Origin of the sequence: Microbispora sp. NPDC046933 (assembly GCF_040644635.1) — a bacterium.
Lineage (GTDB): Bacteria > Actinomycetota > Actinomycetes > Streptosporangiales > Streptosporangiaceae > Microbispora.
The window spans coordinates 1-57,671 of sequence record NZ_JBEYWW010000045.1; the positions used below are offsets into that span (position 1 = coordinate 1).

The window sequence follows — 57,671 nt, forward strand, 5'->3', positions numbered from 1 at the left end:
GCCATCGAAGAAGCCGCCACCGTGTGCCGCCACGGATTCGAAACCGGACGCGAAGACCTGTTCAACGAGGGCGACGACACCTTCCACACCGCCATCGCCACCGCCTCACACAACATGTTCCTCCAGATCGCCGTACGCGAAGCCCGCCGCCTGCAGGCACAATCCAGCCTGATCGGAATGCGCGGCTCGGTAGGCGGCCACGCCGCCAAAGCCGTCGAGGAACACGACGCCATCTACCAGGCCATCCGCGCCGGCGACCCCGAAGCAGCCGCCCACGCCGCCGCCACACACATCGACAACACCCTCGACGACTACCGCAGAGAGATCCAGCAGCGCCTCTTCTCCCCCTCCGGCTGATCCCGGCCGACCGTCGGCCGCCCGGCATCCGGACCGGCCCGACCATCAGAAAAGGCTCAGTGCAACGCCGTACAGGCCGACATCGTCGCCGCCGGCCACCGCTGACTCGCCAGGGCAGCACCATCACCGAACCCGCCCTGATGCCCGCACTCCATGACGACGTGGGGGTGCGCGCTCAAACGCCGGCGTCAGCCGCAGAAGGCGTCGTCCCGACCCGGAGACCGCTCGGTATGACCTCCGGTCACGGCGAGAAGTCGCCGTCCGGCGTGCTCCGGCCGGATGTTGGGGCCCTTGGCGGCCGTGACGTCCGGCCGGCGCGCGAACGTGTCGATCGCCTGCTCGTCGATCGTGATGCCGAGGCCCGGCGTGTCTCCGAGGATGAAGGCGCCGTTCTCGACGTACAGGTCGAGCGACATCCCAACCGGCGGGTACAGGTCCTGCAACTCGCTCGCCATGTGGTTCGGCACCGACGTCGCGGCGTGCAGCAGCGCGACCGGCGTGGTGCCGATCGGGCTGACCGGCAGGTCATGGGCGTGCGCCAGGGCAGACACCCGGAGGAAGTGGGTCACCCCCCAGACCGCGGCCGTCTGGACGATGTCGACTGCTCCCGCGGCCAGCAGCGGCCGGAACTGCTCGAGCCCGGTCAGGTTCTCCCCCGAGGCGACGGAGGCGCGGATCCCGCGGCCGACGACGGCCAGACCTTCGGCGTCCCACCGCCGGACCGGCTCTTCGATCCACGTGAGATCCAAAGTGCGCTCGAGCTCGCAGACGTGCCGGACCGCCTGCTTGCGGGTCCAGGCCTCGTTCACGTCGAGCATCAGGCCCGGCCGCAATCCCTGCCCGGCCTCGGTCAGGACATCCCGTACCAGCGTCAGGCGGTGCCGGTCGCGTTCGATGTCGAGGCCACCCTTGAGCTTGGCCGCCCGCAGACCGTGCTGGGCGTAGACCTGATAGACGGAGACGAGCTCGTCGTCGGTCAGGCCGATGTCGAGTCCCGAGGCGTAGGCGGGAACCCGCCTGTCCCGTCCGCCCAGCAGACGCCAGAGCGGTTCACCGGCCGCCTGTGCCTTGATGTCCCACAGGGCGGTGTCGAGTGCACCGATCGTGCCGAACACGGCGCCCGCGTGCCCCGCCTTGAAGGTCTGCCGCAGCATCCGGTCGTAGAGCGCCGTCACGCCGCGCGGATCCTCGCCCTCGATGGCGGCGAACACGGCGTCGATTTCCACGTGCGGCCCCAGGCCGACGCCGGTGATCCCCTCGTCGGTGTCCACCATGACGATCGGCACCGAGACGACTCCGTCGGGGAAGACACCGTTGGCGTCACCGACGGGACGGCCCCATTCCTGGACCGTCGTCATGGTCCGATACCCCGTGATCCGCATGTCAGCCCTTCGTGGAACCGGCGGTGACGCCGTCGGCGATCTGGCGCTGGAGGAACAGATACAGCATCAGCACGGGTATCGCGGCGATCAGGACTCCCGATGCGAAGGTGGGAATGTCGTCGGAGTACTGTCCGCGCAGTGAGTTGACCCCGATCATGAGGGTCCGATGCTCGGGCGACGGCATCATCAGCAGGGAGATCAGCACATCGTTCCAGCAGAACAGGGTGTCGAGGATTCCTACGGAGAGCAGCGCCGGAACGCCCAGCGGGAGCATGATCCGCCGGTACACCCCGTACACCGTGTTTCCGTCGATCCTGGCCGCGTCGACGATCTCCGCCGGAATGGTCCTGTAGTGGCTCGTCATCAGGAAGACGGTGAACGGGAGGAACTGCGCGACGTAGGCCAGGATCAGTCCCGGGTAGGTGTCGATGAGCCCGCTGTCGGCCATGACCCTGGTGAGCGGCACCATGATCACCTGGAACGGGATGAACAGCCCCGCGAGACAGCCCAGGAAGATCACCGAAGAGCCGCGGAACCGCAGTCGGCTCAGCGCGAAGCCCGCCATCGACCCCACCAGCAGCAGCAGGGCCACGGCGAACGACACGACGATGAACGAGTTGGCGAAGTACCGCGCCATTCCGGCGCCGCCCCACGCCTCGGCGAGGTTGTCCCAGCGCAGGGAATCCGTCGGGGAGAACCGGTCGAGGATGTAGTCGCGCCGGGTCTTCATCGCGACGTTGGCGGTGAAGACGAGAGGATAGATCGTCGCCAGCGCGAGAGCGGCCATCGGAACGGCGGCCACCCACCTGGCCAGACGCATGCCGGGCATCAGTCCTGCCTCCCCGCGCGGCGGAGCAGAGTGATCTGCAGGAGCCCCACCACGAGCATGACGACGAAGAGAACCGTCGAGGCGGCCGAGGCGAGCGCCGGCCGGTTCATCTGGCCCTGCTGGTGCCAGATGTAGTACTCCGGCAGGTAGGTCGATCCCTCCGGTCCCCCGCTGGTCATGACGAAGAGCAGGCCGAACATGGACGTCAGCATCCCGATCATCGTGGTCACGAAGACGAACTGGATGGTGCGCGTCAGACTCGGGATGATCACGTGCCAGATGACCTGGCGGAGCGACGCGCCGTCCACGCGGGCGGCATCCAGAAGCGAGGCGTCGAGGGTGCTGAATCCGGCGAGGAACACCACCAGGGCCATCCCGAACGTCGCCCAGATGTGCACGCCGACAACCGTGAACATGGAGACGCCTGGATCACCGAGCCAGTCGACCGGGCCGACGCCGATCGCCCCGAGGGCGGCGTTCAATGGGCCGTCGAACCCGAGCATGAGGTTGAAGATCGCACCGACGATCACCGGGGAGAGCACAGCCGGAAAGAAGTAGACGCTGCGGTAGACCCGGTGCCCGGGAACGCGCAGATAGATGAAGGTGGCGAGCAGGCCCGGAATCGCCACCGCCACGGGAAGCAGCAGCACCAGCAGCCCGACGTTGCGCAGCGCGGTATGGAACAACGGGTCGCCGGCCAGCTCCAGGTAGTTGCTCAGGCCGACCGGGGTCCCGTTGAGCTCGCCGTCGCCCGTGAAGGAGAAGTTGACCCCCAGGACCAGCGGCCACAGCCGCAGCACCACGATGATCAGTACGGCCGGGGCCACCAGGACGTAGGGAGCGAGACGTTCCGCGCGCGCCCCACGCGAGGCCGGCCGGGTAGCCGCGCCCTCGCGAGGTCCCCGCTGCGTCGTCGTCGCTCCGCCGGCCCGTCCGGAACCTGCCGGGCGGACCAACGGCGACGAGCCTCCGAGCGGCACGCGATCAGCCCGCCCGGTCGGAGGCGGCCAGCTGCTCCACCGCCTTGTCCACCGTGGTCGACCCGCTCAGGAGCTGCTGGGAGAGCCTTCCCATCAGGTCCAGGGTCTTGGATGACAGCGCGACGTGCAGGGCGGGCTTGCCGGATTTGATCTCGGACACGATCGTGGCGACGGCCGGGCCGGCCTGCGAGACGTCGATCGTCGTGTCGGACGCGATCGCACCGGCCTTGGAGTAGAACGCGGTCAAGGCGTCGGTCGAGGTCAGGGATCGCACCAGATCGGCGGCCAGCCCCGGATCCTTCGTCCACTTCGCGACCGCGTAGCCGATGCCGCCGTCGTACGGAAGGCTCGGGGTGGCCCCGTCGGCGACGACGGGGGCCTGCATGACGCCGATCTTGTCGGGCGGCAGGAACTCGCCGAAGTCCTTCCAGTGCCCGATGTCCGACATCAGCCCGATGATGTGGGCGGCCTTACCGGTCTCGAAGACTCTGAAGATGTCGGTGAACATCGCGGTGGAGTTGGCGCCCTTGTTGTTCAGCCCCTTGTCGTTGGCGTCCTTCCACAACTCGAAGATCCGCCTTACGTGGGGAGAGGTCCAGTCGCGCTTCCCGCCGATCCAGTCGTCGTACTCCTGCGGCGTCAGGATGCCGGATCCGAGGCCCGACATGAAGAACTGGATCCCGAAGCCTTCCTTGTTGCCGAGCGCGAAGCACGACGCCCCGGTCGCCTTCTTGATGGCGGCGCAGTCGCCGGCGAACTCGTCCCATGTCCTGGGCGGGTTCGCCGGGTCGAGACCGGCCTTCTCGTAGAGCGCCTTGTTGTAGTAGATCGGGTGTCCCTGCAGGGTCACCGGCGCGGCGTAGATCTTGCCGTCCTTGCTGAACGCGTCCCAGCCCGCCAGCCGGCTCTTGTCCCCGGCCACGTACTGGTCCAGCGGAAGGAGCGCGTCGACCCGGTCGCGGATCTGCCCGCCGCCGTTGAAGAGCATGACGTCGGGCCCCTTGTCGGACTGGATGGCCGTGCCCAGCAGGGTGTAGTACTGGTCGAACGGCTGGGCGACGAACTCGACGGTGACCCCGGGATGCCGCTTGGCGAAGTCGGCCTTCGCCTTCTCGATATACGCCGCCGCGGTCGGTTCACTCGACTTCCAGTCCCAGACCACGAGCTTCTGCTGCTTCTGCTGAGAGTCTCCGGACGGGGACTCCGTCCGTGCCGCGCTCCCGCAGCCGGCCACGGCCAGTCCCGCGACCATCACCGCCGACCACAAGGCCCTCTGCTTCATCGCTGCTCTCACTCTCCGAGAGCGGCCGGCGGACCCGGCCGTGTCCGGCGAAAAGGTAACTCGTATGACGTCTGACGTCAATAGACGTCGCGTATACTGGCGCGGTGGCGCTCCTTGGCCAGGGCCACCGGAGGGGGATATGACGGCATCGCAGGAAACGGCCGGCGGTACCCCGGCGCCACCGGCCTGGGTACGACGCCCGGCCAGCCTCGCCCGAGCGGTGACCGCCGAGCTGGTGGAGCGCATCGTACGCGGCGTGCACCCGCCGGGGACGCCGCTGCCCCCCGAGCCCGCGCTGTGCGAAGCCTTCTCCGTGAGCCGCACCGTCGTCAGGGAGGCCGTGAAAGTCCTGCAGGAGAAGGGGCTGGTACAGGTCCGCCAGGGCGCCGGCACGATGGTGACCCCGCCCGCGATGTGGGACATGCTCGACGAGCTCGTCCTCGCCGCGACCATCGCCGAGGACGAGAGCCTGGCGATTCTCGACGACCTCGTCGTGACGCGGCGTGTGCTCGAGTCCGACATGGCGAACGTCGCCGCCCGCCTGGCCGGGCCGGACACGGTCGAGCGGTTGCGCGCGCTGGTGGACCAGATGGACGAGCTCGTGGACGACCACGTCACGTACGCGGACAGCGATCGCGCCTTCCACGACACGATCATGCAGGCGTCGGGAAACCGCATCGCCCGAGGCGTCGTGCGGGCACTGGAGAGCCAGGTCGTGAACACCGCCCGCTACACGGGCCGGACCGAGCGAGCCCTGTGCGTGGCGTCGAACCTGGGCCACCGGCGCATCTACGAACGCATCGCCGCCCACGATCCCGAGGGCGCCGCCGAGGCGATGTTCAATCACATCACCGAGGCCTGGCTCGTCCGCCGCAGCGGACCGGCTGATCCCGTACGGCTGCGGCGTTAGGTCGCTAGTGGCCACCCCGCCCGGGCAGGGGCGGGGCGGCCGCCTGGCCTGACCACCCGTTCGCGTCCTCCGGAACGATTCGATCGCCGGGCGGTGAAAGTTTCATCGCGGCACGTCGGTGGTGACCACAGGCGCTTCCCTGGTCAGACGCGGGAGCGACGGTTCGTCCCGAGCAAGGGCCCCGCCGCGTCGGAAAGACCCGGTCTTGACAAATCTTGTCACGGTCATATTTGCTCCGCTGCACCATCGGCTCCAGCCTCCCGGAAGAAAGGAGATTCGATCACGGTTCGCCATGTGAGCGCTAACATGCCCTGCCGCGACCGGCCTGTCCCTGTGCGCCGGGCCGACGGGTTTCGATAGGCGGACCGCACGCCTGGTCGATCCGGATATTCACCGAGTCGGCGACCAGAAAAAGCCGGGACGACTGACGCGGTCACCCAGAAAAGGTGCAGGCAAGAATGGCTTCCCACCTACATGTGTCACCACGGGAACGGCAAAGGAACTTGCGTGATGTCGAGGCATAGGTCCCTCTTCACCGCTGTCGCGACTGCGGCATTGCTCGTTCTGGCTATGGCGCAGACGGCGCTGGGCGACAGCGCGACCACGTCGCCCGCCGGGAAGAGCGCCCTCGCTGCCACCGCGGGATGCGGCAAGACTCCGACGCTGAGAAGCGGTACGCAGTCGATTTCGACCAGCGGGAAAAACCGCAGCTACATCCTGAGAATTCCCGACGGCTACAACAACACCACGCCCTACCGGTTGATTTTCGGGTTCCACTGGAACGGCGGCACCGCGAACGATGTCGACTCGGGCGGAACCAGTGGGTACCCCTGGTCCTATTACGGGCTCAGGGCATTGTCGAACGACACGTCGATCTTCGTCGCGCCGCAGGGTGTCAACAACGGCTGGGCCAATTCCGGCGGTGAGGACATCACTTTCGTCGACGACATGATCCGGCGCATCGAGGCGGACCTCTGCGTCGACACCACGCAGCGCTTCGCCATGGGTTTCAGCCACGGCGGCGGCATGAGTTACGCGCTCGCCTGTTCCCGGTCGACGGTCTTCCGCGCGGTGGCGGTCTACTCCGGCGCACAGCTCAGCGGATGCAGCGGCGGCACCCAGCCCATCGCGTACATCGGGCTGCACGGCCTTAGGGACCCGGTGCTCAACATCTCTCTGGGGCGAGGGCTGCGTGACACGTTCGTCAGGAACAACGGCTGCACGCCGCAGAACCCGCCGGAGCCGGCGCAGGGCAGCCTGACGCAGATCGTCACCTACTACTCGGGGTGCCGGGCCCGGTATCCGGTCGCATGGGCGGCGTTCGACGCGGGTCACACGCCCAATCCGGTGGACGGGAAGTCCGGCGACTACGAACCCGGCGAGAAATCCTGGACCAGGGAAGTGGTGTGGAATTTCTTCACGCAGTTCGGAGGCGGCAACCCGCCGGCCTCACCCTCTCCCTCGCCGACGGCTTCTCCTACCGGCCATCCGCCGGCGACGAGCGCATTGAAGGGTGTGGCGTCGGGGCGGTGCCTGGACGTCAACGGCGCATCCCAGGCCAACGGCGCCCAGGCGCAGATCTGGGACTGCAACGGCCAGCCCAACCAGAAATGGACCCGCACCTGACCCCCGATCCCTTACGGAGCGGCCCGAGCCGTCCCGCGCGGGCGAGAGCCTCACACGAGCCGGTCCGCCCGAAACCCGCGCGGACCGGCTCGCCTTTTCCAAGTGCCACACGGCGGGGCGCCGCCTCAAGCGTCCCGCCCATCCGCCGCCATGCCTCGTCGGTGCCGGCCTCGTGGTCGTACCGGACGAAGACCGCCCGCACCCATGCGTTTGGAGAACCTCAATGGCTGATGTATCGCGAAGGCAACTGCTGAGACTCGGTGCGATCGGCGCCGGAGCCGCGATGCTGCCGGTGCAGTGGACGGCCACTGCGCGGGCCGCGTCGGCGCCGCCGCCGGAAGTACGCGCCGCCAACGATCTGGCGCTGTGGTACGACGGGAGCGCCGGCACGGACTGGCTGCGTGCGCTTCCGATCGGTAACGGCCGCCTGGGTGCCATGGTGTTCGGCAACGTCGACACCGAGCGGCTGCAGCTCAACGAGGACACCATCTGGGCCGGGGGGCCCTACGACCAGAGCAACACGAGGGGCGCGGCGGCGCTGGGGCAGATCCGGCAGCTGGTCTTCCAGAACCAGTGGAGCCAGGCCCAGAGCCTGATCGACCAGAACATGCTGGGCAATCCCTCCGCTCAGCTGGCATACCAGACCGTAGGCAATCTGCGGCTGACCTTCGGCAGCGCCGGCGGCGTGTCGGAGTACACCCGGTTCCTGGATCTGACCACGGCCACCACGACGACGTCGTACCTGCAGAACGGCGTCCGGTATCGGCGAGAGGTGCTCGCGAGCGCGCCGGACCAGGTGATCGCCCTGCGCCTGACCGCCGACAAGCCCGGGTCCATCACGTTCTCCGCGACGTTCGACAGTCCCCAGCGGACCACGCGTTCCAGCACGGACGGCGCGACGGTGGCGCTCGACGGCGTCTCCGGCGACCAGCGAGGTCTGTCGGGCAAGGTCAAGTTCCTGGCGCTGGCCCGGGCCGTCGCCGACGGCGGCAGCGTCAGCAGCTCCGGCGGCACCCTCCAGGTGCGGGGCGCCAACAGTGTGACCGTGCTGATCTCCATCGGCTCCAGCTACGTGAACTACAAGGACGTCAGCGGCGACTACCAGGGCATCGCGCGGCGCCATCTCGACGCCGTCAACGGCAGGACGTACGACGACCTGCGCGCCCGGCACGTGGCCGACTACCAGCGGCTGTTCGGGCGCACGACGCTCGATCTCGGCCGCACCTCGGCGGCCGACCAGCCGACCGACGTACGGATCGCGCAGCACGCCACCACCAACGACCCGCAGTTCTCGGCGCTGCTGTTCCAGTTCGGCCGCTACCTGCTGATCTCCTCCTCGCGACCGGGCACCCAGCCGGCCAACCTGCAGGGCATCTGGAACGACTCGCTGACACCGTCGTGGGACTCGAAGTACACCCTCAACGCCAACCTGCCGATGAACTACTGGCCGGCCGACACGACGAACCTGTCGGAGTGCTACGAGCCGGTGTTCCGGATGATCAACGACCTCACGGTCACCGGCGCCCGCACGGCCCGCGTTCAGTACAACGCCGGGGGCTGGGTGACCCACCACAACACCGACGGGTGGCGGGGCTCGTCGGTCGTCGACGGCGCGACATGGGGCATGTGGCAGACCGGCGGCGCGTGGCTGGCCACCATGATCTGGGACCATTACCTCTTCACCGGCGACCTCGACTTCCTCCGGCAGTACTACCCGGCGATGAAGGGTGCCGCGCAGTTCTTCCTGGAGACTCTCGTACAGGAACCGAACCTGGGGTATCTGGTCACGAACCCGTCGAACTCCCCTGAGCTGACCCACCACTCGGGCGTCAGCGTGTGCGCCGGCCCCACCATGGACAACCAGATCCTGCGTGACCTGTTCAACGGCTGCGCCAAGGCATGCCAGGTGCTCGACGTCGACGCCGACTTCCGTACGCGGGTCCTGGCCGCCCGGGACCGGCTGGCTCCGATGAAGGTCGGGTCGCGCGGCAACATCCAGGAGTGGCTGTACGACTGGATCGAGACCGAGCAGAACCACCGGCACATCTCGCACCTGTACGGCCTGCACCCCAGCAACCAGATCACCAAGCGCGGCACACCCACCCTGTACAACGCGGCGCGGCGGACCCTCGAACTGCGCGGCGACGACGGCACCGGCTGGTCACTCGCCTGGAAGATCAACTACTGGGCCCGGATGGAGGAGGGCAACAGGGCGCGCAACCTGATCGGCCTCCTGGTAAGGACGGACCGGCTCGCGCCGAACATGTTCGACCTGCACCCTCCGTTCCAGATCGACGGCAACTTCGGCGCCACGTCCGGCATCACCGAGATGCTGCTGCAGAGCCACAACGGCGAACTGCACGTGCTGCCCGCACTGCCGACGGCCTGGCCGAACGGGAAGGTGCAGGGCCTCCGGGGACGTGGCGGTTACACGGTGGACGCGACCTGGAGTTCCAACGGGGCCATCGAGATCCTCGTCAAGTTCGACCGCGACGGCACGGTCAACGTACGCAGCCGCATCTTCACCGGGACCTACCAGGTGGTCGACGCCGAGACCGGCGGTGCCGTCACCGTCACCAAGCCCGAGGCCGACGTCATCGCGCTGCCCGGCCAGGCCGGCCGCACCTATCGTCTGACCGGGTCCGGCGGCGGCACCACGCCGTCGACCTACGTGCGGATCGCCAACGTCGCCACCGGTCTGGCGCTGGACAGCGGCGGCAACGTGGCGTCGGGATCGAACCTCAAGCAGTGGAACTGGGACGGCAGCACGAACCTGCAGTGGCAGCTGGTCGACCTCGGCGGCGGGTGGTATCGCATCGTCAACCGCACCAACGGCATGGTGGCCGACAGCTGGGGCAACACCGCCAACGGCGCCAACGCCAGGCAGGCGGCCTGGAACGGCGGCAACAACCAGCAGTGGCGCCTCAACGACCTGGGCAACGGCCGCTACCAGATCGTCAACCGCGGCACCGGGACCGCCCTCGACGGCATGGGCTACACCACCGCCGGCTCCGCCGTCGGCATGTGGACGCCCAACAGCAGCACCAACAACCAATGGACGATCACCGCGGTCTGACCGACATGCGGCGCCCCCTGTCCTCGGGCCCGTGAAACGGTTGAGGACCACCGCAAGGGAGACCTTCCCGCGAATCCTCGGCAGCCTGCCCGGATTCGCGGAAAGGTCCTCGGCCCGCACCTGGCTGCTGGGGAACGTCCTCGATGTCATCGCCGGACTCACTCCACTTCTGTTGCAGCCGCATCAAGTTCTGTTCATTTGTGACGAAAGTCGTTAACCTCGACGCGATCGGTCTCACCGGTCCGAGCCGCATCTCCCCATCCAGGGGCCGTACCTCGTGGAGAGCAGAAGTGACGATGGCGCGCTGGTTGGGCCGGTTGCTTCTGCTGATCGTCGTGGGCGTACTGGCGCTGACCGCCCTGGCGGCGCCCGCTTCCGCCCACGGCCAGCTCGCGATGTCGACACCGGTCAAGGACAGTACGGTGCGCGAGCCGATGGAGTCCCTGTCGCTCTACTTCACCGAGGCTCCCGCCCCGAACGCGTACTTCGCGGTCACCGCTCCCAGCGGCGCCCGGGTCGACCAGCCCTGGACGCACGGTCAGCCCACACGTCTCGACAAGCCGGTCCAGGAGTACAACCTCGTCGACGGGGTGTGGGAACCGAGCGTGTACAACACCGGATTTCCAGCGGTGATCCCCGTCGCCTACTGGCCGGAGCGGGGCGAGTACGTCGTGCGGTATCTGTCGATCGCCTCCGACGGGGAGCCGGTGCGGGGAGAACTGCGGTTCACCTACAAGGGGAAGACCTCGGCGCCGCCCACGGGCTGGCAGGCTCCGGACAACGAGCCCGACTCCATCCTGCTCGCCTCGGCCGAGCCCGGCAGCGGCACCCAGGCCCCGGTGCCCGAGCCCGGGAGCGGCACCCAGGTCCCGGTAGCACAGACCGGTGGCAGCCCGGCGGCGATGGGCCCGGCGGTGCCCCAGGCCGGCGCCAGCCCGGCCGCGGTAACACAGGCAGGCGGCGGTCAGGCCGCGGTTCCCGAAACCGGCGCAACCGGCACGGCCGGCACCGCCGCCCGCACGGCGCAGCCTGCCGACTCCGGCACGGGGTTGTCGGTCTGGCTGGTGCCCGCGGTCCTCGTCGTGGGAGCGGGCGTCCTGGTGGTGCGGGCCGCGCGGCGACCTGCGCCCACCACCCCGGCGGCCCGGCGGTCCCCCGGCCGCCCACAGGCCAAGACGTCCGCACGCGCCCCGGCGTCACGTACTCCACGCCCCAAATCCACCAGGCGACGCTGACTCGTCCCACCCCCCTCAGGAGAGAACCCCCGCTATGACGTTCGCCCCTGCGCGCCTGCGCCCGCTGCTCGCCGCGCTCCCGCTCGGCGCGGCCCTGCTGATGGCCACGTCGGCCTGTGGCGGGTCGAATGCCGCCGCCCCCACCCAGTCGGCCGCCCAGGCATCCACCGAATCGACCGCCCCGGCATCCACCGAATCGACGGCCCCGGCTCCTGCCGAGTCGGCTTCCGCGGTCCCCAGCGAGTCGGCCGCCGCCCCCGCCGACCCGGCCGTGAAGGAGATCACGGTCACCGTCGCCGGTCGGAAGGTCACACCGCCGCCGGGACGGATCGAGGTGACCAAGGGCCAGACAGTGCGGATCACGGTCACCGGCGACACCGCAGACGAGGCGCACCTGCACGGGTACGACAAGGCCGTGAGCCTGCAGCCCGGCACCCCCGCGAGCATCGAGTTCGTCGCCGACCAGACCGGGCTGTTCGAGATGGAGACCCACGAGTCGGGACTGCAGCTGTTCCAGCTCGTCGTGCGTTAGGCCGCGGGAATGCTACTGGCTCACGGCATCGGCGGCCGCCAGGACCTGCCGATCCCGTTCTCGGCGGCGCTGACCGGCGCGGCCCTCGCGCTGCTGGTGTCGTTCGTGGCACTGAGCGCACTGTGGAAACAACCGCGCCTGGGCGGCGACTCTCCTGACGCCCGCTCGTTGCCCGCCGCCATCCAGACGGCGGTGACCGCGCCGGCCTGGCGGTGGATCTGGCGAATCGCCGCTCTCGTCGCCGCGGCCTACTTCTGCATCGGGTTGATCTTCGGTCCCGATCGGGCCGACAACCCCACGGCCGGGGCGTTCTACGTCCTGTTCTGGGTCGGCCTGGTGCCGCTGTCGCTGCTGTTCGGCCCGGTATGGCGCGCCCTGAACCCGCTGCGGACGCTGCACCTGCTGGCCTGCAAGGGACTCGGACTCGACCCCGAGCTCGGCCTGCGCCCACTGCCTGCGGGCGTCGGATACTGGCCCGCCTGCGCCGGCCTGTTCGCCTTCGTCTGGCTGGAACTGGTCGCCCCCGAACGAGCCACCCTGCCGGTCATCGGAGCCTGGCTCGCGGCCTACGCCGCGCTCACACTCGGCGGAGCGGTCGTCTTCGGCTCCCAGTGGTTCGACCACGCCGATCCGTTCGAGGTCTACAGCGACCTCGTCGGCAGGCTCGCCCCCCTGCACAGACGCCGCGACGCCGTCGTGGCCTGGCGCAACTCCCTCGACGGCATGGCCGGGCTACGACCCGCACCGGGACTGACGGCACTGGTGGTCGTGCTCCTGGGCTCCACCATGTACGACAGCCTGTCCAACGCCCCGGTATGGGTGCGCCTCATGCAGGAGAGCGCGGTGCCGGCCCCGGTCACGGGCACCGCCGGCCTGGTCACCGTCATCGCTATGGTGCTCGCGGCGTACCGGACCGCGACCACGCTCGCCGGCCGATGGGGCTCCGCCCAGCCCGGCACGACGGCAGGTGAGATCGCCCACTCGATCGTGCCGATAGCCGTCGGATACGTCATCGCCCACTACTACACCCTGTTCCTCCTGGAAGGGCAGCGGACCATCGCCCTGCTGTCCGACCCGCTGGACACCGGCGCCGACTGGCTCGGCACCGCAGGGTGGACCATCCAGGCGCTCGGCACCACCCCGGCCGGAGTCGCCACCCTCCAGGTCACGGTGATCGTCATCGGTCATGTGCTGGGCACCGTCCTGGCGCACGACCGCGCGCTGGCCCTGTTCCCCCGGCGCACCGCCGTCCTCGGGCAGATTCCCCTGCTCGTGCTGATGGTCGTCTACACCGTCGTGGGCCTGCTCCTCCTGTTCGCCGCCTGAGCGGGAAGGCGAAGGCCGGGAAGGGGAAGGTGCAGTGCGGTCATGCCGACTGCCTGAGCGACATCACCGCCCACGGCGCGAGGTCGACGTCGAGGTCGAGCACTCCGGTGCCGGGCACGGTCAGCGTGAACCTGAGGAGCGAGTCGGCGACTCTGCCCAGGTACTCGCTCTCGGCACGGGACAGGTTGAGGGGGGACCCCAGCCGGTACCAGGCCTCGGCGGCGTTCCCGTGCTCCCAGTCCATGATCTCGACGAGGAACGCGGTGCCCGGCTCCAGTCCGCCGATCGAGTGCCGGATCCTCCGGCTCGGCCCCATCTGGGCCAGCGCGCGCGTCGCCGCGTACGAGTTCCTCGAGCCGACACCCCTCATGGCCATGTCGTCGGGGTAGTTGAAGAACACCGCCGACACGGCCGACGTCCGGCTGTTACGGGTCACGACCCCGTCGGACGTCGCGAGGAGCAGCCGGTCGCCGAGCCGTTCCAGCATCGTGAACGCGTGGAACGTGGGCTTGTGAACGCCGCCCTCGTTCACGAGGCCGAACCCGCCGTGGAACGGCCCGATCCCGGCGCCCCCCTCCTCGAACACGTCCGTGAAGGTCCAGTAGGAGATCGAGTCGGCGAGGGTGGCGCACTTCACATAGGACCGCGTGATGGAGGTCGCCGCGAACAGCGTGTCGTGGATGAAGTCACGGGATGACGGCGACGTCGACCACTCCGTGATGTGGATCTCCGCGTCGGGATACGCGCTGTTGCTCACGAGCTTGCGAAGGAGGGTCAGGTCGTCGAACGTCGCATCGGCGTACCGCGTGATCTGCACCGCCTCGCCGTCGGCGCCGAACGCGAAGTCGGTGGGATAGGTGTGGGTCGAGATGAAGTCGATCGGGAGCTCACGCTCCGCGCACCAGGCGATGAAGTCCTCGATCCAGACCGGGCGCCAGTCGAGCGCGTCCACGTCGGCCGCGGCGGCCGTCTCGTGCGTCGCGGAGCGGTCCTCGACTTCGCCCTTGTAGCGGTCGTCGGGGACGAACACGCTCGTCGCGGGCCCGCCGACCTTCAACGCGGGATCGATCTTCTTGATCGCCGTCACGGTCCGCTCGTAGAGCTCGAAGTACTCCGTTTTCGTCCCGGTCCAGAAGTGGGGAACCAGGTTCGGCTCGTTCCACACCTCGAATCGCCATTCCCGGACCTCGTCGAGGCCGTACCGGCCGATCCAGTGCTCGACCGACCTCGTGACCAGCTCGACCCAGCGCGCCATGTCCTTGGGCGGGCTGCAGTGAGCGCCCCACCAGAACACCGTCTCGGTCACCGTCGCCAGCTCGCGCGGCATGAAGCCCAGCTCGACGAACGGACGGACACCGCGGTCCACGATGAAGTCGAACACCTTGTCCACGTAACTGAACGTGTACACGGGCGCGGCAAGGGGCGCGTCCTGGCCGAAACCGCCGCCGTAGCTCTCCCGGTACACGAACATGTCGTCGTGGAAGACGCCGTGGAAGCGGACGTACCGGAATCCGCATGCGGCGACGACCTCGGCGAACTGCCGTTGCCAGTCCGCGCGCAGCGCCTCGTTCGCCCGTCCGGCGCCGACACACCTGGACCAGACGTGCGGGAACGCACTCTCGTCGCACGACTTACCGTCGATCCTGAACCGGGATTCGGGCACACCGTCGCTCGTCATGTCTCACTCTCTTCTCAGAATCGTTTGCGGTGGGAGCTGGTCGTCTACGCAGCTCTCAGCCCTTGATGGCGCCCAGCGACAAGCCCGACTGCCAGTACCGCTGCAGGCTGAGGAACGCGATGACCAGCGGGACGATCGTCAGCAGCGCGGACGTGATCACGAGATTCTGGACGAGGGCGCCGTTCCCGGCCGACGAGCCCAGCTTGTTCCACTGGTTGATGCCGACGGTCAGCGGATACCAGGCGGGATCCTTGAGCATGATCAACGGCAGGAAGTAGTTGTTCCAGATCGACACGAACGAGAAGAGCAGGACGGTCACGCTCGCCGGCGCGAGCATCGGGAGCGCGATCCGGAGAAAGGTCCTGAGCTCCCCGGCGCCGTCGATCTTCGCGGCCTCCAGCAGGCCGGTCGGCACGGCCTCGGCCGTGAACACCCACATCAGGTACAACCCGAACGGGTTGATGAAGGACGGGACGAGAATCGCCCACGGGGTGTTGGTCAGGCCGAGCCGCGCGAACAGCAGGAACTGCGGGATCGCCAGGGCGATGCCGGGGACCGAGATCGATCCCAGGACGACGAAGAGGAACACCCTCTTGCCCCGGAAGTCGAGCTTCGCCAGGGCGTACCCGCCGAGGGCGGCCAGGAACGTCGACACGGTCGCACCCACGACGACGTAGAGAAGGGTGTTGACCAGCCACCGGGAGAAGATCCCGTCCTGGTAGCGGAACACCTCCACGATGTTGTCCCACAGGGCGAACTCGCGACCGGGCTCGAGCCCGAACGACGACACGAAGTCGGCCTGCGACTTGGTCGCGTTGACGACCAGCCACACGAGCGGCAGCAGGCAGTAGAGGGTGAACAGAGCCGTCATCACGGTGAGGGTCGTGCTCTTCCTGGGATTGTCCACCGTGGGGAGCCGGCGGCCGCGACCGGAATGACGGATCGGCGCGCCGGAGGCCTCCCCGGCCTCGGCCAGCGGGCTACTGATCGGACGCATTCCTCAACCCTCTGATCTGGACGGCGTAGGCGACGGCGATCGTGATCGCCGCCATCACGAGCGCGAGTGCTGCCGCATAGCCCTGCTGGGACCCGGTGAACGCCAGGTTGTACGCGTACAGGTTGGGCGTGTAGAAGGTGGTGACGCCGCTGTTCGCCACCATCGAGGGCAGGATCTGCGGTTCGTTGAACATCTGGAACGTGCCGATGATCGAGAAGATGACCGTGACGACCAGGGATCCGCGCAGTGCCGGCAACTTGATCGCGCGGATGACCTGGAACTCGTTCGCCCCGTCGATGGCGGCGGCCTCGTACAGCTCGCGCGGGACGGCCTTGAGCGCGGCGTAGAAGATGAGCATGTTGAAGCCGGTGAACGCCCACGTCACCATCAGCCCGATGGAGATGAGCGTGGCGCCGGGGGCGAAGGGGTCGATGTCCGTCCCCAGGGCGTCGTTGAGGCTGCCGAACAGGCCATACTTGACGCCGAGCAGGAATCCCCACATGAGTGTCGACACGATCGCCGGCACCGCGTAGGGCAGGAAGATCGTCGCCCGCATGAACCTGGTGCCGTGCACGCGCATGGAGTCCAGCGCGAGCGCCAGCGCCATGGCGAAGATCAGCATGATCGGCACCTGGACGAGAGTGAACCGCAGGACGCGTCCCACCCCGTCCCAGAACTGCGGATCCCGGAACAGCTTCCCGTAGTTGGCGAATCCGACGAACGTGGTGCCCCCGACGAGCCTGTCCTGGAAGAGGCTGAGGTAGGCGGCGTACAGGATGGGCACGATGAACACGAGCGTGAACAGGGCGCCGAAGGGTGCGATGAACGCCAGCCCGACCTGCGCCTTCCGGCGCCTGCCGGCCAGCGCCGGACGCCGTGTCCCATCCGGCGACGCCGTGGCCGAAGGGGTGACGTCGAACCGACGTGCCAGGTCCATGTCCGTGTTCCTTCCGACGTTCCTTCCGACGTTCCTTCCGATCCACCGCGTCGCCCGGGTCGCTTCTTCGCCGGCTGTGGTGAGGTGCCGCACGGCCCCCGCCCCGGTGAGGAAGTGCTAGTCCACCTCGAAGCCCTGCTCGTTGCCGTACTGGACGCAGCGCTGCTTCCACTGTTCGAGGATCCGGGCGAGCAAGACCTTGCCCGTGGTGTAGAACGGCGACGCGATGTCGCCGTAGATCGAGCGCGCCCACTCGAAGAACGGCGGATACTGCCAGCCGCTCCCGACGATCTCCGAGGCCTCCGCCAGCACGGCGCCCACCTTCTGGTCGCCGAAGTACTTGTTGACCTTGCTCTGGAACGCCTCGCTCTCCAGCACCGACGTGTTCGGCACGAAGGCGCCCGCGTCGACGCGGGACGACAGACCGCCGCCGTGCGTGAAGTATTCGAGGAACCTGAACGCCGCGTCCTTGTGCCCGGCCGCGGCCGGGATGCCGAAGGAGCTTCCGCCGTTCTCCGCTCCGACCTTGTCTCCCTGCTTCCACTGCGGCATCAGGGCGACTCTGAAGTCACCGGCGGCCTTCGGCGCGCGCTCGGGCAGCGTCGAGGTCAGCCAGCCGCCCATGGTCTGGGTGGCGAGGGTTCCGTCGTTGAGCGTCCGGTTCCAGTCGTCGGACCACCCCGTGATCTTGGTGTTGACCAGGCCCTCGTCGAGCATCTTCTGCCAGAAGGCCACGGCCTTGGTCGTGCCCTCGTCGGTGAAGTCGATGTGCACCTTGTTGCCGTTCACCGTGAACGGGCGACCACCGGCCTGCCAGATGAGCGACAGCAGGAAGAAGATGTCCCCCGTGTCCTGCGCGATGTAGTGGTCGCCGCCGAGCGCGCGAACCTTCTTGGCGGCCTCGTAGTACTCGTCCCACGTGGCCGGGGCCTTGCCGATGCCGGCCTTCTCGAGAGTGGCGGTGTTGTAGAACATCGCCGACGGTCCGTAGTCGGACGGAAGCGCGTAGACCTTGCCGCCGACCGTCACATCGCTCCACGCGGCCTGGACGTAGTCCTTCTTGAAGTTCTCGGCGCCGAACTCTCCGAGATCGGTGAGCTTGCCGGGAATGGCGAAGTAGGGCACCGCGAAGTACTCGAACATCACGAGGTCGGGTACACCGGAACCGGCCTGGATGGCGTTGTCGAGCGCCTTGTACTCGTCCTGGGACGAGCCCGCGTTGACGACCTCGACCTTGATGTTCGGGTTCGCGGCCTGGAAGCCGGAAACGGCCCGCTCGACCGTGCCGTCCCAGCTCCAGACCGTGAGCTTCACCTGTTCGTCACCGCCGCCGGCCGCGCTGCCGCCGCCTGCGCCGCCCGAGCATGCGGCCAGCGCGACCATCGGCACGAGTGCTGCGGAAAGGAGCCGTACCTTCCGGGAGAGCCACATGGGCCTCTCCTCTCGTCCTGAGGATGGTTTCGAAAAAGTTTCGCAACTTGTTCGGTCCTGCCCGGACAGTAAGGGGCGTATTTGGCGGTGTCAACGGCTGGACAAGAGAGAATGCCGTGGGAGCAAACGGCAGGCAGGGCCCGTGATAGATTTCGAAATAATTTCGAAGCCCGAAGGGAGCCCCGATGCCACGGCGAGGTCGTTCCGAGCGAGCCACCTTGGCGGATGTCGCCCGACTGGCCGGTGTCTCGCCGACGACCGCCTCGAAGGTCCTCAACGGGCGCAGCGACGTGGGACCGAAGACGCGCGCGCTCGTCCTCGGAGTCATGGCCGAGATCGGCTACAAGCCGACGGCGGCGCGTCACGAGCGAACACGGGACCGAACCCTCGTCACCATGCTCGACATCGTGGAGTCCCGTTACGCCGGGACGGTGCTCCAAGGGATACTCGTGGCCGCGACCTCCGCGCAGACCGAGCTCCTCCTTCGCCTGCCGCCCGGCGAGCCGATCAGCACGAGCCGTACGACGGCCCGCGCCTGGGTGGAGGAGCAGAAGGCGTCCGGTGTCGTCGGTATCATCGCGCTCGCCGTCGCCGTGCCCGACTCGGTGCTCCTCGCCGCGGAGGACCTCGAGGTGCCCGTCGTGACGATCGACCCGATCGACACGACGGAATCACGTGTCGTCAGCATCGGCTCCACCAACTGGGCAGGCGGTCGCTCCGCGACCGAGCACGTCATCAGGCTCGGCCACCGCAGGATCGCCTGGGTCGGCGGCCCGCTGGGCTCCGCCCCCTCGGTGGAACGCTTCCACGGATACCAGGCCGCGCTCGACTCGGCCGGCATCACCCCGGACCGCACGCTGATCCGCCATGAGGCGTTCTCCGTCGAGGCGGGACTCCGGCACGGCCGTGACATCCTCACGCTCGACGAGCGGCCGACCGCCGTCGTCGCGGGCAACGACGAGATCGCCGTCGGCGTCCTCGCCGCGGCCAAGGAACTTCACATCACCGTCCCCGGCGAGCTGTCGGTGACCGGGTTCGACGACACGCCGCAGACCGAGTGGACCACGCCCCGGCTCACGTCCGTCCGGCAGCCGCTCGTCGGCATGGGCCGCATGGCCGTCGAGACCGTCCTCGGCATGGCCGACGGCGTCCAGCCCGCCTCGCGGCATCTCCAGCTGGCGACGACCCTCACCGTGCGCGACTCGACGGGCCCCGTCCCGTCGTCCTGATCCGCCCAGGTTCGGACACCGCGTCGCGGGCGGGAACGCCTCGACGCCTCCTGGCTGTCAGCGCACCTCAGATTCTGGGGGGAGCCGTGCTGTCGCGGATGGTGAGCGTGGTGGCGATCTCCAGGCCGACCTGTGGCGGCTGCTCGCCCCGTCCGAGAGCCAGTGCCAGCTCCGTCGCCGCCGCCGCCATCTCGGTGAGCGGCTGGTGGACGGTGGTCATCGGCGGGTCGACCCAGGCCACGACCGGCAGATCATCGAAGCCCACCACGCTCAGGTCGTCCGGGATACGCAGGCCGAGCTCGCGCGCCGCCTTGTAGACGCCCAGCGCCTGCAGGTCGTTCGCGGCGGAAATGGCCGTGGGAGGATCGGGGCGGGTCAGCAGCTCCCGCGCCGCGGCGCAGCCGTCCTCGCGGGTGAGCGGAGAGTGGACGATCAGGCTGGGGTCCACCGGCAGTCCCGCCGCCTCCAGCGCCGAGCCGTAGCCTGCCAGCCGCGCGCGGAAGCACGACACGTCCTCCGGTCCGCCGATCATGGCGATGCGCCGGTGTCCCAGCTCGATCAGGTGGCGGGCCGCGGAGCGGCCTCCCCGCCAGTTGGTGGCGCCGACGAAGGGCACGTCATCGGGCAACTCGGTGGTCGGGTCGAAGACGACGAACGGGATGCCTTTGGCCCTGAGCTGGTCGCGCTCCGCCTCCGACAGTTGCGCCACTCGGCTGCGGGTGAGCATGGTCGTCGGCACCCTGGCCGTGCTGCTGGCGGCGGGGATGACGATGGCCGTCGCCGCCCAGGCGGCCGTGAGCTGCCGCGTGGCGTACGCGGTCTCGGCTCAGCGGCCGGGCGGTTTCACCGCAAATGTGACAGTCACCAACCTCGGTGACCCGGTCGACGGCTGGAAACTTTCCTGGGCGTTCCCCTCGGGCCAGCAGGTCACCCAGGCGTGGAACGCGACGATCACCTCGTCGGGCGCGCGGGTCACCGCGGCGAACGCGAGCTACAACGCGGCCATCGCGGCCAACGGGACGGTCTCCTTCGGCTTCAACGGGTCGTGGTCCGGCAGCAACACCGCACCGGCCGCGTTCACGCTCAACGGCGTCACGTGCAGCGGAGGCACCGGCGCCTCGCCGTCTCCCAGCCCGTCACCCTCAGCCAGCCCGTCGCCCTCAGCCAGTCCGTCGCGGTCCCCATCCCCGTCCCCGTCTGCCAGTCCGTCTTCGTCCCCCTCACCGTCGCCGCAGCCGGGCGACGCGATGGCCACGGTGGCCGCGATGCAACCCGGCTGGAACCTGGGCAATACCTTCGACGCCATCCCCGACGAGACGTCGTGGGGCAACCCGCCGACGACCCAGGCCCTGCTCCACCACGTGCGGTCCCAGGGGTTCAAGAGCATCCGGATCCCGGTGACCTGGAGCAACCACCATGGTCCCGCGCCTGACTACACCATCGACGCCGCCTGGCTGAACCGCATCCGCCAGGTGGTCGACTGGTCCCTGGCCGAGGGCTTCTACGTGATGATCAACCTGCATCACGACTCCTGGCAGTGGATCAACGGGTACCCCGGCGACCGTACGACCGTGATGAACAGGTACACCGCGCTGTGGAGGCAGATCGCCGGCACGTTCCGCGACCATTCGCCGAAGCCGGTGTTCGAGAGCATCAACGAGCCGCAGTTCACCGGCACCTCGGGAGACGACGAGAACTACCAGGTGCTGAACGAGCTCAACACCGAGTTCGTCCACCTCGTGCGCGAGTCCGGGGGCGGCAACGCCACGCGGCTGCTCGTGCTGCCCACCCTGAACACCAACGCCGACCAGGGCCGGCTGGACGCGCTGATGACCACCTTCAACCAGTTGCGCGACCCCAACCTCGCCGCGACCGTGCACTTCTACGGGTGGTGGCCGTTCAGCGTCAACATCGCCGGCGGCACCCGGTACGACACCAACGTCGAGCAGGATCTCGTCGGCAGCTTCGACCGGGTGTACAACACGTTCGTGTCCCACGGGATCCCCGTGATCATCGGAGAATGGGCGCTGCTCAACTACGACCACACCCGGCCCGGGAGCATCGAACGCGGCGAATTCCTGAAGTTCATCGAGGCCGTCGGCTATCACGCCCGCATCCGGAAGCTCACCACAATGCTCTGGGACGCGGGTCAGTTCCTGAACCGCAACGAGCTGCGCTGGCGCGACCAGGGCATTTACGACCTGATGAAGAGCAGCTGGACCACGCGCTCCGGCACGGCCTCGTCCGATCAGGTGTACGTGCCCCGCAGCGGTGCGATCACGAGCAAGACGCTCACGCTCAACCTCAACGGCACTACGTTCCAGGGCCTGCGACAGGGCGACACCAGCCTCGCCGAGGGCGCCGACTACACCGTGTCCGGCGACACGCTGACCCTCACCGCGGCGGCCCTCACCCGGCCGGCCGGGAACCGGGCCTACGGCGTGAACGCCACCATCGAGGCCCGCTTCTCCCAGGGCGCGCCGTGGCCGATCGGCATCATCGCCTCCGACCCGCCGACCCAGGCCGCCGCCACCGGCACGACCAGCTCGTTCGCCATCCCCACCCAGTTCCACGGCGACCAACTCGCGACCATGGAGGCCAGGTACGCCGACGGCAGCCCCGCCGGGCCGGCCAACTGGACCACGTACAAGCAGTTCTGGGACCACTTCCAGCCCGACTACAACGCCAACAGCATCATCCTCAAACCGGACTTCTTCGCCGAAGTCAAGGATGGCCGCGTCACCCTGACCTTCCACTTCTGGAGCGGGGCGAAGACCACCTACTACATCACCAGGTCCGGCACCACGGTGACGGGCGGCACCTCCTGACAAACAATCGAGGAGGAGGGCCGGGTCGCCCGGCCCTCCTCTCACACCACCCCATTTATCCAGCCCCCGCAGCCGTTGCGACAGCTCCGCGCGATGGAAGCAGGCCATCCATCCCTGGCGCGGTGCTCCAGCTGACCGCAGCGCAGGCGCCGTCGAGGCCGATCTCGCGCGCTCCGTCTGAACAGGCGCCGAGCGTGTGCGCCTGCCGAAACGACATCCCTGCAGTCCACACACCTCAGTGAGCCAGCCGCCATAGTGTCGCAGTTGCGAATAACTTGCAATAAGGGCCGTGGGCGCTCTACCTTCGCCCCATGAAGATCCTCCGTGCCCGGTTCGTCACCCTCGCCCGGCTCGGCCTGGTGGCGGCCCTCGGCCTGTCCGCCGCCTGCTCGGCACCGGCGTCACCCGGCACCTCGCCGAGCAGTCCGGGGACGAGGGACACGTTCGTCCTCGGTCTCTCCTCTGAGCCGGACACACTGAACCCGGTGCTCGGCTACGAACCCGATGGCGGGGGCCTGCTGTTCGACGGTCTGGTCAGACGTAACGCGGACCTCACGCTGGCGCCGGCGCTGGCCGAACGAGTGCCCGACGTCAAGGGGACGACCGTTGCCTTCACCCTCCGCGAGGGCGTGCGGTTCCACGACGGCACGCCTCTGACCAGCGACGACGTGGCCTACACCTACCAAGCCGTGCTGGACCCGAAGAACAACTCCAGCATCCGGGGTGACTACACCGCGATCGAGTCCGTCGAAGCACCCGATCCGGCCACGGTGGTGTTCCATCTCAAGCACCCCTACGCGCCGATCCTGCAGCGCGCCACGCTGGGCATCGTGCCGCGGCATCTGCTGCAGGGCCGGAGCCTGGACAAGGCCGCGTTCAACACCAGGCCCGTCGGAACGGGGCCGTACCGTTTCGTGTCCTGGACTCCGGGTGACAAGGTCGTTCTGGAGGCCAACCCGTCGTACTGGGGAGGCGCCCCGGCGATCAAACGCCTGGTCGTGGCGTACTCGGCCGACGACAACGTGCGCGCCACCCGGATGGCGGCGGGCGAGTTCGACGCCACCGAGTTGCCGCCCAAGGCGGCCGCCCGGTTCGAGGGCCAGGCCGGCCTGACCGTCCACAGGGTGCCGAGCGCGGACTACCGCGGCGTGATGTTCCCCCTGGACGCGCCGGTCACCGGCGACAAGGCCGTCCGCAAGGCGCTGAGCCTGGCGCTGGACCGCTCGGCCATGGTCGGCACCATCCTCGCGGGTGCCGGCCGGCCCGCCTTCGGTCCCGTCGCGCCCGGCACCACCTGGCACAATCCGGCCGTGGACGGCGCGCCCACCCCCGACCGCGCCCAGGCGGCCAGGCTCCTCGACCAGGCGGGATGGAAGCCGGGCCCGGGCGGCGTCCGGGTGAAGGACGGAACGCCCGCCTCCTTCACGCTCATGTATCCCGCGGGCGACTCCCTGCGGAAGGATCTCGCCCTCGCCGTCGCATCGGACGCCAGGAAGATCGGTGTCGACGTACGGCTGGCGGGGCTGGACTGGGACGCGATCGAACCTCGCATGGCCGAGGACGCGCTCATCATGGGGTACGGCAGCCCGTACGACCCCGACTACACCAACTTCGAGACGTTCCACTCCCGCTTCTCGGGCCAGGGCCTGTTCAATCCCGGCCACTACAAGGAGCCGGAGGTCGACGCCCTGCTGGAGAAGGGGCGGGCGGAGGCCGACCCGGCCGTGCGCAAGCAGACCTACGACGCCTTTCAGCAGCGCATCCGCGACGACGAGGTCTGGGCCTATCTGGTGTATCTCCAGCACGTCTACGTCGTGCGCGGCAAGTGGACCGGCATCGCTCCGGCCGTGGAAGCGCACGAGCACGCCACCGGCGGGTTGTTCCGCACCCTGCCCGAGTGGAAGCCCGCCGCATGACGCGCGCCCTGGGACGGATGGCGGCATGGAGGCTGGCGTTCACCGCGCCGCTGCTCCTGGTCGTCACGCTGGGGATGTTCGTGCTGGCAAAGGCTTCGCCCTTCGATCCGGTGCGGCAGTATCTCGGCGATCGGGCGGTGACCACGAGTCCGGAGATCGCCCGGCGGATACGGGCCAACTGGGGTCTGGACCGGCCACTGGCCGAGCAGTATCTCACCTGGCTCGGCAACCTGCTCCGGGGCGATCTCGGCGAGTCACGGAGCATGCACCGGCCGGTCGCCGAGCTGATCGGGGAACGGCTGGGGTGGACCCTGCTCGCGGTCGGCTGCGCCACCGTCGTGATGCTGGCCGGGAGCCTCGTGCTGGGAGCCCTGGCGGCCTGGCGTCGTGGCTCCTGGGCCGACCGGCTCATCAGCGGCACGGCTTACGCCAACGAAGCGGCTCCGGTGTTCTGGACCGCGCTCATCGTGATCTGGATATTCGCCGTGAAGCTGCGATGGCTGCCTCCCGGCGGGCTCACCGACGCGGCCTCCGGGACGGTGGCGCCCGCCGACGTGCTCCGCCACATGATCCTCCCGGTGGCCGTCCTCGCGTTCTCGCAGTCCTCATGGCTGGTGCTGTTCGTCCGCGAGTCGCTGATCACGACCTTGCGGGAGGACTTCGTCATCGGCGCCCGGGCCCGTGGCCTGCGCGAACGCACGGTCGTCGTCCGCCATGCGCTGCGGTCGGCGCTGCTGCCGTTCGTCACCCTGCTGGGAGCCCGCGTGCCCGAGCTCGTCACCGGGGCGATCCTCGTCGAGACCGTCTTCTCCTGGCCCGGAGTGGCCTCCGCGTCCGTGCAGGCGGCGCTCGCCGCGGACTTTCCGCTGCTCGCCGCGCTCACGCTGCTGGCAACCCTGGCGGTGGTCGCCGGCAACCTGCTCGCCGACACCGCGTACGTGATCGCCGACCCGCGGGTGCGGGTCCTGGGAGTGAGCTGATGGCGACGCGAGAAGAGCTTCGCTCCATGCCGGGTGGGCTCACGCCTGCCCGTCGCCGCTTCCCGCGCGGCGCCGCGGTGACGCTGGCGCTGCTCTGCCTCGCCGTGGTCCTCGTGCCGGCGTTCGCCAGGCTCGACCAGCAACTGGTCGACCTTCACTCCGCCTCGCTGCCGCCCTCGCTCGCGCATCCGTTCGGCACGGACGAGGTGGGCCGCGACGTCCTGCTGCGCGCGGTGTACGGCCTGCGCGTCTCCGTGCTCGTCGGTCTCGCCGCGGCCGCCGTCTCCGTCACCATCGGCACCCTGGCCGGGCTCGCCGCCGGAGCGGCCGGCGGAACGCTCGACCGGCTCATCATGAGGGTCGTCGACGGCTTCAACTCGGTGCCGCACCTGCTGTTCGGCATTTTCATCGTCGCGCTGTTCACCCCCAGCACCACCGCCGTCGTCGTGTCGGTCGCGCTCACCCACTGGATGACCGCGGCGAGGATCGTGCGTTCCGAGGTCCTGACCCTGCGCGCCCGGCCGTTCGTCGACGCCGCGATCGGCGGCGGATCGGGCCGGCTGCGGATCGTGCGCCGCCATTTCCTGCCTCACCTGACACCGCACATCACGCTCGCCGCGGTGCTGATGGTCCCGCACGCCGTCTGGCACGAGACCGCCCTCAGTTTTCTCGGCCTGGGACTGCCGCCCCACCTCGCCTCACTCGGCAACATGATCAACGACGGCGCCCGCTCCCTGCTCGCCGGCAACTGGTGGGCCTCGCTGTTCCCCGGCCTGTTCATCTTCCTGCCGACCCTGGCGATCTCCGCGCTCGCCCAGTACGGGCGCGACCGATCCAGCCCGCGTCGGCGATCGGAGCTGCAGCTGTGACACCTCTCCCCCGCCTCCGCGTCGAGGGCCTGTCGGTCCGCTTCCACCTACCCGGCGCGACCGTGCGGGCCGTCACCGACGCCCACTTCGAGGTGCGAAGCGGTCAGTGCGTCGCCCTCGTCGGAGAATCCGGCTGCGGCAAGTCCGTGATGGCCCACGCCCTCCTGGGGCTGCTCCCCGGCAACGCCTCGGTCGAGGGCGCCGCCTGGCTGGAGTCCGGCGACGCACCCCCCGTGGATCTGGTCGCGGCACCGGAGAAGGTCCTCGCACGCACCATACGGGGCCGCCGCGTCGGGCTCGTCCCGCAGAGTCCCGCCGCGCATCTCACCCCGGTGCGCACAGCGCGCGCCCAGCTCACCGAGGCCCTGCGCGAGCTCGGCAACCCCGATCGGGCCGACGCGCTGGCCGAGCGGGCGGGTCTGCGCCCGCCGGACCTCGACCTGTATCCCCACCAGCTCTCCGGCGGGATGGCGCAGCGCGTGGTCAACGCGATCGCCCTCGCCGGCGACCCGTGGCTGATCATCGCCGACGAGCCGACCAGCGGTCTCGACCGGCCCCTCGTCGACGCGACCATGACCGAGCTGCGCCGCCTCGCCGACGACGGCAGGGCCGTCCTGCTCATCACTCACGACCTGCGTGCGGCGCAGCAGGTCGCCGACCACGTCGCGGTCATGTACGCCAGCCGCATCCTGTCCGTCGAACCGGCGGCGGACTTCTTCACGCGGCCTCGTCATCCGTACGCCGCGGGGCTGCTGGACGCGCTGCCCTCACGGGGCTTCGCCGCCATCCCCGGCCAGCCGCCCGAGCTCAGCGACCTGCCCGAAGGGTGCGCCTTCCGGCCGCGCTGCGCCAGGGCCACCGACGACTGCGAACGGCTGCCCCAGCCGCTCGGCTCCGGCCGGGTGGCCTGCCATCATCCTCTGGAGAACCATGCTGCGCGCTGAGGACGTCGTCGTCTCCTACGGCCGCCGGCGGGTGCTGGGCGGCGTCGGAATAGAGGTGCCGCCCGGACGGGTGACCGGACTCGCCGGGCCGAGCGGCTGCGGGAAGTCCACACTCGCCCGCGTGCTCGCCATGCTGCTGAAACCCGCCGCCGGTCGGCTCACCGTCGACGGCGTGGGCGTCCGCCGCTGGCGCCACCGCGTCCCGCGCGAGCTGCGCGGTCAGGTCGCACTGATATTCCAGCAGCCCCGGCTCGCCGTCGACCCCCGCTTCACCGTGCTCGACGTGATCGCCGAACCCCTCCGCGCCACCGGGCAGCCGGTCGAGCGCGCGCGAGAACTGGCCGAGGAGATGGGCCTCACGCCCGAACTGCTCTCCCGCCGCCCGCATGAGGTCTCCGACGGTCAGCTCCAGCGGGCCTGCGTCGCCCGGAGCCTCGCTCTCCGACCCCGTTACGTGATCTGCGACGAGATGACCACCATGCTCGACGCGTCCACCCAGGCCCATCTCGTCGCGCGGCTGGAGGCATACCGCCTCGAATCGGGGGCCGGAGTGCTGGCCGTCACCCACGACGAGGAGTTGCTCGACCGCTGGACCGGACCGTCCGGCGGGTCCACCCATCACCTGTCCGCGGCGGCTCCTGCCATCCGAGGAACCGCTGCGACGGAGACCTGACAGGTCAGCACGGGCCCTCACCGCCGTGCGGAGCCGTCCGCACCCCGTAGCCAGGCTCCACTTTGAGTCCGAGCACTCCGCCGTTGCACTCGAGGTAGACGGTGTCCCTGTCGACGGCCATGCCGCGGGGCGAGGACGGCAGCGGCACCTGTGCCCGCAGAAGCGGCGGCCCCGGCCATACGATTTCGAGCGTCTCGTCATGCAGACAGCACAGGAAGGGGTCACCCCCCTGTGTGATGCCGAAGCGGAGTCGACTCAGGTTGCCGCCGGCATGGTGAATCGTGTGCAGGAGCTGCCCGGTGACCGGGTTCCACAGGCACAGATCGGCCACGCCTCGCGCGAGGTGCAGGCTGGCCAGCAGTGGCGTGCCGTCCCGTAGCCTGCCTCCGGCCAGGCCGATGATCCACTCATCGGTCCCGCGCGACAAGTCGTGCCGCAACTCTCCCGAGCCCGGGTCCCAGCAGCGGAGCGTGCCCCCGCGGCTGCCGGTCGCCACGAAAGGACAAGCCTCGTCTCCCGAAGCCAGTGTGGTGATCGCACCCGCGTGGCCGGGCAACTCGATCCCCGGCCCCACCGGCTCGCAGGGCCAGAGCCAGGCGGTGGTCACCGTTCCCTGAGGAACAAGCCGGTCGGTTCCGGCGACGAGGAAGAGCCCGCCGTCGGACATGCGACCGAAGTGAAGACGGATGATCCGACTGGCGGGTCCGGTGAGCGTGAACGGCGGATCGTCGTCCATCAGATCTAGCGAGGGGACTGCCGGATTCATCCGGCAGGGGAATCGCTTCCCTGATACCGTCTTCGCGTGCCCAGAAGGGGCATCGGTCAGGGCTTCGCCGTCGCCTACTCCGGCTACCTCGGCCGGGGAAAGCGAGAAGCCGTCCTCTTCAGGGGACGGAGGAGTCACGGGCGTGTGCACCCGCACGGCGCCGTCCCGGACCACGGCCAGCAGTCGCCGCCCGGTCCGGGAGGTCGCGCCGGCGATCGGGCTTTCCCCCTGGATGAAACGGCGCTGCACGCCGGCCTCGAGATCGAGGATCCGTACGCCTTCTTCGGAGGCGTAGGCCAGGTGGGGTCCGGACCAGGTGACGAGTTCCGCGGTCTCGTCGGGGACGGCGGGCAGGGGCTGCCCGCGGAGTGCCGCCTTCACGGGGTTCCAGACTCGGATCGTGGCGTCCTTCCCGGCCGTCACCACGTGCGCACCCCCGGCCAGGCGGACGACGGTCAGCCCGGCGACCGGGCCGCGGTGCGTGTGCTCAGCCAGCTCGTGTTCCGCTGCGGACAGGTCCCAGATGCGAGCCTGTCTGGCACCGCCTGTGAGCAGATACGCTTCGCCGTCACGGTGCCTGCCGAAGGCCATGGCCGGGCCGAGCAGCGGGCGCACGTTCTGAGCGTCGGGAAGGACCGCGGTTCTGCGTCCGGTGCCGGCCTCCCAGACGTGGATCACACCCAAGGCGTCCAGTGCGGCGACCAGGGGGACGCCCTGCGATGTCACCACCACCTCGTTGATCGTCGGACCCTCGTCGAGGAGCGTGGCTGTCAGCGTGCCGGTGGCCGGATCCCACAGACGCACCGAGCCGTGCAGGTAGCCGCCCGCCAGATACGGCCGTCCCCGCTCGTCCTCGCCGAATTCCGCGCAGGTGAGAACGTCGTCCCCCGGCAGGGCCCGCAGCACCCCGCCGGCGGCGTCCCAGAGCACGCAGTGTCCCTCGGTCATGCCGTGAGTGATCAGCAGGTATCCCCGGCCGCCCTGCACCCTGAGGTTGAGGGCACCGGGAAAAGGGAGGTCGGTCACGTGCAGGCCGCTTGCGGCATCCCAGATCCGGACAGTGTCTCCGGCCGCCACGCCGACCAGGTCGCTCTCATGGGGGCCCGCGACGACGGCGATGGACGTGACGGGAAATCCCGGCGGTTCGTGCGTCCGGACGCCGCGGTGCGCGTCGATCGCGGGCTCCCAGACCGCGATCTCGGTCTGGCTCGCGGCGGCGAGGAACGGCCGGTCGCGGGAGATCCGGCCGGCCGCCAGACACGTCAGTCCCCGGGGAACCGGCCATCGGCTGATCGGGTGGCCCCGCAAGATCAGATCCCAGGTCAGGGCGGTTCCCCCGAGGTCGGCGCTGGCCAGGGCGGGGAATCCGGCGTGGTCGGTGAACAGCGTCAGGGCGCTGATCATGTCAGCGTGCCCGGGCAGCGCGTTCAGGAGGGTGCCGTCGGCGGGGTCCCACGCCTCGAGAATGGGACCGGAAGCCGTCAGGCCCAGCGGCTCGCCTGTGTGGTCACGAGCGGTCGCGACGGCGTTCACCCAGACATCCCGATCGAACATCACCAGGTGGTCGTCCCGTATCCGGAAGGCGGCGGTGACGCAGGTGACCGGCGCCCCCGAGAACCGCTCAAGCAGGTCGGCGAGCGGACGGAGCGAGCCCCGTGACCGGGCGAGCAGGCCGATCAGGAAGGCGCGGCCGGGCGGACCGAGATCAGGGAGGCGGTGCAGCACCGGGCGCAACACGCGCTGCAGTGGCCGCAGCTCCGGCGAAGAGCCCAACGCGGCATGCAGGGGTTCGGGGTCGCATTCCGCGAACAGGCCGGGATCATGAGCCAGGTCGGGCAGGACGCCGCCGAGAGCGGCATGGGCGGGCAGGGATCGTCGCAGGTAGCGGCCGGCGCGGCTCCAGTCGCGCCCCTCGGGGGTGTCGAGCGTGCCGGTCAGGGCGGCGGCCGTCTGCCGGTGTCTCGCGACCGCCTCAGCCGGGGGGCTGGTGAAGTGACGGGCCAAGGCGTCGTGATGGAAGCGGTAGACGGGCTCGCCATGGGGGTCCAGCATGCCGATCAGGTGGGTGGAGATCCGATGTGCCAGCAGGGCGTCCACGTCCTCGGCGGTGTACCGCTCGCCCTCGTCGTTGAGCCGAGTGGCCAGATAGGCCCATAGATCACCATCTGTGACGTGCTCGCGCGGAAGCCCGGCGCCCTGGGCGTACGCGAGCGGCCGCATCAGTGAGTGGATCCGGTGGAAGCCGCCCTGGCCGAAGGCGGCCTCGAGTTCGGCGGTGAACGCCTCACCGATGGTGCGCGGGAAGCCGTTGCGCCATGCGGCGGTCGTGGGATCGACAACGGCCCGATCGTTGGTGTGCTTGCGCGCGACCAGGCCGGCGAGCAGGAAGATGTTGCGAGCCTGCTGTTCGATGGCCCAGGCGAGCCTGCGGCGCGCCTGTTCGTCGGTGGCGTAGGGGTTGCGCTGCCCGTTGTCGTTCACGGGGTCGGCGAGCAGCAGGCCGACATACGCCGCCATGTCGCCGCGTGCCAACCATCCGCCGTTCAGGTCGTCCAGGTCGACCAACTCGTGATCACCGGCGGCCAGGATCGGCGGCAGGAGGTCGTCACGGCGTGCTCTGCCCTCGGCGCCCTCCCCCGCGTGGAAGTCGACCGGCTGGCGCCGGGTGGCCACCAGCAGGCGGACCACCCCGCGCTGGGCGGCCTGGGCCAACGGCCCGATCACCTCTCTAGCGAGGCGATGCGGTTCGTCCGCCTCGTCCACCGCGTCGAAGGCGATCACCGGTGGGTCCTGCTCCGGGGAGCGGTAGTAGAGGTCGGCCAGCGGCTGTCCCGCATCGAGACGCAACGCCCTGCGCACGCGGGTTTCCAGTTCCGGCACGCTGCGGCGGCGAGCCCAGATGGCGTCGGCGAACGTGAAGCCGTCGGGAGGCCGCTGGTCCTCGGGCGCCTCTCCGGCCTCGCTGTCGTGCATTCGCCGGAAGTCGGGAGCGGTGAGGGCGACGGTACGGGCGACGACCGTGCTCTTGCCCGACCCCGGAGAGGCCGTCAGCACCAGCACGGGAACGTCGTTCGGGTTCCGCAGCCATCGCGCCAACCGCCGGTTGACCTTGCGCCGTCCGGTGAACAGCCAGCGCCGTCCGGAGCGGAAGGGCTGGGAAACGCCGCCGGTGGTCGGCGTCCCCTGGGCGAGCGGAGCCCACCAGCCGTCCATCTCGACGGGGTCGATGCCCGCCAGATGATGACGGGGATTGGGAAGACAGAGGTTCCCGCCGACCTGCCCGACCGTGACCATCTCCATGACCTGGTCGGTCAGGTGCTCGCGCATCCGCTCCACCAGCACCCCGAGCTCGAGGTACGGCGTCGTACGGTCGGCGACATCCCACGCCTGCACCACCTGGCGGAAGGCGGAGGCGAAGACCCGGACACCGGCCAGGTCCTCGGCACGGGCCGTGGCGACGATGTGGGTGCCCGTCCGCTCCCCCGCCTCCAGGAAGTGAGCCGGCAGGTGGGCCCGTATCTCCTCGACCGCCGTTTTCAACCCGGCCCCGGCCCCGCACATGTCCAGCACGAGGAACAGGTTGCGGAACCGGTCCTGCGCGTCCAGATCGGCGAGCGACCGCAACAGGTCGGCCATGGTGAGCGCCGTCGAGGGCCGGGCGCGGTCCGAGTCGACGGTGTAGGCGTAGAACCGCCGCCCACCGCCGTCGGCGAGTTCCTTGAACCCGCCGTGCCCCGTCACGTAGACCGCGAGGACGTCGTCCGGTCCCTTGGTCGCGAGCCACTCGCGGAAGTCGTCCTGGGCGTCCCTCGCCGAGGGGTCGCGGTTGATGCGGTGACGGTGACGGGGATATCCCAGCGTTTCGAATGCCGCCCGGACGTCGGTCACCTCCTGTTCCAGGTCCAACGGGGCCAGGCCGGAGCCCGGCTCGTACGCGCTGCTGACCAGCATGTACAGATGGCGTTCGCAGCCGTCCCTCACCTCAGCCATGGCAGGGCGCGTCCGGCCGGCGGAGCCGCTCCGACAGCACTCGCACCGTCGCGGGTGCGCGCAGGTAGCTGCGGGCGCTGTGTGCCCATGCGCGGAAAGGAGCCGCCTCGTCGGCCAACGGCGGGCCGAAGACGTCCTGGAGCCGCTTGGGCCAGGCGATGGGGTCGTGCCGGCTCGCCACATTCACCCACTGCTCGCATGCGCGGGGAAAGGCGGGCGCGGGGCGCAGCCGCCGGATGATCGGGTACGAGCCCAGCGGGGAACCGAGTGTCAGGAACAGGCAGCCCGCCCCGACGGAGGCGGAGGCGGGCGTATGCAGCCACTCGTAGGCGACGACGGACCCCATCGAATGCCCGATGAGCACCGTCACCGGATCGCTTCCCGCAACGGCGTCGAGCCGCTCCAGGATGAGGCGGCGGGCCTCGTCATGGGCGAGATAAGCATGCATGTGCCTGGCGAGCCGCCGGATGCCGGCTTCGCCCAGGCCTTGCAACCCCGGAGAGGCGGCCAGCCGCTGCACCGCACGCTGCGTCCACAACGGTGTGGCGGGGATGCTCACGTCTCCCTTGATTCCGTCAGGAGCGCCTTGGCCGGCCAGTGCGGCCTGCCACTCGGCCAGCAGCGCCGCCGGGCCGGGCTCGTTCTCGGGGTCGATCTCCCTGAAGTCGTCTCCGCACTTCCAATCGTCGCGCCGCTCCTCAAGCAGATCGGCGTAGTAGACCAGCTCGAAGGAGAAAGGTGAGGCGACCGCACCCGATTCGGCGAGGCCCCGCTGGAGGACCCCGCGCCATGTCGCCGCCACCTCGGACGCCTCGCGACGGTGCTGGTTGATCCCGTGAACACCGATCACCCGCATTCGCACCCTCCGGTTCCGGAATGCCTTGTCATTCGCGACCATTTGTGACGCCGCCGAGGCCCGCGCGTGGGCGCGGCGACGCGGACGGGCCCGGCGGACCCGCTCATTCGTCCAGGGCCGCGAGCGCCTCGGAGATACGGCGCCGATAGTCGTCCTGTCCGGCACGGCTGGGATGGAAAGCTCCATGCTCATCCGATTGCCCGGCCAAGGACTCCGAGAGGGTGACCACCCATTTCTCGGTACGAGAGGCGCAGTATCCGTGCGGCAGGAAATCGGACGCGAGCCCGCCGACATAGGTCCATCCGTTACCGCCTGCGGCGGCCCGCACCGCGTTGTTCAGCTTCGTGACGACTTCGGCCTCCGCCCACCTGGATTCGTCAGCGGACCAGAACGGAAGTATCGTGCAGTAGTCGCCCTTCTCATTGTGCAGCGGGTTGAAGTATTCGGTGAGGTAGACCTGCCCGTTCGGGGCGAGTTTCTCTTTCAGCCTGCCGGCGAGCCTGGCATAGCTTTCGGAGAGATTTGCCAGGGCTTCCGCCAGGCCACGCGCGGCCTTGCTTCTGGCGCAGTGCGTCGGCAGGAAGCACGCCGCGGCCACATCCGCGAAGCCGATGTCGTTGGCGCCCACCGACAGCAGTACGGCGTCCGGAGTCCTCTCCCCCACCAGGGCGTTCGCCACGTCGACCTGCGCGTGGAGCGGAACCCGCGATTCCCCGCCGCGCGGGTCGATCCCCTTGTACTCGCCGAGCAGCCCTCTCTCGATCGTCGCGCCCGAGCAGGCGAGGTCGACGAAGGTCACCGAGCTGCGCGGGTCGGACTTCTCCATCTCGAGCGCGGCCTGGAACCCGCCGGCCGCGGCCGAGCGGTGGCAGCGGCGGTCGATCCAGGGCGGGTTGCCCTCGCCCGCGGCCACCGAGTCGCCCAGCAGCACGATGAGCCTGTCGTCGATCTCGATCGTCCGAGCTCCGGACGAGACCGTGCGGCCGCCGGCGGCCGCGGTGACCTCGACGTCCTTGGGCCCCTCGGAGGGGAACTCCGCCGGCAACTCGCAGGTGCCGGTGCCGGACCGGGTGACGTCGCCGTACCGGAGGGTGTAGGTGAGCGACGGGTCGCACGCCGCCCTGCCGGGGAAGGCCACCTTCACCGTGGCCGGGTAGGCATCGGGGGTGACGCGCCCGGCCGTCGTCGCAGGCTCGCCGGTGAACCGGTCGGGCACCGTCCAGTCCAGCTCCAGCGGCCTGGCGCAGCCGTTGCCGTCGACCGGATACCCGGGGTAGGAGTCCGGGCAGCGATCGTCACCGTCGTGCACCCCGTCGCCGTCGGTGTCGGGGTCCGGATCGAGGCTGGGGGAGGGGGACGGGACCGGGCCGGGGAGCGGGATCGGGCCGGCGGAGTAGGAGTCACCGGCACCGGTGGACCCGGAGTTGTCCAGGACCACGACCAGGCGCTCGGTCCCCGCGCCGTCGCCGAGCACGACCGTGCTGCCGTTCGGGAAACGCTGGGTGTAGGGCATCGGCAGGGTGAAGGTCCCGGTGCCCGATCCGGAGGAGTCCGTCGTGAGGCCCGCCCCGCTCACCCGCAGGTCGTTGTCGGGGTAGCAGCCGGGCGCCTCCTCCCATGCCTCGACGGAGAAGGTGTGCGAGGGGTACTGGGTGTCGTCGACCTGGACGGTGACCTTGAGCTCGGTGGCGGAACGTTCGAGGGTCACCGTTCCGGCGGCCTGGTTCTGCGGCCTGCCGTCACAGTCGATTCCGCCCACTCGATACAACGTGGCGGTGGCCGTCGCCGCCGCGGCGTTCCCGGCGGTGACCGGCACCAGGGCCGCCGCCGCGGTCACCACGGCCACGACGAAGGCCCGAATCCGATGTTCCATGCGCCTTCCCTTCTCGGCGAGGAGTAAGGCGAGTACACGTCCGGGAGTGACGTGACGAAAGACAGCGTTTCGACTGACAGCCGAACGGGGGTCATGCGGCGAACCGGCGGATCACGCATGCTGAAAAGGCATGAGACTTCAACAAATCGCGAAGCCGGTGGTATAGGTGATGAATCACTCGAATCTACCGACTGATATTCCGGTCGGGATTTACACCGCCACCGCTGGGATATTCCATGTCGCCGGTCGTAAGATGAGGCCCCACGCTGTACATGTGCCTCATAGGCGAACGGTTGCCGCATGGCTTTCGATTGGCGTCTTTTTCCGACAAGCCACCGCAATCCCGCGGGTTGGGAGCTGGATCGGATCACCGCTTACTGCGGGGGTGCGATGCGCGGCGTCGTCGGAGTGGTCGCCGCGGCCGCCGGACTGCTGGGCGCCGCACCGCCGGTGTCCCCCGCCTGGCTGGGCCCGGCGATCACGCTTGAGCTGGCCTGGACCACGGTGTTCGTCTGGACGGCACTGCGCCGCCATCGGCTCGCCTCCTGGCCGATGGCCTGCGACATCGCCACCACCATCGCGCTGTGCCTCACCCAGGATCATCTGGTGTCGAGCGACGCGTTGCCGGGCGGGGCGAGCTGGGTCGCCGCGGTGACCACCATGACCATCGTCTGCGGCAACTTCACCTGGAGGCCGCACCTCGGCGTGCCGGCCGGTGGCGTCGTGGCGTCGGCGTATCTGGTCGGGGTGCAGCTCGCCGGCGCCACCGACGGCTACGTGACCGCGGGCATCCATCTGGTGCAGATCACCGCGACCGCCACGCTGATGACGCTGCTGCGTAAACAGTCCGGCCTGGCCGACGCCGAGCTGCGCAGACTCCGGAACGTCCAGCAGGCCGAGATCGTACGGCGGGAACGCCGCGCCGACGAGCGCGCGCAGAACCGCCGCGTGCACGACACCGCGCTGGCCACGCTCACCGTCATCGGCAGCGGCGGGATCGAAGAGACCTCCCTGGTGCTGCGCGACCGGGCCGCGGCCGATCTCGTGGAACTGGAGCACATGGCGACCGCCGCCGAGCCACCGGCCGGGCCGGTCCTGCTCGACGGGCGACTGCGTGCGCTGATCGCCCGCAGCGGCCTGCGGATCAAGGCCGAGCTGGCGCGGTGTCCGGTGCCCTGGGAGGTCGCCGAGGCGCTCGCCGGGGCCGCCGCCGAGGCGCTGAGCAACGTGGCCCGGCATTCCGGGGTGGACACGGCGTCGCTCCACGCGACCGTCACCCAGGACGAGGTCCGGGTCGAGGTCGTCGACGCGGGACGCGGCTTCGACCCCGGCCGCGTGCCGCCGCACCGGTACGGCCTGCGTGAGTCGATCGAGGGGAGAATGCGGGGCGTGGGCGGGAGCGCGCGGATCACCTCCGGCCCGGGCGGCACGAGGGTGACCCTCAGGTGGCGGCCGTGACCGGAGACCCGACGGCCTACGTCGCCGGGCGGTACGAGCGGGGCAGCAGCGTCGCCGCGCTGGTGATCGCCGCCTGCTGGCACGTCGGGTACGACCTGACCGCCACGGTCACCAACTGGTCCGTCTACCGCTGGCCCGCGGCCGTGGCGGGTGCCTGGCTCGCCTACGTCGTCATCGGCGTGGCGGGTGCCCACGCGCTGCTTCGCACCAGGCGAACGGTCACCGCCGTGTGGGGCTTCGCGGGCGCCGCGCTGGGCATCGACGTGATCGTGCTCGCCGCCTGCCCCCCTGGCGAGATGCTCGGACCGGGCGACTGGCCCTGGGGTTCCATCGGCTGGCTTGGCGTCATCCTGTTCTGGTGGCGCCGCGGCCCGCACGAGCTGATCGTTTTCCTGGCTCTCAACGGGGTCGTCATGCTGGCCGGCACGGCGCTGAACGGGGTCCTCGACCGGATCTCGCTAGCCAGGTTCCTGATGGTGCTCGTCGGAAGTGTCACGCTGCAGCTCGGCTACAGCGTGGCGACGCACGCCCTGACCTCGGCCGCCCGGCGTGCGGCACAGTTGTCGGCCGCCCGCGCGGAGGCCGCCGCGGCGCGCCAGGTCGCCGAGCAGGTGCACGCCGACCGGCTGAGCCGGTACGCGCAGGTGCGCAAGGCCGCCGCCGAGTTGCTCACCGCCCTGGCGGACGGGGCCGATCCCGCCGACCCGGTCCTGCGCCGCGACTGCGCGACCGGAGCGGCGTGGCTGCGCCGGCTCATCGCCGAGACCGACGACGTGCCCGACCCGCTCGTGCACGCGCTGCGCGCCTGCGCCTACGACGCCGAGCGGCGTGGAGTCGTGGTGTCCCTGCTGCCCCGCGGCACCGTGCCGGAACTCCCGCTCGACACGCGCCGCGCTCTCACCGAGGCCCCGCTGGAGGCGTTGAGCAGAGCGCGCAGCGAGGCACGCGTCACGGTCTTCGCGGGTGCCGGGGAAGTGGTGGTCAGCGTGGTCGCCGACGCCGACGACTTCCCGATACGCCGGATCGAGGGCGTCAGGATCACCAAGTATCGGGAAGGGGAAGTGCTGTGGGTCGAGAGCCGCTGGCCGGACCGGTGACGCTCGCGGTGGTGGACGATCACCCGATCGCCATCGACGGAATCCGCACCTGGCTGTCCCGGGATCCCCTGGGCCGCGTCGAGCTGGTCGCCAGCGGCGCGACCATTGAATCCGTCCTGCGGGGGCCGGGGGCGACGGCGGACGTCCTGCTGCTGGACCTCGAACTGCACGGTGTGATGGTGATCGACCGCATCGCCGAACTGTGCGCCGAAGGCCGGCGCGTCGTCGTCTACTCGGGGCACGAGGACGCGGAGACGATCCTGGCCGTGCTGGACGCCGGAGCCTCGACCTTCATCGCCAAGAGCGAGAACGAGCAGTACTGCGTGGACACCATCGTGGCCGCCGCTACCGACCGGCCCTCCGTTCCGCCCGTCATGGCGGGGGCGTACCTGTCCGACACCCGTCCGCAGCGTCCACGGCTGTCGGATCGGGAGCGAGAGGCCCTGCTGCTGTGGTTCCAGTCCATGTCGAAGGAGTCGGTGGCCCGGCGCATGGGGATCAGCGAGGCGACGGTGCGCCAGTACATCGACCGGGTGCGCGTGAAGTACGCCAAGATGGGCCGCCCGGCGCCGACCAAGACGGCGCTGCTGGCCCGCGCCATCGAGGACGGCCTGATCCAGGCTCACGAGATCCGCGAGTACCGCTCCTTCGCCAGCGATCCCGAAGCGGGCCCGTAACCACGACCTGCTCGTGACCCCCGGTGCTTTCGACTGTGACCCGAACGGGGGTCATGCGGCGAATCGCCCGGCCATACATGCTGAAAAGCACAGACCCCGGGCGATCAGCGTGCTCGCGACGGCGCCTCGGGTGACCGCGTTCCCGATGAAGGGAGGGGTGCACAGGTGTCTGCGGCAGGCGTCAACGTTCGCGCGTCGGTGCATGTGACGGCCCGTGCGTATACCTACCTGGCGAATGAGATCAGCCGGGTCTTCTACGAGGCGATCCACGCCGGCGGCCTCGATCCCAGCGACTACGCGAACAACCAGGAGACCATCGAGGCCGGTCTGCGCAGCTGGCTGACGCTCCGTCAACTCGAGACGGCCTACCTCGAAATCTACGACCCGGGCACCGGCCGGATGGTGACCCGGATCGATCTGACCATCGCGTATGACGAGACCACGGAGGAGACGTACCACACGGCCATCGAGGACGTCAGGGCGGCGATCGGCCAGGCGGGAGAGTTCCCCGGGTGCCGGTACCGCGTGGTGGTGTCGACGATTCCGGGTGCGGTCCCGGTGAAGGGGTGGGGACCGACCGATCTCCAGAGCGTGGACCACCTCAAGCCGCACCCTGTCGGAACGGTCATCAAGACGGCGGCCGCCTCCTCCGGCATGTCCATCTGGCATTGACCGCCCGATCCTCCCCCACCCCGGTGCGGTCCGGGCCGTCGCCGGGACGAGATCAGAAACCCCGTGGAGCCGGTAATGCTCGTCAAGTACAGAACATCGCAGTCCTCTCACACCTTCGAACTCCCCGATTCCGGCGATCTCGCCGTTCTCTGCGCCCAGGCGGAGGAGCGGATCAAGCGGGATCACCCGGAGCTGGCACAGCGGGGATTCCTGACCGAGCGGGTCGCGAACGGACTGCTCAACAGCCTCGCCGTGAACGCGACCGAAGTCGACCTGGGCGACCTGGCCGCGGCTTCCGCTCGGCCGAGGACCTGATCCGTTTCCTCATCAGAAAGACGCAGCCGATGCCCCCCGTCACACGTGACAAATTCTTCGACGTCTACCGGTTCCCCGACGCCGCCGGCGAGTTCATCGCCGACTGGTCTGCGGTGATCGTTCCTGGAGAGATCAAGACGACGCTGCTCTCCTATGCCGACACGCTGCGGCGTCTGGAACACGCGCCGCCCACCGCGTTGGCCCTGCGCCGCGCCGTGCTCCTCTACGGCCCTCCCGGCTGCGGGAAGACGAGCCTCGCCAGGGGCCTGCCCGCCGTGTGGAGCGCCACCGAGAGGGAGGTCACGGGTTTCGTCCACATCAACACCCACGCGCTGTTCAGCGGCGTCCGGGGCGAGGGGCAGAAGAACGTGCTGGCGACCTTCGACAAGATCTCCGACATAGCCTCGCACGGACAGCCGCTGTTCGTCCTGGTCGACGAGGTGGAGACGCTCGCGTCGGACCGTTCCAGCATCAGCATGGAGGCCAATCCGCTGGACGCGCTCTACCAGGTGACCGCGTTCCTGGAGTCCCTGGACCGCTGCGCGCGGGAGCGCCCGAACGTCACCCTCGTGTTCACCACGAACATTCCCAGGGCGATCGACCGAGCCGTGCGGGAACGCGCCGACTTCGTCCTGGAGATCCCGCTGCCGAGCAGGGAGCACCGGTCCCTGATCCTCGCCGACGCGATCCGGGCGGCGGGGGTCGCCTTCGACGTCCGCGACCTGCTCGCCGAGGCGGAGGACGGCGGCTCCGCGGGCTGGTCGCAGGTGCTCGACGCCACCGAAGGCCTGTCCGGGCGGGCCCTGCGCCACCTGCTGGTGATCGCGGCGACGCTGGCCGCCGGTAAGCCCGTGCTGCGGGCCGACCACCTGCGCGGGGCGGTCGAGCAGGTGACCCTGGCCGAGGCCGGGCTGGTGCGCAGCCGAGGAATGTACGTCGAAAGCTACCAGGAGAAGGGAACGGCGAAGTGAAGGTGACGCGATCGGTGTCGGCCGGGCCGCTGCGCTCGGTGGAGCAAACCTGTGCTCGCCTCGCTCAGTTCACCGAGGAGATCCTCCTCGCCTATGGTCACCCGGGCGCTCGCCTGGCACGCGCGAGGTTCACGGCCGTCCTCCCGCTGCTGCGCTTCCTGCTCACCACGCGCAGGCTCGCGGATCCGGCGCTGACGCTGTCCACGGCGGAACTGCACGTGGACATCCGTGTCGAACACGATCCCGGCGCCGGCGAGGACCTGTCCGTTCCGGTCACCGGGTTGCTGGCCGGGCCCGGACCTGAGGCCACTGTGGGGATCACGATCTACGGGCTGGAGGAGATCACCAGCGAGCTCCGCAGCGCGACGGCCGAGGCATCGGGAGACGGCTTCGCCTTCGCCTTCGCGGTGCGGGGGACGCGGCCGGTTCCGGCCATCGCGCGCCGGGCGATCGACAGGCTCGCGAAGGAGGCCGGCGAGAGCATCGCCGTCCGGGTGAACGAAGAGTTCGAAAGCGCCCTCGCCGGATTGGGCAGGTTCAATCTCGCGATCTTCGGCATAACGGGCGCGGGTAAGTCGACCCTGGTCAACGCCGTCTTCGGCGAGGACCTCGCCGAGACGGGCGTCGGCGCAGCCGTGACGAAGCAGCTGACGCCGTACAGCAGGCCGGACGACATCCTCCGGGTCTACGACTCGCGCGGCTTCGAAATGGGCGAGTCGCGGGAGCAGCTCCTTGACGAACTGGCGAAGCAGGTCGCCAGGACCCGCGCGGGGGACGTGGACGATTACATTCACGCCGTCTGGTACGCGATCCGAGCCGCGGACCGGCGGCTGGAGGAGGGCCAGGAGGAGATCATTCGCCATCTGGCGGGCCTTGGGCTTCCGGTGCTGCTGGTGCTCACCCAGACCCCCCTGGTGAACGGCCGGCCCGACCAGAAGACGATGGAGTTCGCGAGAAGCATCCAGGGCCGCGGCCTGCCGCTCTCGCCCGCCGGGCAGGTCTTCTTCACCAACGCGCAGGCCGACGAGCTCCTCCCGATGGTGCACGGCCTTGACGAGTTGCTGCCCGCGACCTTTCACGTCGTCCCGGAAGCCGCCCGGTCGGCCCTCGTCGCCGCTCAGCGGATCGACCTGTCGCGAAAGAGGGAGAAGGCCACCCGGATAGTCCGCAACTCGGTGGCCGCGGCGGCCGCGATCGGCGCCACCCCGATCCCGTTCTCCGACGCGGTCCTGCTCGTGCCCAACGAGATTCATATGATCGCGCGCATCACCGCGGCATACGGCCTGGGCACGCGGCTCACCACGGTCAGCGGGGCGGTCACGGCGTTCCTCAACGGCATCCTCTCCCAGGTGGGCGCCTCCATCGCGGGCAACCTGCTGAAGCTCATTCCGGGCGCCGGATCGGTCATCGGCGGCGCCGTCAACGCGGCCACCGCGAGTTCGGTGACCTGGGCGCTGGGGCGTTCCTGGATGGCGCTGTGCGAGACGGCGGTCGAGAACGGCGAACAGATCGAGGAGTTTCTCGGCTCACCCCAGGCGATGAAACTGCTGGAGCGAGGTTTCACGGAATTCTGGGACAGGCGAAATCAGCGTGACGGCTTCTGAGCCCCGTAGAACGCCGAACCGCCGCGCAGCCCGCCGGCGTACCCTCCACCCGCCGGCCGGCTTCCCGCCCGCAACAGCGACCGCTGCCTGACGGCCGGAAGCCACCGCAGCCGATCGGAACCCGTGCGGCTCGCCCGTCTCGGCGACGGTACCGGCGGCGCGGTCAGTAGGGGGACGCCGAGTTGCTCTCAGCCCAGAGCCTCTCGGCGTCGGAGCCTGCCGGGGGCGGCGCGATCCCGTTGATCATCCAGAGGTCGTCGCTCGTCTCGTCGATGTGGAACTCCCAGTGCAGCCCCGCGTTCCGTTCGAGGTGGGGCTGCAGCATGCCCTTGATCCACCGGGCGGTCCGGCGCCGGCTCTCCTGGTCGGGGTTGCCGCGGGCGATGTGGTCGATGGCGATGCGGACCCCGGCCGGGGTGGGCTCCCCACCGACGTGGAAATCCTCGGGCCGGGTCTCGTGGAACAGCGTGACCACATAGAACCGGGGCAGCCCGATCTGCTCGTAGTGGTCGGCGATATGGGAGGCGAGTCGGTGCTTTTCCTCGTCGGTGAAGATTCCGGGGGTGTGATGAACAGTCCACAGTGGCATGGCGGTTCGGTACTCCGTCAGGTGTCGGGATGCGATGTCAACGGGCGGCCGGGAAGGTCAGGCGCTCCACGGGGCCGGACAGCGCCGCCTTGGCGGCGGCTGTGGCATCGTCGGCGAGCACCTCCGTGGCCCCGGCCTCCAGGCCGTCGACGATCCGCGCGGCCACCTCGGCCGGCGTAGCCTTCGGCAGCTGGACGGCGGAGACCATGTCGGTGTCGATGAACCCCGCGTGTACGCCGACGACCTGGGTGTTCTGGCGCGCCAGTTCGAGCCGGAGCGAGTTCGTGACGGACCAGGCCGCCGCCTTGGACGCCCCGTAGGCGCCGCTGCCGGCCAGCCAGGACAGCACGGAGTGCATGTTCACCAGCGCGCCCCCACCGTTCGCGGCCAGGATCGGCGCGAACGCCCGTGCCATCCGCAGCGGCCCGAAGACGTTGACGTCGAACGTCGCGGTGACGCGCTCGAAGTCACCCGTCAGCAGCGGGGCCGGCAGCAGGACCCCGGCGTTGTTGAACACGATCTCGGCGTCGGTGGCGACCGCCGCGAGGGCGGCGACCGACGCCTCCGAGCAGACCTCCAACTCGGCGGTGACCACCTCGGGACGGTCGTCGACGTACGCCGAGCGCGCGGTCGAGTACACCTTCCGCGCCCCGCGCGCCAGCACCTCGTCGACCAGCGCCGCGCCGAGTCCACGCCGGCCCCCGGTCACCACGACCACCCTGCCCGCTACTGCAACCACAGCATCTCCCCCTGGGTAACGATCCCGTTAGTGAGATTGAATCACGCACTGCTGGGTAACGCAAGCGTTAGTTACAATGGCGGGGTGGCGATGAAGTTCGAGGAACGGCTGTGCGACCGGGATGCGTGGTCGATCGGCGACGGATGCTCGGCGGCGCGGGTGCTGGACCTGCTCAGCACCAAGACGGTGTTCCTGGTGGTCCGCGAATGCTTTTACGGCACAACCAGGTTCGACGACTTCGTGGCGCGGGTCGGCGCCTCGGCGCCCGCGGTGTCGCGGGCGCTCAAACAGCTGAAGGCCGCGGGTGTCGTCGCGCCCGTCGTCTATCGGGAGCCGGGGAGCCGGGCCCGCGACGAATACCGGCTGACCGAAGCCGGAGAGGACCTGCTGCCGGTGTTTCTGTCGCTGATGCAATGGGGCGACAAGTACCTGCAGGAAGGCCGCCCGCCCCTGTCGTTCGTCGAGGCCGGCACCGGCCGTCCGATACGGGTCCGCGTAACCGCCGATTCAGCGCCGGAGACGGTGTGTGACGACATCGAGATCCGGCCGAACCCCGCCTGGCGACGCGGTTAGCAGCAGCGCCTGCGAACGCCACGACTCTGCGAGAGGCTTCGGGGGCACGAGGGTTCGACCTGAGCCATGGCCAGTGGGACCCCTTCCACTGGGTCTTGAGCGTCTGCCGTCTGCCCCGAGGAGGACGCGTTCACTCAGGACGGTGAGCGCCCGGTGACGGTCTCGATCTCTTCGGCGATCCGCCACAGCGGTGCGCGACGTGTGGTGAGGACGATGACGACCTCGTCCGGGGGCTCCTCATCCCCGGTCGTCCGGCCGTCCACCCAGGCCTGCAGGGCCTGGGTCACCTCGGTCATCGCGGCGGTGAGCTGTGCGCGTGCGTCCCCTTCGCCGCCGGCCCGGAGCCAGCCGCGCAGCACGTGGTTGTGCGCGGCCACCACGGCGGCGGCGGCGACTTCGTGCCGCAGCCGGAACGCCTCCCGGTCCCCCTCACGGCAGCGGCCGTCCATGAATTCGGAGAAGGCCCGCTGGTAGCGGCTGGTGGCGGCGATCTCCCACTCCCGCAACGCGGGCACCCGGCGCGTCAGCTCGTAGCGCCGGACCGCCGTCCGCGGGTCCTTGACGTACATGTCCAGCACGATCCCGGCCGCGTCTGCGATCACCTGGAGAGGTGATCGCAGCGGGGAGGCAGCCTCCAGGAACTCGATCACTCGCCGCAGGCACGCGTCGTGGTCGGGGAAGATGGCGTCTTCCTTGCTCCGGAAGTAGCGGAAGAACGTCCGCCTGGCCACTCCGGCGGCCCTGGCGATCTCGTCCACGGTCGTCTCGTCGAACCCGGTGGTGAGGGACAGCCCGATGGCCGCCGACATCAGCTCCCGGCGTACGTCTCGCTTGATCGGCATCCGGCCCCTTCCCGCGTGGTGACGCACTGCACACTTTTACTGTGGCACTCGATGACATAACCTAAGGCACCCAGTGCATTACTGAACAGAGGAGACGAGCATATGAGCCTGGCCGGCCATCTGCACGACGCGGCGGAGGAACACCCCATGCTCCGGGAGACGGTCCGGGCCCTCGCCGACGAGAAGATCGCCCCGCGTGCCGCGGCGGCCGACGAGAACGAGGAGTTCCCCTGGGAGGTCTACAAGGACCTCGTCGCGGCCGACCTGCACGCCGTCCACATCCCCGAGGCGTACGGCGGGGCGGGCGCCGACGCGCTCGCGACCGTGATCGTGATCGAGGAGGTCGCCCGGGCGTGCGCCTCGTCCTCGCTGATCCCGGCCGTCAACAAGCTGGGCACCGTGCCGCTGCTGCTGTCGGCCTCCGAGGAGCTCAAGCAGCGCTACCTGACGCCGGTCGCCCGCGGGGAGGCCATGTTCTCCTACGCCCTGAGCGAGCCGGAGGCGGGCTCGGACGCCGCCTCGATGACGACCAGGGCCGAGCGCGACGGCGACCACTACGTGCTCAACGGCACCAAGATGTGGATCACCAACGCGGGCGTGTCGCAGTACTACACGGTCATGGCCGTGACCGACCCCTCGGCCGGCGCCCGGGGCATCTCGGCGTTCGTGGTGGAAAAGGACGACGAGGGCGTCTCGTTCGGGCCCAAGGAGAAGAAGCTCGGCATCAAGGCATCGCCCACCCGCCAGGTCATCCTGGACAACGTCCGCATCCCGGCCTCGCGGATGATCGGCGAGCCGGGCACCGGGTTCAAGACCGCCCTGGCCACGCTCGACCACACCCGCATCACGATCGCCGCCCAAGCGCTCGGCATCGCCCAGGGCGCGCTCGACTACGCCCTCGGGTACGTCAAGGAGCGCAAGCAGTTCGGCAAGCCGATCGCCGACTTCCAGGGCCTGCAGTTCATGCTCGCCGACATGGCGATGAAACTGGAGGCCGCCCGCCAGCTCACCTACGCCGCCGCCGCCAAGTCGGAGCTGGCCATGAACGGCACCCCGGTCAAGGACCTCACGTTCTTCTCCAGTGCCGCCAAGTGCGCCGCCTCGGACGCCGCCATGGAGATCACCGTCGACGCCGTCCAGCTGCTGGGCGGGTACGGCTACACGCGCGACTTCCCCGTCGAGCGCATGATGCGCGACGCCAAGATCACCCAGATCTACGAGGGCACCAACCAGATCCAGCGCATGGTCATGGCCCGCCAACTCCTCAAGTAGTCCGTGAACAGCGAAAACCCCGCCTCCCGTACATGGAAGGCGGGGCTCGTCGTCTCCGGGCAGAGCCTCCTGCGTATCGCCTCGCCGTAGGCCCCCGCCCCGTCCCGGCTGCTCGGGTTCCCCGTGATCACGGGGTGTGGGCCGGGATGGGCCGGCTGATCGTCATCTGCCGGTGTGCGGTGGTGCGGGGGGCAGTCGCACCGTGACGCGGAGCCCGCCGGCGGGGCGGGGGGTGAGGGTGAGGGTTCCGTCGTGTGCTTGGGTGATGCTCTTGACGATCGCCAGCCCGAGGCCGACACCTGCGTGGTCGGTGCGTATGCGTTCGGTGCCGCGCTGAAACGGCTCGACAAGCGTGGAAACCAGTTGTGGGGCGAGCTTCTCGCCGGTGTTCTCGACAGTGAGCACCACAGTCGTGGGGTGAGCGCTGGTCGTGACCCACACGCTGCCCTGTTCGGGCAGGTTGTGAACGATCGCGTTGTGCACGAGGTTCGTAGTCATCTGCAGCAGGAGCGCGTGTGAGCCCATGGTGGGGCTCATGTCGCCGGAGGTCTCGATGGTGAGGCCGCGTTTTTCCGCGAGGGGAAGGAGCGTTTCAGTGGCTTCTTCCGCTACGAGGGACAGGTCGACCTGCACTCGGGTGAAGGACCGTTGGTCGGCGCGGCTGAGCAGGAGCAATGCTTCGGTGAGATCGATCGCTCGGGTGTTGACGGCGTGAAGGCGGTCGACGAGTTCGCCGGCGTCGCGGTTCAGATCGTTGCGGGCCACGTCGAGAAGTGCCTGCGTGATCGCCAGTGGGGTGCGCAGTTCGTGGGAGGCGTTGGCTGCGAATCTCCGCTGTTCTGCGAGGAGGAACACCCACACAGCGGCGAGTAGCAAGGCACCTGCAAGCATGAGGAAGCCGGCGTAGCTGAGGGTGAGTTTGAGGCGAACGCTCAAGCCAGGCGCCCTATCAACGGTCCCCTTCCCGTCCGGCGCCGGGTGCTGTGCCGACGCGGTAGCCGACGCCGGCCACGGTGGCGATGATCCCGGGTTCGCCGAGCCGTTTGCGCAGCGCCGAGACGGTGATGCGCACGGCGTTGGTCGGTTGCGGACCTGGGAGTCGCTGGACCAACAGCTGGGAACCTCCACCTGGTCGGCGCTCGGCCTGCTCGGCATCGCCGTCGTGATCGCCCTGATCGGGATCGCGAACACCCTGGGGCTCTCCGTACTCGAACGCGCCCGCGAACACGCGATGCTGCGCGCGCTCGGGCTCACCCGCAGGCAGCTGCGGCGGATGCTGGCGACCGAGGCGGTGCTGCTGTCGGTGGTGGCCACCCTGCTCGGCACCGTGATCGGCGCCGGGTTCGCCTGGGTCGGCTACGAGACGGTTGTGAAGCGGGCTCTCCACGACGCCCCCATGCGAGTCCCCTGGCTGTCACTCGGCGTCGTCGTCCTCATCGCCGCCCTGGCCGGGCTCCTCGCCGCTGTTGTTCCGGCGCGCCGGGCCGCCCGGGTGACTCCGGCCGCAGGGCTGTCCCTCGACTGACACCTTCGTCGCCCGCCTGGCCGGCGGCTGCCGAAGTCCGCCGGCGATGCCCGGCTGCGCACGCGACGTGTCCGTGCGTCCGTGCTCGGACGCGTGGACGAGTCCCTTCTTGATCAGAGAGTCCGTTCTGGCCCGAGTGATGTTGGAGTGCCGGCGGAAAACGGTGCCGTCGACGGTGACGAGTCGCCCACGCGATCCGACCACGGCGGACGCACGGCAGCCGGGGTCGTCGCCACGCGCCTGGTTCCAATTACTAGGGCGTCCTAGTAATTTACTTTGACGTCCTAGTAAGTTACGTGCGAGTGAGCCCCCTCCCCCGGAAGGAAGCGCCCGATGCACGTTCCCCTCCATCCCGTCCGCGTGGTCACGGCGGCGGCGTTGTTCGACGGCCACGACGCGGCGATCAACATCATGCGGCGGATCCTGCAGTCGCAGGGGGCCGAGGTGATTCATCTGGGCCACAACCGGTCGGTGGAAGAGGTCGTCACCGCGGCGGTCCAGGAGGACGTCCAGGGGGTGGCGGTCAGCTCCTACCAGGGCGGGCACGTGGAGTTCTTCACCTATCTCGTGGATCTGCTGCGCGAGCGCGGCGCGGGCCACGTGAAGGTGTACGGCGGGGGCGGCGGCGTGATCATTCCCGAGGAGATCGAGCGGTTGCACGCTCACGGGGTGGCCGGGATCTTCTCCCCCGAGGACGGGCAGCGCCTGGGCCTGGCCGGGATGATCAATACGATCGTGCAGGCGTGTGATGCCGACCTGACGGCGGGTGAGCCGCCCGCGGTCGCGTCGCTCGCGGCGGGCGACCAGCGGGCGCTGGCCCGTGCGATCACTCTGGTCGAGCGCGGCGCCGCCGGGCCCGAGTGGCTGGCGCGGTTGCGGGAGGCCGCCTCGGGGCGTGTGGTTCCGGTGCTGGGCATCACCGGGACGGGCGGGTCGGGCAAGTCCTCGCTCACCGACGAGTTGCTGCGCCGGTTCCGGATCGACTGGGAGGGCAAGCTGCGGGTCGCGGTGATCGCCGTGGACCCGACTCGGCGGCGGGGCGGGGGCGCGCTGCTGGGGGACCGGATCCGGATGAACAGCCTCGCCGGTGGCGGGATCTACTTCCGCTCCATGGCCACCCGGGGCGCCCAGGAGCTGCCCGCCCACCTCGACGACGTGATCGCCGCCTGCCGGGCCGCGGGATACGACCTGGTGGTGGTGGAGACCCCGGGCATCGGGCAGGGTGACGCGGCGATCGTGCCGTACGCGGATGTGTCGCTGTACGTCATGACTCCTGAGTTCGGCGCGGCGTCCCAGCTGGAGAAGATCGACATGCTCGACTTCGCCGACGTGGTGGCGATCAACAAGTTCGAGCGCCGGGGCGCCCACGACGCGCTGCGCGATGTGCGCCGCCAGCTGGTGCGCAACCGGGAGGCGTTCGGCGTGCCACCGGAGCAGATGCCCGTTTTCGGGACCATCGCCTCACGCTTCAACGACGACGGGGTGACCGCCCTCTACCAGCGGCTGCGCCGCCTGCTCACCGAGCGCGGGCTGCCCGAGGGGCCGCGCCTGCTGCCCGAGGTGGCGGGCACCACCTCGACGGTCACCGCGGCGATCGTGCCGCCGTCCCGGAACCGGTACCTGGCCGAGATCGCCGAGACCGTCCGCGGCTACCACGCCCACACCGCCGCGCAGGCCGAGGCGGCCCGCACCCGCCAGCGTCTGGTGTTCGCCCGCCGGGAGGTGGCGGCCGCCGGAGGCGACACCGCCGCCCTGGACGACCTCGTCACCCGTACGGACAGCGGGATCGACGCCGAAAGCCGAGAGCTGCTGAACGGCTGGCCCGCCACCTGGGAGGCGTACCGGGCCGATGAACTGGTGGTCACGGTGCGCGATCGGGAGCTGCGTACCCCGCTATGGCGGGACACGCTCTCGGGGAACCGCATCCCGCGCGTCGCGCTGCCCCGCTACAGCGATGACGGGGATCTGCTGCGCTTCCTCCGGTCGGAGAACCTGCCGGGCAGGTTCCCGTTCACGGCGGGGGTGTTCGCGTTCAAGCGGGACGACGAGGACCCCACCCGGATGTTCGCCGGGGAGGGCGACGCGTTCCGCACCAACCGCCGGTTCACGCTCCTGTCGCAGGGGCAGCCGGCCACGCGGTTGTCCACCGCGTTCGACTCCGTCACGTTGTACGGCCACGACCCGGACATCCGTCCGGACATCTACGGCAAGATCGGCACCTCCGGGGTCTCCATCGCCACCCTGGAGGACATGAAGGCGTTGTACGCCGGATTCGATCTGTCCGCGCCGGACACCTCGGTCTCGATGACGATCAACGGCCCGGCGCCGACCATCTTGGCGTTCTTCCTCAACACCGCCATCGATCAGGCACTCGATCGCTTCCGCGACACGCACGGCCGCGAGCCCTCTCCCGAGGAGACCGCGGACCTGCGTGCCCGGACGCTGGCGACCGTACGCGGGACGGTGCAGGCCGACATCCTCAAAGAGGACCAGGGGCAGAACACCTGCATCTTCTCCACCGAGTTCTCGTTGCGAATGATGGCCGACATCCAGGAGTGGTTCATCGCCAACCGGGTGAGGAACTTCTACTCGGTGTCGATCTCGGGCTACCACATCGCCGAAGCCGGCGCCAACCCGATCAGCCAGCTCGCCTTCACCCTCGCCAACGGCTTCACCTATGTGGAGGCCTATCTCGCCCGCGGCATGAAGATCGACGACTTCGCGCCGAACCTGTCGTTCTTCTTCTCCAACGGCATGGACCCCGAATACAGCGTGCTCGGCCGGGTCGCCCGCCGCGTGTGGGCGGTGGCGATGCGGGAGCGGTACGGCGCGGGCGAGCGGGCGCAGAAGCTGAAGTACCACATCCAGACCTCCGGCCGCTCCCTGCACGCCCAGGAGATGGACTTCAACGACATCCGCACCACCCTCCAGGCGCTGATCGCGATCTACGACAACTGCAACAGCCTGCACACCAACGCCTACGACGAGGCCGTCACCACCCCCTCGTCCGAGTCCGTACGGCGGGCGATGGCCATCCAGCTCATCATCAACCGCGAATGGGGTCTGGCGGCCAACGAGAACCCGCTGCAGGGCTCGTTCGTCATCGACGAGCTGACCGACCTGGTGGAGGAGGCCGTGCTGGCCGAGTTCGAGCGCATCTCGGAGCGGGGTGGCGTGCTCGGGGCGATGGAAACCGGATACCAGCGCGGCAAGATCCAGGACGAGTCGATGCTGTACGAGCAGCGCAAGCACGACGGCAGCCTGCCGATCATCGGCGTCAACACCTTCCGCAACCCCGGCGGCCCCGTACAGCACGGCCCGCTGGAACTCGCCCGCGGCACCGAGGAGGAGAAGCGGTCGCAGCTCGACCGGCTGCGGGCCTTTCACCAGGCACACGCGGAGGAGGCGCCGGCGGCGCTGGACCGCCTCCGCGGGGCGGTCATGTCGGACGAGAACGCTTTCGAGGCGCTGATGGACGCCGCCCGCGTCTGCTCCCTCGGCCAGATCACCGACGCGCTGTTCGAGATCGGCGGCCAGTACCGCCGCAATGTGTGAGAGGAACGACCGGATGACCGGCATCACCCGCGTCGGCGTGATCGGCTGCGGCCTCATGGGCGCCGGCATCGCCGAGGTGTGCGCCCGAGACGGCCCCGCCGCCGCTACCGCGCCGGATGACGGAGACCGGGTATCCGGGCCGCGAGTCGGGGCGCGGCTTCTACGATTACCGAGCATGACGGACAGCCGGGCGGAACGCGACGACCTCGGTCACCTCATCGCCGTCCCCGCGCGGGTGCGCCGGATCGTCTCGCTCGTTCCCTCGCTGACCGAGGCCGTCGCGGCCACCCGGCGGAAGGCCCTCGTGGGGGCCACCGACTGGTGCAGCCATCCCCCCGGCCTGGCCGTCACGCGAGTCCGTGGAACGAAGAATCCCGATCTCGACACGATCCGATCGCTTCGCCCGGACATGGTGCTGGCCAACTTCGAGGAGAACCGGGAGGTCGATCTGGAGGTGTTGCGCGCCGCGGGCATCCCCGTCTGGACGACGGTCGTCCGCACCGTGGACGAGGCCCTGAGCTCGCTGGACCGCATGCTCACACTGGCATGCCGGCTACCCCGCCCCTCGTGGCTGGACGAGGCCGGGCAGGCATGGGCCGTACCGGCGCCGTCCGCGCGGCGCCGCGCCGTCATCCCCGTGTGGCGGCGTCCCTGGATGGTGATCGGCCGGGACACCTTCGCCGGAGACGTGCTGGCGCGGTTGGGAGTCGACAACGTCTTCGCCCGCCATCCGGAGCGGTATCCGAAGATCCCGCTCCCCGAGATCCTGACCGCCCGGCCCGAGCTGGCCGTCCTCCCCGACGAGCCGTACCGCTTCACCGCCGACGACGGACCCGAAAGCTTCCCCGGCGTCGACACCGCGCTGGTCAGCGGCCGCCATCTCACCTGGTACGGGCCTTCGCTCGCCGAAGCGCGCGGTGTTCTCGCGGACCAACTGGGGCTCTCACCCGCGAGCGGTTGACGCTCGGTGCGCGCGCGGACGCGTTCCCGGGCGCCGCCCAGGTGCCGGAGCACCTCGTGCTCGGGTCACCGCACGCGAGGCTTCCCGGAGGCGGCCGCTGTCGCGACGTCACGGGGATAGGAGTGCCTGCCGTGGAGAAGGATGATCGCGTTCGCCACCAGGGGCGCGAGCATGATCAGAAAGGTGTACTGCAGGCCCCGCGCGCTCCTGGTGCCGCCCGGGCCGAGGACGTCGGCCAGGAATCCGAAGGTCACGGGGGCGACGGCCTCCGCGCCCATGCGAAGAAACGTCCGTATGCTTTCCGCACGTCCCCAGAGCCGGAAGTGGACGACGTCGAGGCGTGCGGCGTCCAGCGGGGGATTGGCGGCGGCAAGGCACCCGGCGGCGACGAGGAAGAACGGCAACGCCGTCGCCGTCGACGTCGCCAGCAGGGCCGGGACGAAGAACACGGCGGTGGTCAGGTAGGCGACCGCGGGAACGGTCATGCGTGCGCTGAGACGACCACGGCGAACAAGGTGGTCGGCGATCCGCCCACCGCTGAGAACGCCCGCCAGGGCGCCGAATCCGACGAGTACGGCCGGGCCCGTGACCGCTGCCGCGGCGAGACCGTACTGCCGGTCGAGGAAGAGCACGCCGAAGCTTCGCAGGCCGGCGAAGAAGAAGTATCCGACCGCGGACGCGGTGATCAGCACGACGTTCGTGCGTATCCGCAGGACGTAGAGCCCCGCCTCCCACATCGACATCCGCGCAGGGTCTCGCCGCAGCACCAGCGCAGGATCGGGTTCGACGCCGCGGCCCTGCAAGGCGAAGTGCACCGCATCGCTCCGGCTCGGCGGCGTGCCGGCGCATCGCTCCGCGGCCGGTCGGTGCCCCACCGGACGCAGCCGCCCCTGTCCGCCGCGCGCCGGCTCGGGAAGCTTACGCGCGATCACGAACACGAGGAGGATCCCGAACAACGCGAGCAGGAAGAACGCGGCACGCCATGACAGCAGGTGCGCCAGATCGCCACCCACCAGCAGGCCGAGTCCGACGCCGAGCATCTCTCCGCTGAGGATGAACCCGTAGACCTGGGCTCGTTCACCGGGTGGGAAGAAGTCGCCGATGAGGGAGCTGAGTGTGGGCCCGGCCGTGGCCGACACGGCGCCGAGCGCCAGCCGCGACAGCAGGAGCCACTGGTACGAATCCGCCAGGCCGCCGGCCAGCATCGCCAGCACCCACAGCACGACGCTGGCGGCCAGGAGCCTGACCCGCCGTACCCGATCGGTCAGCACACCCACGGGTATGACAGCCAAGGCGGCCGAGGCCGACGAGACCGCGGTCAAGGAACCGAGTCCGGTGTTGGTGATGCCCAGACTCTCCTTGAGCTCCACCGCCACCGCTCCCACGGTTCCCTTGTCCGCCGCGTCGAGCGCCAGCACGCAGGCGAGGATGGCGATGACCTGGAAGCGCGCCGGGCCTCCCACGGCACCGGTCACCCACCGCGCGGCCCGGTCGACCGCCGCACGCACCAGACCTCTTGGTTTCGCGGACATGCTGTTCCCTCACCGGGTCGCAGGAACGCGGACAGCCGCAGGCGGGTCAATCGCGGTGAGGAGAGGCTTCGCGCCCGATCCGGCCGTGAAGCCGCAGTCCAGGCTCCTGCCCGGCCGCTCGATGCAGTCGTAGGAAAGGAAGCAGGTCAGGCTCAACGAGATGACAGGGCCGCCTCGTCTCTCTTCGTCCACTCCCCTGCCTGGGCGAGGCGTCGCACCAGTGCGGGAGACTCTGGTCGCAACCTTTGCCGACGTTTTGGAGCGACATCGAGGAGCCCGGGTACGTCGGGTCCCCATGTGAGGAGACCGGCCGCGGCGCACCCGGGTCCCCGGCAAAAGTGAATTGTCGGGAAGAGTGACGCAGCGGTAACTTCGCGGCCTATGACCCCGACTCTGCGTACTGAGCGGCTGCTGCTGGAGCCGTACGTCCCCGAAGACGAGGAAGACTTCGTCACCCTGTTCCAGGACGGAAGGGTTTCGCAGTGGATGGGCGACGGTCCAGCCCCCGAGGCGGAGTACCGTGCCCTGTTCGGACGGATCTTCACAAAGGTCTATGCCCAGGATCTTTTCGACGTCTGGGCCGTTCGCCGGAACGGCCGCTTCGCCGGGCACGCTGAGATCAAGCCGACGGACGTGGCGGAAGGCTACGAAATCATCTATGCGCTGACCCCTGACATGTGGGGATCGGGCCTGGGGAGAGAACTGGCCGGGGCGATCGTCGCCTACGGCTTCGGCACCCTGGGGCTCACGGAGGTGTACGCCACCGTGGCGGCGCCGAACAGTGCCTCGCTGGCCGTGCTGAACAGGATCGGCTTCGAGCACGTCCGGGACATAGCCGAAGACGACGGAGGCACCACTCGCGTGCTGCGCCGCCGGGCCGCGCAGCCCACCATCACGATGCCCGCGTGATTCGTCTCCAGCTCGTTCGCGGGCCGACGCCGGGCGCGTTCGGCTGGCCGGCCTGGACCCGGTAGCCGATCGGGAGCGGGTCACCCCGATCCTCGGCGTCCAGCTCCAGCACAGCGACCTGCAGGGCAAGCTCACCGTCCGCGAGGTGCTGGAACTCTACAGCGCCTTCTACCCGCGCCCGGCGGACTGGCGAGGCCTCATCGAGCGGCTCGGCCTGACCGACCGGCTGGGCGTGCGCTTCGAGAAGCTGTCCGGCGGGCAGAAACAACGCCTTTTCATCGCGCTCGCGCTCATCGGCCGACCGAAGGTGGTGGTGCTGGACGAGCTGACCACCGGGCTGGACCCGCAGGCGCGACGCGACACCTGGGAGCTCATCGGCGGCATCCGCGACGAGGGCGTGACCGTCGTCCTTGTCACTCACTTCATGGAGGAAGCGCAGCACTTGTGCGACCGCGTGGCCCTCCTCCGCTCGGGCGCGCTGGCGGCCCTGGACACGCCCGCGGGGCTCATCGAGAGCACAGGGAGCGCCACGGTCGTCTCCTTCACTCCCTCCCGGGGGCTGGACGACGGCGAGTTGGCCGCGCTGCCCGGGATCCGCTCCGTGCGGCGCTCGGACGGCGGCCGAATGGTCGTCACCGAGACCGACGAGACCGTCGAGGCACTGATGTCCATGCTCGCGCTCGGCGGCGTCGCCGCACGCAACCTGCGCGTGGAGAGCGCCTCTCTCGACGACGCCTACCTCGACCTCACCGGCAAGGAGTTGTGACATGTCCGCATCCATCGCTGTGCTGAAGGCCGAAGGCCGGCTGTTCCGCCGCGAACCGGGCAGCGTGTTCTGGATCCTCGTCTTCCCCCTCCTGCTCCTGGTGATCCTTGGCCTGGTCCCGTCGTTCCGGGAGGCGGGATCGGCCCCCGGCGGTGTGCGGCCGATCGTTCTGTACCTCCCGGTGGCCGTGCTGCTCGGCGTGATCCTGGCCGGGTTGACCTCCCTGCCGCCGACCCTTACCGGTTATCGCGAGAAGGGCACCCTGCGCCGGATGTCCACCACACCGGTGCGGCCGGCCGCGCTCCTGGCCGCTCAGGTGATCGTGCACGGTGCCGCCGCGCTGGCCGGGGGGATCGTCATCATCGCCGCGGGCCGTCTGCTGTACGGCGTCGCCCTGCCCGCCAACCCGCCCGCCTACGCGCTGACGCTGGTCCTGGTCACGCTCGACGCGCTGGTCAGTGGAGCGCTCATCGCCGCGCTGTCACGCAACGCCAAGGGCTCCACCACCACGGCCACGATCGTCTTCTTCCCGGCGGCGTTCGCCGCGGGCGTGTACGTTCCGGTCCAGTCCATGCCGGAGGCCCTGCCGCGCGATGACCTGTTCGGCGCGGTGCGGGCCGCCGCCGAGGGCCGGACCGTGCTGTCCCCGGATATCGCCGCCCGGCTCGTCTCCCGCGTGCGGGCGCCCGGAAACCACAGCCTGAGCAGCCGCGAGCGCGACGTGCTGCGCCTGGTCGCCAAGGGCTCCTCCAACCGGGAGATCGCCGCGGCTCTGTTCATCAGCGAGGCCACCGTCAAGAGCCATCTGACCCATGTCTACGGCAAGCTCGGAGCCAAGGACCGCGCCGCCGCCGTCGCCATCGCCTACGACCAGGGCATCCTCGGCTGACCGCCTCGATCGGTTGAGCTTGCCCCCCTCTGCCAGACGCACCGGTAGCCGAGGGGCAGGGCGTCAGGCCGCGCGGTCGTGGCCCAGCCGGGCCGACAGCTCCCCCGCCGGTTCCCGCGCGCCTTCGGGAACGCGGGTGTGACGCGGCCCCCGTGGCCGCCGGGGCCGCCGTGGAGGCTCAGGCGTCCTTGATCTCGCACAGGACGGCCCCGGCGGTGACCGTCTGGCCGACGGCGGCCGCGAGGCCGGTGATCGTGCCGCCCTTGTGGGCGGTGAGCGGCTGCTCCATCTTCATGGCCTCCAGGACGACGATCGTGTCGCCGGGCCCGACGGTGTCGCCGTCGGCGACGACGACCTTCACGATCGTGCCCTGCATCGGGCTGACGAGGGAGTCGCCGCTCGCGGCGGCCTTCTTCGCGCCGCTCCCGCCGGAACGCCGGGGCGCCGCCTTCCTGGCCGGGGCGGAGCCACCGGTCGCGCCCAGGCCTGCGGGCAGGACGACCTCCAGGCGCTTGCCGCCGACCTCGACCGTGATCCGCTCACGCTCGGCCGGTTCCGCGGAGCCCACCTCGCCGTCGTAGGGCGTGATCGTGTTGTGGAACTCGGTCTCGATCCACCGGGTGTGCACCGAGAACGGCTCGCCGGTGAAGGCGGGGTCGTCCACCACGGCCCGGTGGAACGGCAGCACGGTCGGCATGCCGCCGATCTCGTACTCCGCCAGCGCCCGGCGCGCGCGCTCCAGCGCCTGCTCGCGGGTCGCGCCGGTCACGATCAGCTTGGCCACCAGCGAGTCGAACGCCTGCGGCACGCTCATCCCGGTCTCATAGCCGCCGTCCAGCCGCACGCCGGGACCGGACGGCACCCGCATCGAGGTGATCGTCCCCGGCGCGGGCAGGAAGTTACGGCCCGCGTCCTCGGCGTTGATGCGGAACTCGATGGCGTGGCCGCGCAGCACCGGGTCGTCGTACCCGAGCGGCTGGCCGTCGGCGATGCGGAACATCTCGCGGACCAGGTCGATGCCGGCGACCTCCTCGCTGACCGGGTGCTCGACCTGCAGCCGGGTGTTGACCTCCAGGAAGGAGATCGTGCCGTCCTGCCCGACGAGGAACTCACACGTGCCCGCGCCGACGTAGCCGGCCTCGCGCAAGATCGCCTTGGAGGAGGAGTAGAGCAGCTCGCGCTGCCGGCCGGTCAGGAACGGCGCCGGGGCCTCCTCGACCAGT

Annotated in this window: 46 protein-coding genes and 2 pseudogenes (1 of these 48 running past the window's edge); 29 read left to right on the plus strand and 19 right to left on the minus strand. The window is 69.6% G+C overall.

Annotated features, from left to right (window positions below; all coding sequences use genetic code 11):
* Positions 1 to 357, plus strand: a 357-nt coding sequence (locus ABZ857_RS38570) for an FCD domain-containing protein (RefSeq protein ID WP_357053941.1), incomplete at its 5' end; no start/stop codon positions are given.
* A gap of 188 nt (positions 358 to 545) precedes the next feature.
* Here the strand turns inward: ABZ857_RS38570 and ABZ857_RS38575 are convergent.
* The 4 genes from ABZ857_RS38575 to ABZ857_RS38590 form a co-directional block, all read right to left on the minus strand.
* Positions 546 to 1,715, minus strand: a complete 1,170-nt coding sequence (locus tag ABZ857_RS38575; protein WP_357053944.1) for a mandelate racemase/muconate lactonizing enzyme family protein — start codon at positions 1,713 to 1,715, stop codon at positions 546 to 548.
* Positions 1,716 to 1,740: 25 nt separating this feature from the next.
* Positions 1,741 to 2,568: a carbohydrate ABC transporter permease gene (locus tag ABZ857_RS38580; RefSeq protein ID WP_357053947.1), complete on the minus strand. Its 828-nt coding sequence runs from the start codon at positions 2,566 to 2,568 to the stop codon at positions 1,741 to 1,743.
* On the minus strand, positions 2,568 to 3,395 hold the full coding sequence (locus ABZ857_RS38585) for a sugar ABC transporter permease (protein ID WP_357053950.1): 828 nt from the start codon (positions 3,393 to 3,395) through the stop codon (positions 2,568 to 2,570). Before ABZ857_RS38585 ends, ABZ857_RS38580 begins: the two co-directional genes overlap by 1 nt.
* Positions 3,396 to 3,552: 157 nt before the next feature.
* Positions 3,553 to 4,830, minus strand: a complete 1,278-nt coding sequence (locus ABZ857_RS38590) for an extracellular solute-binding protein (protein ID WP_357053953.1) — start codon at positions 4,828 to 4,830, stop codon at positions 3,553 to 3,555.
* Positions 4,831 to 5,050: 220 nt separating this feature from the next.
* On the opposite strand from ABZ857_RS38590, the gene ABZ857_RS38595 reads away from it, so the two are divergent.
* The 6 genes from ABZ857_RS38595 to ABZ857_RS38620 all read left to right on the plus strand — a co-directional run bounded on the left by ABZ857_RS38595 (position 5,051) and on the right by ABZ857_RS38620 (position 13,535).
* A complete protein-coding gene (locus tag ABZ857_RS38595; RefSeq protein WP_357053955.1) occupies positions 5,051 to 5,740 on the plus strand; it encodes an FCD domain-containing protein in 690 nt (229 codons plus the stop codon).
* A 570-nt stretch (positions 5,741 to 6,310) separates the two neighbouring features.
* The gene (locus ABZ857_RS38600) at positions 6,311 to 7,366 is read left to right on the plus strand and encodes an RICIN domain-containing protein (protein ID WP_357053958.1); all 1,056 of its coding nucleotides are present in this window, start codon (positions 6,311 to 6,313) and stop codon (positions 7,364 to 7,366) included.
* Between the two features lie 223 nt (positions 7,367 to 7,589).
* Positions 7,590 to 10,442, plus strand: coding sequence for a glycoside hydrolase N-terminal domain-containing protein (locus ABZ857_RS38605; RefSeq protein WP_357053961.1), 2,853 nt, complete (start codon positions 7,590 to 7,592; stop codon positions 10,440 to 10,442).
* Positions 10,443 to 10,738: 296 nt separating this feature from the next.
* A complete protein-coding gene (locus tag ABZ857_RS38610) occupies positions 10,739 to 11,677 on the plus strand; it encodes a copper resistance protein CopC (protein ID WP_357053964.1) in 939 nt (312 codons plus the stop codon).
* A gap of 34 nt (positions 11,678 to 11,711) precedes the next feature.
* Positions 11,712 to 12,209: a hypothetical protein gene (locus ABZ857_RS38615; RefSeq protein WP_357053967.1), complete on the plus strand. Its 498-nt coding sequence runs from the start codon at positions 11,712 to 11,714 to the stop codon at positions 12,207 to 12,209.
* Between the two features lie 9 nt (positions 12,210 to 12,218).
* The gene (locus ABZ857_RS38620) at positions 12,219 to 13,535 is read left to right on the plus strand and encodes a hypothetical protein (RefSeq protein ID WP_357053970.1); all 1,317 of its coding nucleotides are present in this window, start codon (positions 12,219 to 12,221) and stop codon (positions 13,533 to 13,535) included.
* A 40-nt stretch (positions 13,536 to 13,575) separates the two neighbouring features.
* Here ABZ857_RS38620 and ABZ857_RS38625 read toward each other — a convergent pair whose 3' ends face one another.
* The 4 genes from ABZ857_RS38625 to ABZ857_RS38640 all read right to left on the minus strand — a co-directional run bounded on the left by ABZ857_RS38625 (position 13,576) and on the right by ABZ857_RS38640 (position 18,578).
* Complete coding sequence (locus ABZ857_RS38625) at positions 13,576 to 15,213, minus strand: beta-xylosidase (protein ID WP_357053973.1); 1,638 nt, start codon at positions 15,211 to 15,213, stop codon at positions 13,576 to 13,578.
* Between the two features lie 55 nt (positions 15,214 to 15,268).
* Complete coding sequence (locus tag ABZ857_RS38630) at positions 15,269 to 16,210, minus strand: carbohydrate ABC transporter permease (RefSeq protein WP_357053977.1); 942 nt, start codon at positions 16,208 to 16,210, stop codon at positions 15,269 to 15,271.
* Complete coding sequence (locus ABZ857_RS38635; RefSeq protein WP_357053980.1) at positions 16,194 to 17,147, minus strand: sugar ABC transporter permease; 954 nt, start codon at positions 17,145 to 17,147, stop codon at positions 16,194 to 16,196. Before ABZ857_RS38635 ends, ABZ857_RS38630 begins: the two co-directional genes overlap by 17 nt.
* A 117-nt stretch (positions 17,148 to 17,264) precedes the next feature.
* On the minus strand, positions 17,265 to 18,578 hold the full coding sequence (locus ABZ857_RS38640; RefSeq protein ID WP_357053983.1) for a sugar ABC transporter substrate-binding protein: 1,314 nt from the start codon (positions 18,576 to 18,578) through the stop codon (positions 17,265 to 17,267).
* Between the two features lie 218 nt (positions 18,579 to 18,796).
* On the opposite strand from ABZ857_RS38640, the gene ABZ857_RS38645 reads away from it, so the two are divergent.
* The gene (locus ABZ857_RS38645; RefSeq protein ID WP_357053986.1) at positions 18,797 to 19,807 is read left to right on the plus strand and encodes a LacI family DNA-binding transcriptional regulator; all 1,011 of its coding nucleotides are present in this window, start codon (positions 18,797 to 18,799) and stop codon (positions 19,805 to 19,807) included.
* Between the two features lie 67 nt (positions 19,808 to 19,874).
* On the opposite strand, the gene ABZ857_RS38650 is transcribed toward ABZ857_RS38645, so the two are convergent.
* Positions 19,875 to 20,534 (minus strand): substrate-binding domain-containing protein, encoded by a 660-nt coding sequence (locus tag ABZ857_RS38650; protein WP_357053989.1) that lies wholly within the window; start codon positions 20,532 to 20,534, stop codon positions 19,875 to 19,877.
* Here ABZ857_RS38650 and ABZ857_RS38655 point away from each other — a divergent pair.
* From ABZ857_RS38655 to ABZ857_RS38680, 6 genes are all read left to right on the plus strand, one after another.
* A complete protein-coding gene (locus ABZ857_RS38655; protein WP_357054084.1) occupies positions 20,533 to 22,635 on the plus strand; it encodes a cellulase family glycosylhydrolase in 2,103 nt (700 codons plus the stop codon). The two genes, ABZ857_RS38650 and ABZ857_RS38655, sit on opposite strands and share 2 nt — an antisense overlap.
* A 311-nt stretch (positions 22,636 to 22,946) precedes the next feature.
* Entirely contained in the window at positions 22,947 to 24,551 is a 1,605-nt protein-coding gene (locus ABZ857_RS38660; RefSeq protein ID WP_357053992.1) for an ABC transporter substrate-binding protein, read from the plus strand.
* Complete coding sequence (locus ABZ857_RS38665; protein WP_357053995.1) at positions 24,548 to 25,531, plus strand: ABC transporter permease; 984 nt, start codon at positions 24,548 to 24,550, stop codon at positions 25,529 to 25,531. The genes ABZ857_RS38660 and ABZ857_RS38665 overlap by 4 nt, the downstream gene beginning before the upstream one ends.
* Entirely contained in the window at positions 25,531 to 26,400 is an 870-nt protein-coding gene (locus tag ABZ857_RS38670) for an ABC transporter permease (protein WP_357053998.1), read from the plus strand. The genes ABZ857_RS38665 and ABZ857_RS38670 overlap by 1 nt, the downstream gene beginning before the upstream one ends.
* Entirely contained in the window at positions 26,397 to 27,344 is a 948-nt protein-coding gene (locus ABZ857_RS38675; RefSeq protein WP_357054001.1) for an ABC transporter ATP-binding protein, read from the plus strand. Before ABZ857_RS38670 ends, ABZ857_RS38675 begins: the two co-directional genes overlap by 4 nt.
* Positions 27,331 to 28,017 carry an ATP-binding cassette domain-containing protein gene (locus tag ABZ857_RS38680; protein WP_357054004.1) on the plus strand — a complete coding sequence of 229 codons (687 nt, stop codon included), beginning with the start codon at positions 27,331 to 27,333 and terminating at the stop codon, positions 28,015 to 28,017. The genes ABZ857_RS38675 and ABZ857_RS38680 overlap by 14 nt, the downstream gene beginning before the upstream one ends.
* Positions 28,018 to 28,021: 4 nt before the next feature.
* Here ABZ857_RS38680 and ABZ857_RS38685 read toward each other — a convergent pair whose 3' ends face one another.
* The 3 genes from ABZ857_RS38685 to ABZ857_RS38695 all read right to left on the minus strand — a co-directional run bounded on the left by ABZ857_RS38685 (position 28,022) and on the right by ABZ857_RS38695 (position 35,502).
* Positions 28,022 to 32,773 (minus strand): hypothetical protein, encoded by a 4,752-nt coding sequence (locus ABZ857_RS38685; protein WP_357054008.1) that lies wholly within the window; start codon positions 32,771 to 32,773, stop codon positions 28,022 to 28,024.
* Entirely contained in the window at positions 32,766 to 33,623 is an 858-nt protein-coding gene (locus ABZ857_RS38690) for a hypothetical protein (protein WP_357054011.1), read from the minus strand. Before ABZ857_RS38690 ends, ABZ857_RS38685 begins: the two co-directional genes overlap by 8 nt.
* 109 nt (positions 33,624 to 33,732) lie before the next feature.
* The gene (locus ABZ857_RS38695; protein WP_357054014.1) at positions 33,733 to 35,502 is read right to left on the minus strand and encodes an SGNH/GDSL hydrolase family protein; all 1,770 of its coding nucleotides are present in this window, start codon (positions 35,500 to 35,502) and stop codon (positions 33,733 to 33,735) included.
* 390 nt (positions 35,503 to 35,892) lie between these two features.
* Between ABZ857_RS38695 and ABZ857_RS38700 the strand changes: the two genes are divergently transcribed.
* The 7 genes from ABZ857_RS38700 to ABZ857_RS38730 all read left to right on the plus strand — a co-directional run bounded on the left by ABZ857_RS38700 (position 35,893) and on the right by ABZ857_RS38730 (position 42,296).
* Entirely contained in the window at positions 35,893 to 36,960 is a 1,068-nt protein-coding gene (locus ABZ857_RS38700) for an ATP-binding protein (protein ID WP_357054017.1), read from the plus strand.
* Complete coding sequence (locus tag ABZ857_RS38705) at positions 36,957 to 38,057, plus strand: hypothetical protein (RefSeq protein WP_357054020.1); 1,101 nt, start codon at positions 36,957 to 36,959, stop codon at positions 38,055 to 38,057. The genes ABZ857_RS38700 and ABZ857_RS38705 overlap by 4 nt, the downstream gene beginning before the upstream one ends.
* Positions 38,027 to 38,734, plus strand: coding sequence for a response regulator transcription factor (locus ABZ857_RS38710; RefSeq protein ID WP_357054023.1), 708 nt, complete (start codon positions 38,027 to 38,029; stop codon positions 38,732 to 38,734). The genes ABZ857_RS38705 and ABZ857_RS38710 overlap by 31 nt, the downstream gene beginning before the upstream one ends.
* A gap of 165 nt (positions 38,735 to 38,899) precedes the next feature.
* On the plus strand, positions 38,900 to 39,406 hold the full coding sequence (locus tag ABZ857_RS38715; protein WP_357054026.1) for a hypothetical protein: 507 nt from the start codon (positions 38,900 to 38,902) through the stop codon (positions 39,404 to 39,406).
* Between the two features lie 75 nt (positions 39,407 to 39,481).
* Positions 39,482 to 39,721 carry a hypothetical protein gene (locus tag ABZ857_RS38720; RefSeq protein WP_357054029.1) on the plus strand — a complete coding sequence of 80 codons (240 nt, stop codon included), beginning with the start codon at positions 39,482 to 39,484 and terminating at the stop codon, positions 39,719 to 39,721.
* Between the two features lie 29 nt (positions 39,722 to 39,750).
* On the plus strand, positions 39,751 to 40,692 hold the full coding sequence (locus ABZ857_RS38725) for an AAA family ATPase (RefSeq protein WP_357054032.1): 942 nt from the start codon (positions 39,751 to 39,753) through the stop codon (positions 40,690 to 40,692).
* A complete protein-coding gene (locus ABZ857_RS38730) occupies positions 40,689 to 42,296 on the plus strand; it encodes a DUF697 domain-containing protein (protein WP_357054035.1) in 1,608 nt (535 codons plus the stop codon). The genes ABZ857_RS38725 and ABZ857_RS38730 overlap by 4 nt, the downstream gene beginning before the upstream one ends.
* Positions 42,297 to 42,459: 163 nt before the next feature.
* On the opposite strand, the gene ABZ857_RS38735 is transcribed toward ABZ857_RS38730, so the two are convergent.
* Positions 42,460 to 42,885 (minus strand): tautomerase family protein, encoded by a 426-nt coding sequence (locus ABZ857_RS38735; protein ID WP_357054038.1) that lies wholly within the window; start codon positions 42,883 to 42,885, stop codon positions 42,460 to 42,462.
* Positions 42,886 to 42,922: 37 nt separating this feature from the next.
* Positions 42,923 to 43,624 (minus strand): SDR family oxidoreductase, encoded by a 702-nt coding sequence (locus ABZ857_RS38740; protein ID WP_357054041.1) that lies wholly within the window; start codon positions 43,622 to 43,624, stop codon positions 42,923 to 42,925.
* Positions 43,625 to 43,714: 90 nt separating this feature from the next.
* On the opposite strand from ABZ857_RS38740, the gene ABZ857_RS38745 reads away from it, so the two are divergent.
* Complete coding sequence (locus ABZ857_RS38745) at positions 43,715 to 44,197, plus strand: helix-turn-helix domain-containing protein (RefSeq protein ID WP_357054087.1); 483 nt, start codon at positions 43,715 to 43,717, stop codon at positions 44,195 to 44,197.
* A 134-nt stretch (positions 44,198 to 44,331) separates the two neighbouring features.
* Here the strand turns inward: ABZ857_RS38745 and ABZ857_RS38750 are convergent, their stop codons facing one another.
* Positions 44,332 to 45,039, minus strand: coding sequence for a TetR family transcriptional regulator (locus tag ABZ857_RS38750; RefSeq protein ID WP_357054044.1), 708 nt, complete (start codon positions 45,037 to 45,039; stop codon positions 44,332 to 44,334).
* A gap of 102 nt (positions 45,040 to 45,141) precedes the next feature.
* On the opposite strand from ABZ857_RS38750, the gene ABZ857_RS38755 reads away from it, so the two are divergent.
* Positions 45,142 to 46,311 carry an acyl-CoA dehydrogenase family protein gene (locus ABZ857_RS38755; protein ID WP_357054047.1) on the plus strand — a complete coding sequence of 390 codons (1,170 nt, stop codon included), beginning with the start codon at positions 45,142 to 45,144 and terminating at the stop codon, positions 46,309 to 46,311.
* Between the two features lie 162 nt (positions 46,312 to 46,473).
* Here ABZ857_RS38755 and ABZ857_RS38760 read toward each other — a convergent pair whose 3' ends face one another.
* Positions 46,474 to 47,247, minus strand: a complete 774-nt coding sequence (locus ABZ857_RS38760) for a HAMP domain-containing sensor histidine kinase (protein WP_357054050.1) — start codon at positions 47,245 to 47,247, stop codon at positions 46,474 to 46,476.
* Positions 47,248 to 47,260: 13 nt separating this feature from the next.
* Positions 47,261 to 47,392, minus strand: a pseudogene (locus ABZ857_RS38765) (response regulator transcription factor); the annotation flags it as partial.
* Positions 47,393 to 47,395: 3 nt separating this feature from the next.
* Here ABZ857_RS38765 and ABZ857_RS38770 point away from each other — a divergent pair.
* The 3 genes from ABZ857_RS38770 (at position 47,396) to ABZ857_RS38780 (ending at position 52,352) form a co-directional block, all read left to right on the plus strand.
* Positions 47,396 to 47,836 carry an ABC transporter permease gene (locus tag ABZ857_RS38770; protein WP_357054053.1) on the plus strand — a complete coding sequence of 147 codons (441 nt, stop codon included), beginning with the start codon at positions 47,396 to 47,398 and terminating at the stop codon, positions 47,834 to 47,836.
* A gap of 333 nt (positions 47,837 to 48,169) precedes the next feature.
* On the plus strand, positions 48,170 to 51,391 hold the full coding sequence (gene icmF / locus ABZ857_RS38775) for a fused isobutyryl-CoA mutase/GTPase IcmF (RefSeq protein WP_357054056.1): 3,222 nt from the start codon (positions 48,170 to 48,172) through the stop codon (positions 51,389 to 51,391).
* Positions 51,392 to 51,566: 175 nt separating this feature from the next.
* Positions 51,567 to 52,352: a helical backbone metal receptor gene (locus tag ABZ857_RS38780; RefSeq protein ID WP_357054059.1), complete on the plus strand. Its 786-nt coding sequence runs from the start codon at positions 51,567 to 51,569 to the stop codon at positions 52,350 to 52,352.
* Positions 52,353 to 52,417: 65 nt separating this feature from the next.
* Here the strand turns inward: ABZ857_RS38780 and ABZ857_RS38785 are convergent, their stop codons facing one another.
* On the minus strand, positions 52,418 to 53,884 hold the full coding sequence (locus ABZ857_RS38785; RefSeq protein WP_357054062.1) for an MFS transporter: 1,467 nt from the start codon (positions 53,882 to 53,884) through the stop codon (positions 52,418 to 52,420).
* Between the two features lie 381 nt (positions 53,885 to 54,265).
* Here ABZ857_RS38785 and ABZ857_RS38790 point away from each other — a divergent pair, with 381 nt between their 5' ends.
* From ABZ857_RS38790 to ABZ857_RS38800, 3 genes and pseudogenes are all read left to right on the plus strand, one after another.
* Positions 54,266 to 54,793, plus strand: coding sequence for a GNAT family N-acetyltransferase (locus ABZ857_RS38790; RefSeq protein ID WP_357054065.1), 528 nt, complete (start codon positions 54,266 to 54,268; stop codon positions 54,791 to 54,793).
* 31 nt (positions 54,794 to 54,824) lie between these two features.
* Positions 54,825 to 55,559 (plus strand): annotated as a pseudogene (locus tag ABZ857_RS38795) (ABC transporter ATP-binding protein); the annotation flags it as partial.
* A gap of 1 nt (position 55,560) precedes the next feature.
* Positions 55,561 to 56,448 (plus strand): LuxR C-terminal-related transcriptional regulator, encoded by an 888-nt coding sequence (locus ABZ857_RS38800; protein ID WP_357054068.1) that lies wholly within the window; start codon positions 55,561 to 55,563, stop codon positions 56,446 to 56,448.
* 178 nt (positions 56,449 to 56,626) lie between these two features.
* Here the strand turns inward: ABZ857_RS38800 and ABZ857_RS38805 are convergent, their stop codons facing one another.
* Positions 56,627 to 57,671: the 3' portion of a biotin carboxylase N-terminal domain-containing protein gene (locus tag ABZ857_RS38805; protein ID WP_357054090.1), read on the minus strand. Its footprint extends 707 nt past the window's final position; only the last 1,045 of its 1,752 coding nucleotides appear in the window; the start codon falls outside the window, past its right edge; the stop codon is at positions 56,627 to 56,629.

Bases quoted from the DNA above. Each gene is read 5' to 3' on its own strand.
- ABZ857_RS38575 (WP_357053944.1), bottom strand. From the start codon at position 1,715: ATGACGACGGTCCAGGAATGGGGCCGTCCCGTCGGTGACGCCAACGGT.
- ABZ857_RS38580 (WP_357053947.1), bottom strand. From the start codon at position 2,568: ATGCCCGGCATGCGTCTGGCCAGGTGGGTGGCCGCCGTTCCGATGGCC.
- ABZ857_RS38590 (WP_357053953.1), bottom strand. From the start codon at position 4,830: ATGAAGCAGAGGGCCTTGTGGTCGGCGGTGATGGTCGCGGGACTGGCC.
- ABZ857_RS38600 (WP_357053958.1), top strand. From the start codon at position 6,311: ATGGCGCAGACGGCGCTGGGCGACAGCGCGACCACGTCGCCCGCCGGG.
- ABZ857_RS38605 (WP_357053961.1), top strand. From the start codon at position 7,590: ATGGCTGATGTATCGCGAAGGCAACTGCTGAGACTCGGTGCGATCGGC.
- ABZ857_RS38610 (WP_357053964.1), top strand. From the start codon at position 10,739: ATGGCGCGCTGGTTGGGCCGGTTGCTTCTGCTGATCGTCGTGGGCGTA.
- ABZ857_RS38615 (WP_357053967.1), top strand. From the start codon at position 11,712: ATGACGTTCGCCCCTGCGCGCCTGCGCCCGCTGCTCGCCGCGCTCCCG.
- ABZ857_RS38620 (WP_357053970.1), top strand. From the start codon at position 12,219: ATGCTACTGGCTCACGGCATCGGCGGCCGCCAGGACCTGCCGATCCCG.
- ABZ857_RS38625 (WP_357053973.1), bottom strand. From the start codon at position 15,213: ATGACGAGCGACGGTGTGCCCGAATCCCGGTTCAGGATCGACGGTAAG.
- ABZ857_RS38630 (WP_357053977.1), bottom strand. From the start codon at position 16,210: ATGCGTCCGATCAGTAGCCCGCTGGCCGAGGCCGGGGAGGCCTCCGGC.
- ABZ857_RS38635 (WP_357053980.1), bottom strand. From the start codon at position 17,147: ATGGACCTGGCACGTCGGTTCGACGTCACCCCTTCGGCCACGGCGTCG.
- ABZ857_RS38640 (WP_357053983.1), bottom strand. From the start codon at position 18,578: ATGTGGCTCTCCCGGAAGGTACGGCTCCTTTCCGCAGCACTCGTGCCG.
- ABZ857_RS38655 (WP_357054084.1), top strand. From the start codon at position 20,533: ATGGTCGTCGGCACCCTGGCCGTGCTGCTGGCGGCGGGGATGACGATG.
- ABZ857_RS38650 (WP_357053989.1), bottom strand. From the start codon at position 20,534: ATGCTCACCCGCAGCCGAGTGGCGCAACTGTCGGAGGCGGAGCGCGAC.
- ABZ857_RS38660 (WP_357053992.1), top strand. From the start codon at position 22,947: ATGAAGATCCTCCGTGCCCGGTTCGTCACCCTCGCCCGGCTCGGCCTG.
- ABZ857_RS38665 (WP_357053995.1), top strand. From the start codon at position 24,548: ATGACGCGCGCCCTGGGACGGATGGCGGCATGGAGGCTGGCGTTCACC.
- ABZ857_RS38670 (WP_357053998.1), top strand. From the start codon at position 25,531: ATGGCGACGCGAGAAGAGCTTCGCTCCATGCCGGGTGGGCTCACGCCT.
- ABZ857_RS38680 (WP_357054004.1), top strand. From the start codon at position 27,331: ATGCTGCGCGCTGAGGACGTCGTCGTCTCCTACGGCCGCCGGCGGGTG.
- ABZ857_RS38685 (WP_357054008.1), bottom strand. From the start codon at position 32,773: ATGGCTGAGGTGAGGGACGGCTGCGAACGCCATCTGTACATGCTGGTC.
- ABZ857_RS38695 (WP_357054014.1), bottom strand. From the start codon at position 35,502: ATGGAACATCGGATTCGGGCCTTCGTCGTGGCCGTGGTGACCGCGGCG.
- ABZ857_RS38700 (WP_357054017.1), top strand. From the start codon at position 35,893: ATGCGCGGCGTCGTCGGAGTGGTCGCCGCGGCCGCCGGACTGCTGGGC.
- ABZ857_RS38720 (WP_357054029.1), top strand. From the start codon at position 39,482: ATGCTCGTCAAGTACAGAACATCGCAGTCCTCTCACACCTTCGAACTC.
- ABZ857_RS38725 (WP_357054032.1), top strand. From the start codon at position 39,751: ATGCCCCCCGTCACACGTGACAAATTCTTCGACGTCTACCGGTTCCCC.
- ABZ857_RS38735 (WP_357054038.1), bottom strand. From the start codon at position 42,885: ATGCCACTGTGGACTGTTCATCACACCCCCGGAATCTTCACCGACGAG.
- ABZ857_RS38745 (WP_357054087.1), top strand. From the start codon at position 43,715: ATGAAGTTCGAGGAACGGCTGTGCGACCGGGATGCGTGGTCGATCGGC.
- ABZ857_RS38750 (WP_357054044.1), bottom strand. From the start codon at position 45,039: ATGCCGATCAAGCGAGACGTACGCCGGGAGCTGATGTCGGCGGCCATC.
- ABZ857_RS38755 (WP_357054047.1), top strand. From the start codon at position 45,142: ATGAGCCTGGCCGGCCATCTGCACGACGCGGCGGAGGAACACCCCATG.
- icmF (WP_357054056.1), top strand. From the start codon at position 48,170: ATGCACGTTCCCCTCCATCCCGTCCGCGTGGTCACGGCGGCGGCGTTG.
- ABZ857_RS38780 (WP_357054059.1), top strand. From the start codon at position 51,567: ATGACGGACAGCCGGGCGGAACGCGACGACCTCGGTCACCTCATCGCC.
- ABZ857_RS38785 (WP_357054062.1), bottom strand. From the start codon at position 53,884: ATGTCCGCGAAACCAAGAGGTCTGGTGCGTGCGGCGGTCGACCGGGCC.
- ABZ857_RS38790 (WP_357054065.1), top strand. From the start codon at position 54,266: ATGACCCCGACTCTGCGTACTGAGCGGCTGCTGCTGGAGCCGTACGTC.
- ABZ857_RS38800 (WP_357054068.1), top strand. From the start codon at position 55,561: ATGTCCGCATCCATCGCTGTGCTGAAGGCCGAAGGCCGGCTGTTCCGC.